The following is a 57,671-nucleotide window of genomic DNA, read 5'->3' as shown; positions in this document are numbered from 1 at the left end:
AATTCAAATGATTGTTGATTTTGTTTTTCTGTAACAGAAAGATAAACTTCATAGAATTCAAATAATAGTTCAATGGAGTCCACAGAACGAATAGAAGCAACATCCTGTACGAAATCCTCAATACTGGTAATTTCAGGAGAAAGAATTGTTTGATTCGTTTCTTTTTTTAAAGCTTCTATCAAAAAAACCTTAGCTCTTTTATTTGGTAAAATGATAGTGGTTTCAGCAAGTTTTGCAGAAAAATTCTGAATTACAACAGTAGCTATTTTTTCTAAAAAAGAAGTATTTATCATTTGATAAAAATAAAAAAAGCCATTCAATTAAGAATGGCTTTTAGTATTTATTTTAAACTGTAAATTATAGTTTACCTTGGTATTTAGAACCAATGTGTCTAATTTCAGTTCTTCTGTTTTGTGCTTTACCTGCAGCAGTTTTGTTGCTTGCAACTGGTTGAGACTCACCAAAACCTTTAGATTGTAAGTTATCAACACTTACTCCTCTTTCGATTAAAGCGTTCATTACAGCAGCAGCTCTATCTTCAGATAATTTTTGATTCAATTTATCAGAACCATCGCTATCAGTGTGTCCTTCAATGCTAAATTTAGCATTTGGATAGTTGATAAGGATTTGTTTGATTGCATCTAATCTAGCTTGAGTTTCTTTATCTCCAGTTTTGAAAGTAGCTTTCCCTGAGTTAAAGTAAACTGCTCTTGCTTGAACTTTAAGATCTTCCAAAGCTTCAGCAGTAACTTCTGGACAACCTCTGTTAGAAGCAGGACCATAAACTGTAGGACAGTCATCATCTTTATCAGCAACACCATCTTTGTCAGCATCTAAGAAAGGACAACCACCATTTTCTTTAGGACCAGCAACAGTAGGACATTTGTCATCTTTGTCAGCGATTCCGTCACCGTCAGCATCTGGACAACCTTTTAAAGCAGCTAAACCAGCAACATCTGGACAAGCATCATCTTTGTCAGCAATTCCGTCTCCGTCAGTATCAGGACATCCGTTTAATGCAGCTAAACCGAATACATCTGGACAAGCATCACTAGCGTCAACGATTCCGTCTCCGTCAGTATCAGGACAACCATTGAATTGTTTTAAACCAGCAACATCTGGACAAGCATCATCTTTGTCATAAATTCCGTCTCCGTCAGTATCTTTACCTCCAAATTTGAAAATAAGACCTGCAGTGTGTTGGAAAACAGATCTATCATAAGTTTTCTCGTCATTAGCTGCCACAGCCCATTTGTATTTTGTAGCAAGCTCAAGACCAATAGCATCAGTAAACCAAAAAGTGATACCAGCTCCTGGATTAACAGTTCCAAAACTATTATCTCCAAAGAAAGTATAACCTCCACCTACAGATAACGAAGGATCAATAACTTTAGATTTGATTAATTCCTGGAAGCTATATTTAATAGTAGCATCAATTCCATAATACATCAAATCACCAGGATTAGTTACAACATTTCCTCTTGAGTCGTGCCCTGGAGCACTTGGATTGAAAGTAACAAATTTATCAATTTTGTTTACAGAACCCTGTAAACCAACAGAGAAACCATGACCTACATATCTATTCACACCAATATAAGACAAAGAAGGAAGGATGTTCCAGTTGTCATCTACAGCAAATGGTTGAGAAAAGTGTTGATCAAAGAAACCACTTCCTGACCCAGAACTTGTTCTAGTGTCAATGGCATTAACTCCAAAAGAGATAGCCCATGGATTGTTACTGTCTTGTGCGTGAGAACTTAAACCCATCACCATCATCACAGCAACTAAAAGTTTGTTAAGATGTTTCATACTTAATTTTTTTAATTACAATTTAGTTAATTACAGACAAAAGTAACACCAAAATTTTTAAATACAAAATGAAATGTTAAAAAAAACCTACAAAAATTATTTAAAATGGGAATTATATAACTTTTAACTTTTCTCCAACAACTTTAAAAGCCCTTATCGCCTTGTCTAAGTGTTCTTTAGAATGCGCAGCTGATAATTGAACTCTAATTCTCGCTTTCTCTTTCGGAACCACCGGAAAGAAAAATCCAATAACATAAATACCTTCTTTTAAAAGTTCATTTGCCATTGTTTGAGACAATTTTGCATCATATAACATTACAGGAACAATTGCAGAATCTCCATCTATAATATCAAAACCGGCTTTTTTCATCCCTTCTTTAAAATAATTAGTATTCCATTCCAATTTATCTCTTAACGAAGTATCTTTTTCTAATAATTCAAAAACTTTAATCGAAGCTCCTACAATAGCTGGCGCAAGAGAATTTGAAAACAAATAAGGTCGTGAGCGTTGACGCAATAACTCGATTATTTCTTTTTTTGCCGTTGTATATCCTCCCATTGCACCACCTAACGCTTTCCCAAGTGTTCCGGTAATAATATCAACTCTTCCCATAACTCCTTTTGCTTCAAGAGTACCTTTACCTGTTGCTCCGATAAATCCGGCGGCATGACATTCATCTACCATTACCATTGCATCATATTTATCAGCCAAATCGCAAATTTTATCTAATGGCGCCACAAGACCATCCATAGAAAAAACTCCGTCAGTAACAATTAATTTAAAACGAGAACCAGCTTCATTAGCTTTTATTAACTGTTGCTCCAAATCTTCCATATTGCTGTTTTCATAACGATAACGAGCCGCTTTGCACAAACGAACTCCATCTATAATAGAAGCATGATTTAAACTATCTGAAATAATCGCATCATTCTCTCCTAATAAAGGTTCAAAAACACCACCATTTGCATCAAAAGCCGCAGCATATAATATTGTATCTTCAGTACCGTAAAAATCAGCAATCTTTTTTTCCAATGTTTTATGAATATCTTGTGTTCCGCAAATAAATCGAACTGAAGACATACCAAAACCATGTGTATCCATTGTATCTTTTGCCGCCTGAACCACTTCAGGATGCGAGGAAAGTCCCAAATAATTATTAGCACAAAAATTCAAAACTTTTTCTCCTGTTGAGATAGTTATTTCTGCTCCTTGTTCTGAAGTTATGATGCGTTCTTTCTTAAAAATTCCGCTGTCTTCAATTGTTTGCAATTCATTTTGCAAATGCTCTTTAATTTTACCGTACATTTTACTATATTTAATATGTTAAAAGTTAACAACTTACACTAATTAAGCCATTAACAACTGACTAATTTCTTCACAAATTTACTACATCGATTTCGGTTCCAATATACACCAAAGCTCTTTTTAACACTTTATATCCTAAATCTTCAATTGCATCTTGATATTCCTGAATTTGCTGTGCATATTTCGAGTTTATTGCACCTGTTTTATAATCAAGCAAATAAGCTTCTTTGTTTTGAGTCAAAACTATTCGATCTGGTTTTAAAATTCTTCCTTCCTTTTGAACTATAGTTTGCTCCATAAGAACAGTATTTTTCCCATCAAAACAAACATTCAACTCAGGATGAGAAACAATTTCTTGTAGTGTTTTCAAAACTTTCTCAGTTTGATCAAGTGTTATTAAACCATTCTCGATTGCTTTTGTAACCGCCAATTCAATATCTGATTTATCTTTTACAAACGCTAAAATTTCATGAATTACATTTCCATAAGAAATCGCTTCTTGCTGATGTGTACCCCACATTAAAGATTCCTTTTGGGCGATTTTAATATTTTTCGGATTCAAAACTTCCGAAACAATGGGAATCGTTTTTATTAAATCTAATGTTTGATGAGAAGGAGAAAGTTTTATTCTGTTTCCAAATTCATACTCAAATTTTTCTTCCTCATAAATCCCTTTATGTATTAAATATTTAATAAAAAAAGAAGCCATATTACTTGGGAATTCCCCGTCTTTTCTCTCTTTTATAGTTTGAGAAATAATATATAATTGTTCTTCTGCACGCGTTAGAGCCACATACAAAACATTAATATTGTCCAGTAATTCTTCTTGTTTTTTCAAATTAAAAACAGCAGAAGCATTTTCACCAAAACCTTCAACAGCACTACTATTATCGATTAATGCTTTCGGAACGCCTAAATCAGCGTTTTCTGTATCAAGCCATAATTTATCTTTTGGTTTTCTACTATAATCTTCTTCTGCAAATGGCATAATTACAATAGGAAATTCCAAACCCTTAGACTTATGAATCGTCATAATACGAACAGCATTATTGCCTTCGGGAGATGGAATACTGAATTTTTCCGAATTTTTACCCCAGTAATTCAAAAAATCTGCAATCCCGGCCTGATTTCTAATATCGCGTTCTAAAACAATATCCAAAAAATATTGCACATAAGCATTCCCTTCTGACGAAAGGGCAAATTTCGATATGATAATCTCGACTGCTTCGTACAAAGATTTTTTTCTAACATCTTCAAACGAAAGCGAAACATCAAAACTTAAAAGCCATTTTTCAAACTCATTTTCGAATTTATACCCCATTCCTTTAGCTATAAAATCATGAATTGGCATCTGAATATCTTTTACATTCGCCAGAAAATGAAGAAAATTAGCTTTAGCCTCCAAATCAATATTATTGTTCAGGTATTTTAGCAAATGGATAATTAAACGAACTTCTGTTGCATTCTGAATCATCAAAGTTTCTGAAGATAAAAGCGGTATATTTTGTTCTGTCAAATAATTCGCTATCGCAATTCCCTGATCTCTTTTTCGCGTTAAAACAACAATATCCCTATATTCAAAACCTTCCCGTAGCACATTCTGAATTGTATTTAAAGTTGCCAAAACATATAAATCTGATTTTTCGACAATCTCTTCATCATCTGCAAAATCATTTTTTTCGATTATTGGCAAAAAAGAAATATTTACATATCCTCCTTTTTTAGCATTTGAAATTTGATGACTATGATTTTCATATAAATCTTTATAATCTTCATTTGAAAATTCAGCTGAAATTAATTTAAAGAAAGCATTATTAAAATCAATTACTTCACTATAACTTCTATAATTAGTATCTAAATGTTCAATTACTTTATCCGGGTTGCTAAACGGATTTATATCTTTACTCAACTCGATAAACTGTTCAGCTTTTCCTCCACGCCAGCGATAAATAGATTGTTTGGGATCTCCTACAATCATTAGTGTTCCTTTTTTCCCTAAATCATCCTGACCTGCAAGTGCGTTATCAATTAACGGAATTAAATTTTGCCATTGCATCTCTGAAGTATCCTGAAATTCGTCAATAAAAAAATGACGATAGCGTTCTCCCATACGCTCATAAATAAAAGGTGCAGGCTGGTTTTGAATTTCACGGTGAATAATGGCATTGAATTCTGAAATAGACAAAATATTTTGTTCTGATTGAATTTTTGCTAATTCATTACTAACAGTATTTAATAATGAAAGTGGTGTTATATTTTTTAGGAATGCCTTATAGAAATCTCTTTTCTCAAAATTTCTATAGATTTTATCTAAACCCAGAAGTAATTCAGGAATAATATTTTCTATCAACGCCCGATCTGTCGCCGTTTTATTAATTGCTATGTCATCAAATTCATGGAAAGTTTTATTTCGTGGATTGAATTTACCATCTCTAATACTTTCTAAGTGATTTGGAAAAGTTCCTCTTGAAAATGATTTTACATCGATTCCGTTTTTATCAATTAAAGCAAGAGCATTGAAGGCATGTTCGGCACATTCCTTTTCCAAATCGGCACACAAAACCGACATTTTCTTTTTGATGACAACAAATTCTTCAATAGATGTATCCTGAAAATGAGAGATTTCATTTCGATTATTTTCATTCAAAACCAATCTTCCTGTTTCCAGAATTTCACGCGAAACATCCCAACTTTTATCATCGTCGGTTTTTTCCATTGTAAAATCAATTAGCAATTTTGTTAGCGTTTCATCCTGACCCGCTTGTGCAATAATTGCATCTACAGCTTCTATCAATAAATTCTCGGTATCCAGAGTTACCTCAAAAGTCATTGGCAAATTTAAATCGTGTGCAAAAGCACGAATCACTTTGTGTGTAAATTTATCAATAGTAGAAATATCAAAAGCAGCATAATTATGAATCAAGTGCTTAATAATACTTTGAGATTTTGTTTTAATTTTAATCACGGAAAGTCCCGTTTCACGAGATAAGTCTTCCATTAAATCCGTAGCTTTCGCTGAAGGCTCGTCCTTAGTAAATTCAGACAAGCTTCCAACAATACGGCTTTTCATTTCGTGGACCGCTTTATTGGTAAAAGTGATAGCCAAAATATTTCGATAAGCATCATTTTTAGGTGATGAAAGAATTATTTTAAGATATTCTTTAACTAAAGTATAGGTCTTTCCTGAACCTGCAGATGCATCGTAGATTGAAAAAGATGGACTTTGCATAAGGTCGGTTTTAGTATTGTAAAAATAGCACAATAAATATTAAAACCCAATAATGCAAAATTCCAATACTTGAAGTGCTTATTGTCTGCAGATATTGGAATTTTTATTTTTTTGGAATTAAAAAATACTTATGATTTTGGAAATGCTCTTTTATTAAAAATTAGCAAAATACCAACACCTGTAGAAATTGCCATATCAGCAACATTAAAAATAGCATTAAAAAACATAAAATGCTTACCCCCAAAAATCGGCATCCAGGTTGGCAAATTACCTTCCCAGATAGGAAAATAAAACATATCAACTACTAACCCATGAAACCATGTACCATATGGTTGAGGAGAAAAAAGTGTTGCCAAATTATGTGTACTGTCATCAAAAATAACTCCGTAGAAAACAGAATCTAAAATGTTTCCTGCAGCTCCGGCAAAAATCAAGGCAATTGCTACAATCAAATAAGTCGAATGATGTTTTTTGATTGCATCAGCCAACCAATATCCAATTCCGAAAACAGCAAAAATCCTAAATACAGTCAAAATTAATTTTCCGTATTCTCCAGGTATTTTGGTTCCCCATGCCATTCCTTCATTTTCAATAAAATGAATTTTAAACCAGTTAAAAACAGGAACTTCTTCTCCTAAAATAAAATTGGTTTTCACATAGATTTTTGAAATCTGATCAACAAGTAAAACTAAAAATATAAGGAGATACGCTTTTCGTAATGACATTTTATGGATTTTTGATGCGCAAAAGTAGTAATTTAATCAAAAAAAACGCTCCTAAAGGAGCGTTAATTCTTTTGTAATTTATAAAATATTATCGTTGCAAATTTTTAGCTTCGATACTCATTGTAGCATGAGGAACGATTTTTAGTCTTTCTTTACCGATTAGTTTACCTGTTACTTTGCAAATACCATATGTTTTATTTTCAACACGGAATAATGCATTTTTTAGATCGCGTATAAACTTTTCCTGCCTGATAGCCAACTGTGAGTTCGCTTCTTTTGACATCGTTTCGCTTCCTTCTTCAAATGCTTTAAAAGTTGGAGAAGTATCATCTGTTCCGTTATTCAAATCATTCATATAAGCACTTTTAATTAAATCCAGATCGGCTTGTGCTTTTTGTATTTTATTTTGAATTATTTCTTTAAACTCTGCCAAGTCAGCGTCAGAGTATCTTGTAATTTCATCTATCATGGTATTTATATTATTTTGAAATTAATATCACTGTTTTAATATCATCAAACTCAATTTCTGTGCCGTTTTCTAAAGCGTCAACAAAAATCAAATCTTCTGTTAATGTCTCAGACTTAATATAGTCTTCATTTTTCAGAATGGCTTCTTCTAATAAACCACTTCTTTGTATTTGAACCTTAATCTTATCGGTAACTTCAAATCCAGAATCTTTACGGATATTTTGAATTCTGTTTACCAATTCTCTCGCGATTCCCTCGTTTTTCAATTCTTCAGAGATTGTAATATCAAGCGCAACCGTAATTCCGTTTGAGTTTGCAACCAACCATCCTTCAATATCTTGCGATGTTATTTCGACGTCTTCTAGTGATAAAGTTACATTTTTTTCAGCAATAACAATATCTAGCGTCCCCTGCTTATCCAACTGGTTGATCTGATCTGCTGAAAAAGCTTGTATTTCTTTGGAAATCAGACCCATGTCTTTTCCAAAACGAGGTCCTAAAGCCTTAAAATTAGGTTTGATTTGCTTCACCAAAATACCAGAATCATCATCTAAAAGTATGATTTCTTTAACGTTTACTTCTGCTTTTACAAGCTCAGAAATGGCTTCAATTTCAGCTCTCTGATTTTCGTCAAGTATCGGAATCATTACCTTTTGCAAAGGTTGACGTACCTTAATCATTTCCTTTTTACGAAGTGACAAAACCAAAGATGAGATGGTTTGAGCCTTCTGCATTTTGCTCTCTAACGTTTTATTAACAAAGTTTTCGACAAATTTTGGAAACTCAGCCAAGTGAACACTGCTATATTGCTCAGATCCTGTAGAACTGGTCAAATCCCGGTACAATTTATCCATGAAAAAAGGAGCGATCGGAGCGCTTAATTTGCTTATCGTTAATAAGCAAGTATAAAGCGTTTGATAGGCCGCAATTTTATCATGAGCGTATTCGCCTTTCCAGAAACGACGACGACACAAACGAACGTACCAGTTACTTAAATTCTCCTGAACGAAGTCAGAAATAGCTCTTGCTGCTTTTGTAGGTTCATAATCTTCATAACATTCATCAACAAATTTGATTAAGGAATGTAATTCAGAAATAATCCATTGATCGATCTCCGGTCTTTCGTTTAACGGAATTTCCACTTCAGCATATTTAAACCCATCGATATTGGCATATAGCGAAAAGAATGAATAAGTGTTGTATAAAGTTCCGAAGAATTTACGGCGAACCTCAGCAATTCCTTCAATATCAAATTTTAAGTTATCCCACGGATTTGCATTCGAAATCATATACCAACGTGTGGCATCAGGACCATATTCTTTTATTGTTTCAAAAGGATCCGTTGCGTTCCCTAAACGTTTCGACATTTTTTGTCCGTTTTTATCCAAAACCAAACCATTCGAAACTACATTTTTATAGGCTACTTTATCAAAAACCAAAGTTCCGATAGCATGTAAGGTATAAAACCATCCACGAGTCTGATCGACACCTTCTGCAATGAAATTCGCAGGAAAATCTTTATTCTCGTCAATTTTATCTTTATTCTCAAAAGGATAATGCCATTGTGCATAAGGCATTGCTCCAGAATCAAACCAAACATCAATTAAATCACTTTCGCGTTTCATTGGTTGTCCGGAGACCGAAACTAAAGTAATTTGATCGACAACATTTTTATGTAAATCGATTAAATCATAATTTGTTTCAGACATATTTCCGATTTCAAAACCTTTAAACGGATTTTCTTTTTGAAAACCAGCTTCAATCGATTTTTCAATCGCATTGTACAATTCTTCAACAGAACCAATAAGAACTTCTTCTTTTTTGTCTTCAGTTCTCCAAATTGGCAACGGAATACCCCAATATCTAGAACGAGATAAGTTCCAGTCGTTGGCATTTTTCAGCCAATTTCCAAAACGTCCTTCACCAGTAGACTTAGGCTTCCAATTGATAGTTTCGTTCAGGTCGAACATTCTATCTTTCACATCGGTTACTTTAATGAACCAAGAGTCTAGTGGATAATATAATAACGGCTCATCAGTTCTCCAACTATGTGGATAACTATGTACGTATTTTTCAACCTTAAAGGCTTTATTTTCTTCTTTTAATCGAATAGCTATTTCAACATCAACAGAACGCTCTGGCGCCTGACCCGCATCATAATATTCGTTTTTCACATATTTACCAGCAAGATCACCTACATGTGAAGTGAATTTTCCTTGTAAATCTACTAATGGAACTGCAGTTCCGTTTTCATCCAAAACCAACATTGGCGGCACTTCCGGTTTTGCTTCTTTTGCTACTTTAGCATCATCAGCACCAAAAGTTGGAGCTGTATGTACAATTCCTGTTCCGTCTTCTGTCGTAACGAAATCCCCGGCAATCACTCTAAATGCATCTTCCGCATTTTGATATGGTAATGCATAAGGCAATAATTGCTCGTATCTGATTTCAACTAAATCTAAACCTTTACATTCGGCTAAAATTTTGTAGGGAAGTTGTTTGTCGCCATTTTTTACTTTATCAAAATCAGCATCATCTTCGCTTGCAAAAAATCCTTTTCCGAATTGTTTTCCAACTAAATTTTTAGCTAAAATTACATTTATAGGTTCAAAAGTATATTGATTGAATGTTTTTATTAAAACATAATCGATTTTTGGTCCAACTGTCAAAGCCGTATTCGATGGCAATGTCCAGGGAGTTGTCGTCCAGGCTAAAATATGAATATCTCCAAAACCTTGTAAAAACGAAGGCAAAGTATCAGGCAAAGTTTTGAATTGCGCTACAATCGTAGTATCAGTGACATCTCTATAAGCACCAGGCTGATTTACTTCGTGAGAAGACAATCCAGTTCCGGCTTTTGGAGAATAAGGTTGAATTGTGTATCCTTTGTATAACAAACCTTTATCATAGATTTGTTTCAAAAGCCACCAAACAGACTCCATATATTTTGGTTTATAAGTAACGTATGGATCTTCCATATCTACCCAATACCCCATTTTTTCGGTCAAATCATTCCATACGTCGGTATAACGCATTACGGTTTTTTTACACGCTTCGTTATATTCTTCGATAGAAATTGTTTTACCAATATCTTCTTTTGTAATTCCAAGTTCTTTTTCAGTACCTAATTCTACAGGCAATCCGTGCGTATCCCATCCGGCTTTTCTTTTTACCTGAAAACCTTTTTGAGTTTTGTATCTGCAGAAAATATCTTTAATCGCACGCGCCATCACGTGGTGAATTCCCGGTAATCCGTTTGCTGAAGGCGGACCTTCAAAAAATACGTAAGGCTCTGCACCTTCGCGAGTAGTTACACTCTTTTCAAATATATTTTCTTTCTTCCAAAAATCAAGAACTTCTGACGCTACTGTTGGTAAGTCAAGTCCTTTGTATTCAGTAAATTTTGTGCTCATTTTATCCTTTTCTTAAACGAGGTGCGAAAGTAAGGAATTTTGAGGAAAATAGATAAAAGATGACAGAAAAAAGAGCACTGAAAGGAAATTTCAAGTATATTCCGCAAAAAAAAATGTCCTTTTTCCAGATTTAAGAGAAAACCTCCTTTAAAACCTCTAAAGATTTCGGTTTTTTGAATCCATCCAAATGAAAACTATAATAATCAATCAGGATTTTTAGCAGTATTTGTCTTTCTATTACATGAAAAACTTTTTGATCGTTATCAAACTTCAGATCAATCAGTTTTTTTAAAAGATTCGTTTCCTGCTCACTTAAAGCATTTATGCCATGAAAAAGTGTAAAAACACCTTCATTCATTTCAAAATACGGTAAATCGCTTTCAGAAATATCCGGATAAAAACCAAGATATTTAGTCGCTTCTAAAAGTAAAATTAAATGGAAATTAGAAATTTCATCATGATGATCCAACCAGATTAGTGCTGTTTCTAAAAACTCAAAAAGGGATTCGTTTTTTTCTTCTTCCTGAATCGAATAATGTAACATTTCCGAAAGGAACATTACGATTGTACTTTTCACAACATCAGTATGAATCGTTTGAAAAGGAACTGCAGTTTTGATCTCTTTAAAATTTTCTAAAGTTCCTTTATTTTTATGAACCGCTTCGATCTCCAAAATAGAAAAAGGCTGAAAATAAGCAATTTTCTGACTGGCTTTTCGACTAGAAAAAGCATCACGCACAAAATAAGACTTCAGCCCATTTGAAAGTGTAAAACACTTTACAATCAGACTTTTTTCCTGAAATTTTAAGGATGAGATTACTATTGCTTTGGTTTTGACTTGCATCGCTTTACATTCTAATTCTCCATAATAATGATCATAATGATTGGAATTTACCTATAATCAACACTTATTTGTCCAATAAAGTTGAAGCCATATCTACCGATATTACTTCAACTTTATTGGTTCAATTTATTGCTTTTTTTATTTCATCTGTTATTATTTTAGAAGCAACTGGAGACCAATGTGTATCATCATAAAAATAAATATCTTTTTTACTTTCTAATTGAGCAGATAGAATTTTCTTTGAATCTATATATATATAATCTTTTTTAAGAGCACTTAAATGATTAAAAAACAATGGTCGCGGAAACTTTGTTTTATCAGCAATATAATCATAGTAAAGATCGTATTTATCGGGTGCTGGTAAAACAATAAGTTTTATTTTTTTATCACTCAACTTATTCGACAAATCATTTAAAACATTATTTAATTTTTGAACCCCCACCAAATCATTATTTTCTTCCAAACAAGACAAATCTTTATAAACAAACAATAAATTACTTTCATTAATGCTAAATAAATTATTTCTGTTCAGAACGATATTGTAAACATATCTATTGGATAAGTAGTTTTGACTAAAGTAATAACGAAGCATTGAAAAAGGAAATTGGATAGTTTTTTTTGAAAAAAAAGGATCTGCATTGTCTCCTTTAGAAGGTTTATGATTACGAACTAAATTATCTAATTGAGATGTCATCATTATTTTTGAAGAATCTATCTTTTTTGCGTTAGAAACAAAACTTCTCTCTACATTTTCCAATACCACATATTCAATATTTTGTTTTTCAAAAAAATCTCCATTTAACAATTCGTATAACGTTTGTATCTGATTTCCGGAAATAAATCTATCTATGTGTAAAACACCATATTTTTCTGCAAGATAATTTTTATATCCATAATTACCCTGTTCAGAAAATGAATCTCCAATAGTAAGGATTTTTTCTTTTTTGTTTTTTCTTTTTGAAAATTCATTAAAATAAATTTTACGTTTAAACTCATCATGGAATACACTTCTATATTCTTTGAAAACATTTGGAAAACAACCTAAACGTATTAAATCTGGAGATTCAGAACTGCTGTAAAACAACGATGTAATGACATAAAGAAATACGAACGGAATTACAAAAAAGCATGTTTTAAAAATAAATTTTCTCATAAATTAAAATTGGAAATAAATAAATTGTTGTTTCTCACCGCTAAATACAAAAATTGCGACTATAATAGCATAATATAATGCATATCTAAGTGGTGATTTCCATTTTACTCTCAATTTAGCTAAGGCAAATTGTTCTTCTCTTCCCAGCCATTCTATTAAAAGAAACATTAAAATTAAAACAAATAAAATTTTCGGTATAATTACTGGCTTTGAAAACAATGAACCTGAAAATATTTCCAAAATATAGCTTAAAGCGTGTTCTATATTATTTGCTCTAAAAAAAATCCATGCAAAAACGGTTAAGCTAAATGTTAAAACCATTTGAAAAACTTCTTTAATAGTTGGCAAATATTTACCTTGAGCTACGATATCTAAATTATTGCGATTTGTATTCAAGACAATAGACGGCATGATATACAAAGCATTTAAAAAACCCCAAACAACAAAAGTCCAATTGGCTCCATGCCAAAATCCGCTTACTAAAAAAATAATAAAAGTATTTCTAACCTTAATCCACATCCCTCCTTTGCTTCCGCCTAACGGAATGTATAAATAATCTCTAAACCAGGTAGAAAGAGAAATATGCCATCTTCTCCAAAACTCTGCAATATCTCTAGAAAAATAAGGAAAAGCAAAATTCTTAAGTAAGTCGATACCAAAAAGGCGTGCAACTCCTATCGCAATATCTGAATAACCGGAAAAGTCTCCATAAATCTGGAACGAAAAAAACACCGCCCCTAACAGAAGGGTACTTCCTGAATATTCAGCAGAATTATTAAAAATTGTATTAACGTATTGGGCACACTGATCAGCAATTACAATTTTTTTAAACAAACCCCATAAAATCTGCCTTAACCCATCAACCGCTTTATCATAATCAAAAGTCCTTTTTTTTTGAATTTGTGGTAGAAGATGTGTCGCTCGTTCTATAGGCCCCGCAACAAGTAAAGGAAAGAAACTCACAAATACAGAATAATCAACAATATTCTTTTCGGCTTTTATTCTGCCTTTATAAATATCAATTATATACGACAAACCATGAAAAGTGTAAAATGAAATTCCAACAGGTAAGATTATTTTTAATGTCCAAGGATTTACATGCAAGCCAAAATTAGAGATGGAATCTGCAAATGATTGAACAAAAAAGTTATAGTATTTAAAAACACCAAGAAAACCGAGATTTACAGATATACTTAACCAAAACCAAAATTTTTTTGCAGTTTTATTTTTAGATTCCGACATCTTGATTCCTGTAAAATAATCTAATAATGTGGAGAAAATCAATAAAAATAAAAACCTCCAATCCCAACAAGCATAAAAAAAATAACTTGATATAAGGAGTAAGATATTCTGAAGTTTGAGTGATTTATTTGTCGCAAACCAATAGAAAAAAAATACAATTGGTAAAAATATGGCAAAGTTTATGGAATTAAAAAGCATTCTATTGGTTTATAATTTTATGTTGATTACTTGTTTTTCTTTATTTTAAATCTCTTTATCGAATAATCATCACTTTCTTAACTTTTGTTTCTCCCCCGTCCTGGGCAGAAATAAAAATCATATAAACTCCTGAAGCTACTTTATATCTTCCAAAAGCTGTTGTATCCCACTCTATTGTTCCTCCTTCTGAAGTTGTCTCGTAAACCAAATTACCTTCGATATCTGTAATTTTAATATTGGCTTTATCAATTAACCCAGCCACTTTTACAGTTCCTGAATAGGTTGGACGAACCGGATTTGGATAAACATAAACATTATTTAAATCTTCATTAGCATCTGTTGCAATCCCTTTAAAAGAAATCATTCCTTTATTGGTTGCAATGAAAACTTCTCCGGTTGTGCTATTAATTTTAATATCATTTATGACATTACCCGGCAAAGGCGAATTGCTGATCGTGAAATGATATTTTGTTTCCTGTCCATTTGGAGACACCATAAAAACACCTGAATCAGCTGTACCAATCCATTTATTATTCGCTCCGTCAACTGCGATTGAAGTAATAAATTGTTCATAAAGTAATTCCTGAGCCAAATTATCGTCCATAATGATAATCGGATTCGCTTTTAACTGACTTTCATTTTGAAAACTGCTCACGTTTGACAAAACACGCAACCCTTTTGTAGTTCCGATCCAAAGTTGATTTTTAGTATCAATTGCAATCGATCTTACATCGGCGATTGGAAGATTTCCGGCATCGGCACCAAATGTCATTTTTTTGAATGTATTGGTGGCTTCATTAAAACCAACAACTCCATCCCTATTGGTTGCAATCCATTTTATACTATTTCTGTCGATTAAAATGCTGGCATAACTTGAAGCTTCTGCGTCATCAATAATTGACGTCATCGAGTAACTTCCCCATTGGCCATTGGTTCTCAAAACTTTTAATCCATTTTTGATTCGGCTATTGGTTACCCAAAGATTTCCTGTTTTATCAAAAGCAGTTCCATTGATACGGACATCTATATAATTTGGACCTTCAGTAGTAATTGATTCTAAACCACTATTTTTTTCGTTGTATAAAAACTGCGGAACATCATTTTCTATTTTTAATAATCCGGAGAAAAACGAACTCGCATAAACCTGTTTTTCATCAACAGGATTTACAATAATTTTTGTCATTGATTTGGCGTCATAAACGTCAGAATATGGAATATTCAACCAGCCAGAAGTACTGTATTTGCTTACACCATAACTATCTAAAGGATATGGATTATAAAATGAATCATAATCGCCATAAACTGTCCAAAGCCCATTTGGTGTAACATCTAAAGAAAAAATATTGTTTCGTGCCGGACCTGTGGGTGTATTGTTTTCGAAAGCTGCACTTCCTGAAAGGGTCGATGAAAACAAGCCTTTTTCTTTTGTTCCGATGTAAATTGCATCTCCAATAGCGGCTGCACAAGTAAAATTAACTGTATTATCTAAAACCTGAGCATTTGTAATCTGCCGATTCAAAATCATTTGATTATTATAGATATATACTGTGTTCGGGATCGTAATAAACAAATTATGATTTTTTGCCCTCATATCAACAGAAGGTTGCGGAAGCTGCAAAAACCCAACAAAAATAGCTGAGTTAAACCTATGAATATATCCGACAGTATTAATCGCAATAAGTTCGGTATCCAAAGTTTCAACACTTGACCAATCTCCTGAATTTACAACTGTCCATTGACTAAAATCATTTAAATTCGGACTTGTGCTATTGGCTCTTCTGATTCCGCTTGAAGTTGCCGCATAAATAAATCCATTAAAAAAAGCAGTTTGTTTTACACTGATTTCCGTGCCATTATCTCCAATAAAATAAGTATCACCAAATTGCAAAGTTGTCAAATTGAACTGCACAATTCCGAAATCACAAGAAACATACAGCAAACCGTTATGCTCCATAAAATGATTGATTTTTTTAAGATTCGGCGCCAATTGCTTATTGATGATATCAACTTTTTTCAGCATACTACCGTCAGTTTCATTTATTGCAATCAATAAACCATTTTCATAACCTACAATGGTTTTTTTGAAAGCTTCACTATAATATACAGCAGAAATCGTCTGACCGGAAAGCCCGTCAACTGTGGTTGTTGTTTTAACTGTATTTGTTGCGGCATTTTTAGAAAACAAAGCATTCTCTGAAGCTGCATAAACTGTTGTTGAAGACTCTGAAACATCTTTTATTTCATTAAATGAAAAATAGCCCTGCCACGACAATTTATTCTGGGCGAAACTAAATTGCATAAAAAGCAGAAATAAAATATAGAGAAAACTTTTCTTCATTATTTGATATATTCAGATAGACAAATATAATACAAACGAAAGTATTTGAATTTTGTTCTTGTACAAATAAAAAATGCCTCCGATTTATCTTTCGACAAATGAAGGCACTTTAGAACTAAAACAACTTTTTATACTACACCTTGCGCAAGCATAGCATCGGCAACTTTAACAAATCCGGCAATGTTCGCTCCTTTTACATAGTTTACATAGCCATCTTCACCAACACCGTATTTTTTACATTGGTTGTGAATTCCAACCATAATATCTTTTAATCTCAAATCAACTTCTTCACTTGTCCAGTTTAGACGAATTGAATTTTGTGTCATTTCTAATCCAGATGCAGCAACACCACCAGCGTTAGCCGCTTTTCCCGGAGCAAATAATACTTTATTATCTAAAAATAATTTAATTGCGTCTAATGTCGAAGGCATGTTTGCAGCCTCAGTAACACATAAAACACCATTATCGATTAATTTTTGAGCATCTTCACCATTTAACTCATTTTGAGTCGCACATGGAATTGCAATATCAACTTTTACTTCCCATGGACTTTTCCCTTTATGAAAAATAGCATTTGGATATTTTTTAAGATAAACTTCCGCTCTGTTATCACCAGTAGCTCTCATTTCAAGCATATGATCGATTTTCTCACCAGAGATTCCGTCTTCATCATAAATGTATCCATCGGGACCAGAAATAGTCAATACTTTTCCGCCTAATTCATTTATTTTCAAAGCAACTCCCCAAGCCACATTTCCGAATCCAGAAATCGCTACTCTTTTACCTTTAATGTCATGCCCGATAGTTTTAAGCATTTGATCTGTAAAATAAACAACTCCGTATCCTGTAGCTTCAGGTCTGATTAGTGATCCTCCATATGCAATTCCTTTACCGGTTAAAACACCTGTAAATTCATTTCTAATTCTTTTATATTGACCAAATAAATATCCAATTTCTCTTGCTCCAACACCAATATCTCCGGCAGGTACATCTAAATCAGGACCAATATGACGACATAACTCCGTCATGAAAGATTGACAAAAACGCATCACCTCAGCATCAGATTTTCCTTCCGGATCAAAATCAGATCCTCCTTTTCCACCACCCATTGGCAGGGTAGTCAGACTATTTTTGAATACTTGTTCAAAAGCAAGGAATTTTAAAACCGATAAGTTAACAGAGTGGTGAAATCTAATTCCTCCTTTATAAGGTCCGATTGCTGAATTCATTTGAATTCTAAAACCTCTGTTTACAATAATTTCTCCTTTATCATCAACCCACGGAACTCTAAATATTATAGAACGTTCTGGTTCTGCAATTCTAAGAAGTAAGTTTTTTCCATCATATTTTTTACGCTCTGCAATAAATGGAATTACTGTTTCTGCAAATTCTCTAACGGCTTGAAGAAACTCTGGCTCGTTTGGATTTTTAGACTCTACAAGAGCCATAAATTCATTTATTTTTTGTTCCATTTTTAAATAAATTATTCAGGTAAATTATTTTAATTTTGCTCAATTAAACAAGAGAATACGTTTAAGAAAACGTTTTCGTTTCAACGCACAAAGATATAACAAAATACGGATGCAATGTGATTTTTTTCATTTTACGGGAGTGAATTGTATATTTTTCAAACTTTACTAAAAATAGCATTTTACACTACTTATTTTACATCGAAACAACCAACTTAAAGTTAACAAATTAAGTATTTTGTTACTTATTTTTTAATAGACGAATATATTATTTTGAATCGCACATGTTTTTTATATATTTGCCATTATTTGAAAGCCCAAAAAACATGCTTAAACCTATAATACTCACTTTATTCGCCTTCATCGGAATTACAACAGTATCGAAAGCACAAGGTATTGCACAAGAAGTAGGAATAATATTCGGCCCTGTATCTTTTCAGTCAGATTATGGTGAACGTAATAACATGGACACCAACGTTGGAAACACAGGTTTTGGCGTAGGGGTCGTTCATTTTATTAACTTTTCTGCCAACAATAACAGAGAAAGTTTTTTTTCAGAACATTTCAAAGTGAGATCTGAACTATCATTCAATCAGACCAATCTGGAACATTTTGGTAAATGGGTGGAGTCAGAAGAAAGAAAAGGACTTGTTCGCCACCTTAGGGCAATGAGCGGAAAATCAACCTTAGTAAATCTTGGATCTCAATTAGAATTCTCTCCAATAAAAATTCACGATTTCGAAAATTCAGTAGGTAGTTTTAGTCCATATGTAAGTTTAGGATTTCAGGTGAGCTATTACACAACAAGTGTGACTTCACAATTAGGGCCTTTAGGGCTTCCGTCAACAACTTTCGCAAAATACCTAATACCTTCAGACGGTCGTCAGTATGGTTTTTCAAATGAAAATGGAGTTGTACTATCAGTAACTGCAGGAGTTGGGGTTCATTACAAACTAACCACTATGAGCGATTTAATGTTTGATATTCGTTACCAAGGCTTTAGCTCTGACTGGGTTGATGGTTTAAATCCTAACAAAGATCTTTTTAAGGAAAACAAGAAAAATGATTCTCAGGTTTGGTTTAACGCAGGATATATTTATTACTTAGAATTCTAAAAATAAAACGTTATTATAAACAAAACCCCCAATTCTCACGAGTTGGGGGTTTTTATTTTTATGCCAGTGCTTGTTCTAAATCGGCGATTAAATCTTCTGCATCTTCGATACCGACGCTTAATCGAACCAAATCGTCGGTAATACCAACTTCTGCTCTTTTATCTGCCGGAATAGAGGCGTGTGTCATCAAAGCAGGATGATTCGCTAATGATTCCACTCCTCCTAATGATTCTGCCAAAGTAAATACTTTTAATTTTTCTAAAAAGGTAATTGAATCTTCTTTTTTACCAGAAACAAAAGTAAACGAAACCATTCCGCCAAAAGCTTTCATTTGTTTTTTGGCAATTTCATGAAACGGATGGCTTGGTAAACCCGGATAATAAACCGTTTTTATTTTTGGATGTTTAGTTAAGTATTCCACTACTTTTTCTCCATTTTCACAGTGTCTTTGCACTCTCAGTGAAAGTGTTTTAATTCCTCTTAAAACAAGAAAACTATCCATTGGCCCCAATGTTGCTCCAGTGGCAAATTGCTGAAAATGCAATTGATCTCCCAAAGCTTCATCTTTTACAATTAAAGCTCCTGCAATAACATCAGAGTGTCCTCCTAAATACTTGGTAGCAGAATGCATTACAATATCTGCACCTAAATCAAGCGGTTTTTGTAAATATGGCGTGGCGAAAGTATTATCAACAGCAAATAAAATTTTATGCTCTTTGGTGATTTTAGCAACTTCTTCAATATCTGCTAATTTCATTAACGGATTTGTTGGCGTTTCAACCCAAATCAATTTTGTATTTTCATTGATTAATGATTTCAATTTTGCAATATCAGTCATATCAACAAAATGAAATTTAATCCCTGAATCTTTATAAATTCTGGAGAACATTCTGTAAGTACCGCCATACAAATCATCCATGGCAATAACTTCATCTCCGGCTTTAAGCCCTCTCAAAATACAATCAGTCGCTGCTAATCCAGATGAAAAAGCCAATCCACGTGTACCATTTTCAATACTGGCCAAAGCATTTTCTAATGCTGTACGAGTTGGGTTTGAAGCTCTGCTGTATTCATAATCGCCTAAAGGCTGTCCCGGACTTGTCTGAATATAAGTTGAAGTTTGATATACGGGAGGCATCACTGCACCTGTACTTGGGTCATGATGCTGACCACCATGAATCACTTTAGTATTGAATTTCATATAGTTATGTTTTTAAAACGCTATTTTAGGCTACAAATTTACCGTTTAATTTATTTTAATCCTGACACAACTTCTTACCTTTGTATATAATTAACACTTTGAGATACGAAATCACCAATAATCAGTGCTTTGCGAAAGCAAAAACATATAAATAAAATGCGATACCCTATTATGACCAATAACAAATAACTTTTACATATATGAAACAGTATACTTTTTTAGTCTTTTTGTTTTTATTATTTATTAGTTGCAACAAAGAACTTTCATTTGAAAACGAAACGTTTGAAAAAAAATCTAGCCTTTCCTGCAAAACAGATTGCCCAATAATAACAATTGAAATTCCGATTGCAAAAAATATTCCTGTTGTTGCTGATAGTATCAACAAAAAAATCTTTTCGGTCATAAAAGAAATTGTCTATTTTGGAGAAAAACAAGTAAAATTAAATGATTACAATGCATTAACTTCTTCTTTTATTGGCTCTTATGAAGAAATGCATAAAAAATTCCCAAATGAAACCTTCGGCTGGCAAGGTAAAATAAAAGGAAATCTTGAATTTAAATCAGGCCAAATTATCAATATAAAAATTGATCATTATACTTTTACCGGAGGCGCACATGGATATCAGGGATATCAATCCTTATTATTTAATCCGAAAACAGGAAAAACCATTTTTTCTGATCAGCTTTTTAAAAATGAAAAAGAGTTTAAGGCTTTCGCCGAAAAAGCCTTTCGCCAGAAATATAAAATTTCAGAAAAATCAAACATTAACGCAACAGGTTTAATGTTCGAAAATGACAAATTTCAGCTGCCTCAGAATATTTTTTATACAGAAGAAGGTTTATTATTATATTACAATTCCTATGAGGCTGCATCCTATGCAGATGGCCCAAAAGAACTTTTATTTCCGTATGATGAAGTGAATAAATATTTATTGTATCAGTGATTTAAAAAAAACATTTGGCTAAAGCTGGAGACAATTCAAAAAACACATTTTGAGTTAGACGCACTGCGGTGCGCCTCTACAGAAAACCTTTGTCGCTTTGTACCTTGCTACTTTGTACCTTCCTGAAAATCATATTTCATCTTCCGCAAAATTCGGAGCGCTTCTTTAAACGACAAATACACCTGAGAAAAAGGTTTCAAATGCAATTTTGAATCAATTAGTTTTTGTTTGGCTTCCTCAAAACCATTCAAATAACAAATCATAAAAGTAGATGGGAGGTTTTCCAGATCAACCATTTCACGTGGTGATAATGTAAATCCTTTTTGAAGTTTTTGAAGTAATGCCATATTCGAATTATAAATATGGTACAGCATTTTTCGATTGAATTCCGGAGGCTGAAAAAGCATTTTTCGATCGATTTTGTAATAACCATTATCAAAGAAACGAATAGTTTGCTCCTCTAACGGATAATAGCTTGTTTTATCATTTAAGCCTAGCGGAACATATTCGGTAATTGTAAAACTATCATCATCAAAAACAATCGTAACTACATCCTGTGCCGAATAAAAAAGTTTAATTTGTTCGTTGATCAATTCAATATCAACTCGGGAAAGAAAGGTTTTGTCACGCGATTTTTTAGGAACTCCCGCCCAACAAATCACAAATAATTCTTTAAAAACATTATATTTCGGCGACATGTCTTTATGTCTGAAATTCATAAAGTCGATTACGCCGTCGAGTGTATATTGAATGCTATTTCGGGAATTATTTTCGATCCCTATAACCGTTTCGGTATTCTGATAATTCTTCTCTACTTCACCTTCAATTGGAACCGAATTACTCCCGCGCCTAATAAAAACGCTATTGGCGAGTATGGTATGAATTCCCTTTTTGAAATAAGAAATTTTATTTTTAGGTTTAATAGTTACCAATCCGATTACCTTATCTTTTGGAAGATTCGGAAACGGAATATTTTCATATTGAATTTTAGGTGGGTTTTCTAAAAAAGCATTGACGAGATTCTGGATTCGGCTGTCATCGAAAAAATCATCACCAACAATTTCATTATCCTGATCTTCGACACCAACCACGATATAAGAATTATTTGTCGGGTTAGAATTTGATAGTGCGCAAATGTGTTTTAAGAACTTTCCTTTTCCTTCGCGTGTATGCAAATTCAACTGCCTTTTTTTGTCATAAAAACTGCTCTCATCATTATGAGCAAGCAGGTTTTTTATTAAAAGGCGCTTATTGATCATTTCTTTAAACTTCTTAGATGTTAGATTTTTAAATTTCTAGACATTGGACTTCTTAAATTTCACACTTAATAATTGTATGTCTAGCTGTCTAAGCTAGTCTAAAAATCTAAGAAGTCCAATGTCTAATAATCTAAATATTCTTGTTGACTATGGTTGCCGAGGCTTGCGCCGTCGGATATACAATTAAATCTGCAATGTTTACATGGTATTTTCTTGATACTACAAAATGAATAATATCAGCAATATCTTCCGCTTGTAAGGCTTCTAAACCTTTATACACATTTGACGCTCTATCGGCATCGCCTTTAAAACGAACCTCACTAAATTCGGTTTCAACCATTCCCGGATGAATTGCTCCGACTCTAATTCCGTACGGATTCAAGTCCATTCGCATGCCGTTATTGATAGCATCAACAGCATGTTTTGAGGCACAATATACATTTCCGTTCGGATAAACTTCTTTACCGGCAATGGATCCAATATTGATAATATGCCCCGACTTTCTTTCAATCATCTGAGGAATAATCGCTTTTGAAACATACAAAAGTCCTTTTACATTAATATCAATCATCGCATCCCAATCGTCAATATTTCCATTCTGAATTGGATCTAAACCGTGTGCATTTCCGGCATTATTAATTAAAACGTCAATTTGCGAAAATTCTGTTGGCAATGAATTGATAGTTGAAAAAACAGCCTCTTTATCACGAACATCAAAAGAAAGGGAGTGAACTTCTGTAAAAGCCGAAAGTTCTTTTTCAAGTTCAGCTAAACGTTCTTTGCGTCTTCCGCAAAGGATAATCTTATAATTGTTTTTTGCCATTATTTGTGCGGTTGCTTTTCCAATTCCGCTTGTTGCTCCAGTAATTAAAACTGTTTTTTTCATTCTTGTTTAGGTTTTTATTTAAACACATAGAGACATAGTTTTAAAAGCTTAGAAAAAGGTGTTTCACTCGACATCAAAACACATAGCTATGTGTTAAATGACTAGTCATTTATTTTTACCTTCTTTAAAACAATAAAAATCTATGTGTCTATGTGTTTAATTTTTTAGCCACAGATTAAAAGATTAAAAATGATTTTTTTCAATCTGTGAGAATCTTTTAATCTGTGGCTAATATTTTTATTTTTTATTTTTCCAATCTTCTAAATTCAACACCATATTTAACGCCGTCCATGTTTCACCATCAACTTCTCTTAACAGTTTTTTATCCGGATTAATTCTGAAACCAACTTTTTCATAACACTTAATAGCACTAACATTAAAATCAAAAACATTCAATTCTATATTTCGTTCTTTTCTGTTTTTAAGAATATATTCCAATAATAAAATCACCATTTGCTCACCAATTCCTTTTCCTCTCTGGTTTTTATCGATAATCAGGATTCGGCCTAGTTTTGCAGAATCATCTTTAAAATAAATTTCACAATGCCCAATAGTACTTCCATCAGAAATATTGGCAACTCTAAAAGCAATTCTGTTTTCATCCGAAAGTGTTTTATCTATTTGCTCATCCGTTAACGGGAAAGTAAATTCCGGACCGCCAAATTGCATTAAATCTTTTGCGTTATTGATGGAATTGATCAATTCAGAATAAAACTTTTTATCAAATTTTTCTAAATGTATCATTTTTACTATGCATTATTTATGGCACATCGTCGCCCATACTTTCTGTCCAAATCGCAAACCAGTCTTCCTTATCCATTTCCAATTCTACTGCTTTCATCAAGGATTGAATTCTGGCAATATTAACTGTCCCCGCAATTGGCACAACTCCGGCAGGATGTTTTAAAATCCAGGCCAATAAAAGTGTATCGGAACCAAAACTGTATTTTTGAACCAACTCTGAAAGTAATTTTTTCAAACGACGTGTTTTCTTGGTGTCTTCTCTAAAAACTGTTCCAAGCGGATTCCATGACAAAGGACGGATTCCGTGTGTTTGCATATAGTCTAAACTTCCATCGATCATTGCTTCATAATGTGTAGCCGAAAATTGCACCTGATTAAAACTAACTTCTGTTTTGGAACGAATTAACTCTGTTTGAGAACTGGTAAAATTGGAAAGTCCGAAATCGATAATTTTCCCTTCTGCTTTTAATTTCTCCACTGCTTCAGCAATTTCGTCAGCCTGCATTAACGGACTTGGTCTGTGTAATAAAAAAACATCAATAAAATCTGTTTTTAATTTTTTAAGCGATTCTTCAACAGACCAGATAATATATTCTTTCGAATATTCATAATGTTTGATTTTGTTCTCCGGACGTTTTTCAGCAATCATCTGAATTCCGCATTTGGTAATTATCTGTAATTTTTCTCTAGAAATTTTACTTGCGTGGAAAGCTTTTCCAAAATCGGCTTCTGTGGTATAGGATCCGTAAATATCGGCGTGATCAAAAGTGGTAATTTTGTTTTCGATACAGATTTGTATCATATTTTCCATTTCTTTAGTTGTAAGGTTTTTATCCCAAACTCCCCAATTCATAGTGCCCGAAATTATAGGCGATAACGTTGTTTTGCTCATGGTTTTATTGCGTTATTTTTGGTAATAAATATGCTTTTATAAAGCATAATCACCAAAGTTCTTAAAAATATAAAAATAGATTCACAATTCGTCCTTAAAATTAGTGCATTGGTCGAAGTTTTAACCATTCTTTAACATCTTACTTCTCAAAAAATATTCAATTTGCACTCTCAAAAACAAGGCGTAAAAATCAAAGGTTTAAAAAGGTTTTAAAAATATTTATATGGAAGAAAATACAACGACTTTAGACATTAGAGCGATAAATGAAAAAATTGAGAGAGAAAGTGCTTTTATAGACCTTCTTACAATGGAAATGAACAAAGTTATTGTGGGCCAGAAACATATGGTCGAGCGTTTATTAATCGGGCTTTTAGGACAAGGGCATATTTTATTGGAAGGTGTTCCGGGATTGGCCAAAACTTTAGCGATAAATACGTTGTCGCAAGCAGTTCAGGGTTCTTTCAGCCGTATCCAGTTTACTCCGGATTTATTACCTGCCGATGTTGTCGGAACGATGATTTACAACATCAAAGCAAACGAATTCTCTATTAAAAAAGGGCCAATTTTTGCTAATTTCGTACTTGCCGATGAGATTAACCGTGCTCCTGCTAAAGTTCAGTCAGCACTTTTGGAGGCGATGCAGGAAAAACAAGTTACTATTGGTGACACAACTTTCAAACTTGATCGTCCGTTTTTAGTATTAGCAACTCAAAATCCTATTGAACAAGAAGGAACATACCAACTTCCCGAAGCACAGGTCGATCGTTTTATGTTGAAAACCGTAATTGATTACCCAAAAATTGATGAAGAACGTTTTGTAATTCGTCAAAACCTAAAAGGAAGTTACGAAAAAGTAAATCCTGTAGTTTCTGTAGAACAAATTTTGCGTGCGCAAGAAGCTGTTCGTGAAGTTTACATGGACGAAAAAATCGAAAAATACATCTTAGATATCATCTTTGCTACTCGTTATCCAGAGAAGTACAAACTTGCGGACTTAAAACCTCTTATCAGTTTTGGAGCATCGCCACGTGGAAGTATCAACTTAGCCAATGCGGCAAAATGTTACGCTTTCATCAAACGTCGTGGTTATGTAATTCCAGAAGACGTTCGTGCAGTTGTACATGATGTTTTACGTCACAGAGTCGGGATAACGTATGAGGCTGAAGCCGAAAATATTACTTCTGTAGACATTATCAACAAAATCGTAAACGAGATTGAAGTACCTTAAAAAATTTTAGATTTTAGATTGCTGATTTTAGATTTAAAATCTGCAATCTAAGTTTCAATCTAAAATCAAAAAATCTAAAATCTGCAATCCGAAAAAATGGATACAAAAGAGCTTTTAAAAAAAGTACGGAAAATAGAAATCAAAACCAAAAGACTGAGCAATCACATCTTTTCGGGAGAGTACCATTCTTCATTTAAAGGGCGCGGGATGACTTTTAGCGAAGTGCGTCAATACCAATATGGCGATGATATTCGTAACATCGACTGGAATGTAACCGCACGCTATAACGAAGCCCACGTAAAAGTTTTTGAAGAAGAACGAGAATTGACCATGGTTTTAATGGTTGACATTTCAGGTTCTGAAGGTTTTGGTTCAAAAAGTCAATTCAAAAAAGACATCGTCACCGAAATTGCGGCAACGATGGCTTTTTCGGCTACACAAAACAATGACAAAATCGGATTAATATTATTTTCAGATAATGTCGAATTGTATATTCCACCAAAAAAAGGCCGTTCACACGTTTTGAGAATCATTCGTGAATTGATCGAATTTGAACCCAAAAGCCACAAAACGGATATTGCGCAAGCTTTGAAGTTTTTATCAGGAACACAAAAAAAGAAAGCTATCGTTTTTGTGATTTCTGATTTTATGTCTGAAAATTACGAGCAGACTTTAAAAATTGCTTCTAAAAAACACGACATTACAGGTGTTCGTGTATATGATATCCGTGAAGAAAAAATCCCGAATTTAGGAATGGTAAGTATGCTGGATGCTGAATCCGGGAAAGTTCAGTTGGTCGATACAGGCTCAAAAACAGTGCGAATGAACTACGAAAAACATTATCACGAAAGAGTCAGTTATTTCAAAGATATTTTCAGTAAATCCGGAGCTGGAGTTGTAAACACAAGAGTCGATGAAAATTACGTAACGAAATTATTGGGATATTTCAAATCAAGATAAATATAATTTTAGATTGCAGATTTTAGATTTTAGATTTTTTGAAAATCAATTAACTATTTCTGCCAAAAATCACAAAAGTAAAAATCCGCTTACACAAGCAACAGCGAACTGGCGAAGCAAATCCGCGTCATCCGCGTGCCAATTTAAGCAACTGTTTTAGACTAAAATCTGAAATCAAAAATCAAATGAAATTAAAATTTTACATATTTCTATTTTTGCTTACTTCAGCTGTTTTTGCACAACAAAAACAGGTTGAAACAAGTATTGATACTACAAAAAATAAAATTGGAGCCGAGTTTAAGTTAACGCTTAAAACGGTTGTAAGCTCAAAATCGAAAGTTGTTTTTCCGAAACTAAAAACCATTGGTCCTTTAGAAGTAATTCAATCGTACCCAATTGACACCGTTAAGAAAAACGACACTTACGAATTAATCAAAAAATATGGCTTAACCCAATTTGATTCAGGAAAATACACAATTCCGGGTATCAAAATTTTAATAGATGAAAAACCTTATTTATCAGATTCTATTCGAGTTGAAGTGGCCAATATAAAAGTGGATACACTACAACAGAAAATGTATGATATCAAAGATATTTCCAGCGCCGACAGCAATAACGATTGGTGGATTTATGTTTTGATTTTAATCGTAATTATTGCAATTGGTGCTTTTGTATATTGGTATGTAAAAAAACATCAGAAGAAAAAAATCGAAGAAGAAGTTTATAAAACTCCAATTGAAAAAGCGACAAGTTTATTGAATAACCTGGAGCAAAAAGAATTGGTTCAAAAAGGCGAAATCAAAGAATATTACAGTGAATTAACTGATATTGCCCGTAATTATATTGAAGAAGCCATTCATATTCCGGCAATGGAAAGTACCACTTCTGAATTGATTCAGGCGATAAGACTGGCTTCTACCAAAAAGAAAATGACTTTGACTCCTGAAACTGTTGAAAATTTAGAACGTGTTTTACGTCAGGCCGATTTAGTAAAATTCGCAAAATCTAAACCTTTGGATTTTGAAATTACGGATGATAGAAATAAAATTCAGAAAGTAATTTTAACGCTTGATAATGCAATTCCGACTGAAGTTCCGGCTGAGGAAGAAGATCAATTACTGAATGAAGCTCAGAAACAAAAGCAAATCAAAATTCAACTAAGAAAAAAACGCAACAAACGTATTGCTATTACTGTTGGAACTGTCTTGTTTTTATTGTTTGCAACAACAACCTTTTTCGTTGTAACGAAAGGCTTCACCTATGTAAAAGACAATGTTATTGGTCATCCTTCAAAAGAATTATTAGAAGGAGAATGGGTAAAAAGTGAATACGGAAATCCTGGCGTTTTAATCGAAACTCCAAAAGTTTTGAAACGTATGGACACTCAAAAAGTACTTCCGAAAGAAACTATGGCTTTGATTAAGGAAATGCAGCTTTTTGCGTACGGAAGTATGATTGACAATTTCTTTATTACAGTTTCAACGGCTAAATTTAAAAACCCAACCGATATTGATTTAGCAAAAGCTTTGGAGGGTTCTTTGAAAGTAATCGAAGCTCAGGGCGGTCAAAATATAATTGTGAAACAAGAAGATTTCCAGACTAATGCAGGAATACAGGGACTTAAAGGATATGGTACAATGACTATCATTAATCCTGTTAACAAAACCAGCACAAAAGCCTATTATGAAATTTTGCTTTTCAAACAAGATCAGGGATTACAGCAAATCATGATTTTACATGAAGAAGGTGATACCTATGCAAATGACATTACAACCCGAATTTTAAATTCTGTTGAACTTAGAAAAGCTAGTAACTAATGGGAAAAATAACTTTTTTAAATCCGGAATTTTTTTGGTTGTTTCTTTTAATTCCAATCGCAATCGCCTGGTTTTTCTGGAAACGTAATCAGCAGTCGCCTACTTTAAAAATGAGTTCAACTCAGGGTTTTAAAAACAGCGAGTCATTATTGACCAAATTAAAACCTTGTTTATACGTATTCAGGATTATTGCTCTAAGCTCTTTGATTATTGCATTGGCAAGGCCGAGAACAGTAGACATTAGCAATCAGACCAAAACCACGAAAGGAATTGATATTGTAATGGCAATTGATGTTTCGGGAAGTATGCTGGCAAAAGATTTAAAGCCAAACCGTATGGAGGCTTTAAAAAGAGTTGCAGGAGAATTTGTTGAAGAAAGACCAAATGACAGAATTGGATTGGTTTTGTATGCATCTGAAGCTTATACCAAAACTCCTGTTACAAGTGATAAAGCGATCATTTTAGAAGCTATAAAAGATATTAAATACGATACCGCTCTACAGGATGGAACCGGAATTGGAATGGGATTGGCAACAGCTGTAAACAGACTAAAAGACAGTAAAGCAAAAAGCCGTGTAATCATTTTGATGACTGATGGTGTGAACAATGCCGGATTTATAGAACCTGAAACAGCTGCAGATATCGCTAAACAATACGGAATAAAAGTTTACACGATAGGAATTGGAACTAACGGAATGGCACCATCTCCGTACGCATACGCTCCAAACGGAGGTTTCTTATTCAAAATGCAAAAAGTTGAAATTGACGAGCAATTAATGAAAAGTATCGCCCGAAAAACCGATGGAACCTATTTTAGAGCAACAAGCAACGACAGACTAGCTCAAATTTACAGCGCGATCAATAAATTAGAAACAACAGAAATTCAGGAATTAAAATTCTATGATTACGACGAAAAATACAGAGTATTTGTTTTACTGGCAGCCTTTTTATTATTGTTGGAAGTTGGTTTAAGAAATACAGTTTACAGAAGCTTTATTTAATTTTTTCAAAATTAAAAAATTCCAATTTTGAAACTCCAAATAACAAATTGGAATTTGGAATTTGAAAAGTTTTAAATAAAAAGAAGAATTGGAATTTGGAATTTGTTCCGATAGCTATCGGAATTGGAATTTAAAAATTATATGGAATTAGACGAAAAAAAATATTTATACCTTTTATTCTTACTCCCAATTGTGGTGTGTATTTTCCTTTTCAATATGTATTGGAAAAGAAAAAAACAACGCGAATTTGGTGACTTGGAAATGGTTAAAAGATTAAGCCCTGAACGCTCTGTTTTTAAACCTGTACTGAAATTATCTATACTACTTTTAGCACTTGCGTGTTTGATTATCGGATTAGTAAATCCGAAGATTGGAACTAAAATGGAAACGGTAAAACGTGAAGGTATTGACATTGTTTTTGCAGTTGACGTTTCTAAAAGTATGCTGGCTGAAGATGTGGCACCAAGCCGTTTAGAGAAAAGTAAACAATTGGTTTCGCAGATTATCAATAATTTAGGGAGCGACCGAATAGGAATTGTGGCCTATGCCGGAAGTGCATTTCCAGTTTTACCTATCACGACAGATTATAGCGTAGCCAAAATGTTTCTTCAAAGCATGAGTCCGGATATGGTTTCGTCACAAGGAACTTCGCTGGATGAAGCAATCCGATTATCATCGACTTATTTTGACGAAAAAAGCAAAACAAGTAAATTATTGATTTTAATTTCTGATGGTGAAGATCATTCTGAAGGAGCTTCCGCAGCAGCGGAAGAAGCCAACAAACTGGGAATGAAAATCATCACCATTGGTATCGGAACAGAAAAAGGCGGAACCATTCCGTTAAAAGAAAATGGCGTTGTAAAAAGTTTCCAAAGAGATCAAAACGGAGAAGTTGTTATTACAAAACTAAATCAGGAAGGGCTGAAAGCAATTGCAAAAGCAACGAAAGGTGGTTATGTGTATGGTGGAAGTACCAAAGAGGTTTTAGATTACGTAAAAAATGCATTAAATAACATTCAGAAAACAGAATTCGAAGCAACACAAATGGCTGATTTTCAATCGCAATTTCAGTGGTTTCTTGGTTTTGCATTCTTGTTGTTGTTTGTCGATATTTTCCTTTTGGAAAGAAAAACAAACTGGATAAAAGAATTGAATTTATTTAACGAAAAGAAATAATTGTTTTGGAATTTATTTCGGAACAAAAAATTAAAAAAATTAGAATGAAAAATTTACTTCTTTATATTTTACTAACATTTTCTTTAGCAGTTTCAGCTCAGGAAAAGGACAAGACATTGCCTGATGCCAATGAAGAATATAAGCAGAATAAATTTGTTGATGCTGAGGCAAATTATAGAATTTCGCAGTCAAAATTCCCAAAGAAAGCGGCAGCTTCTTATAATTTAGGAAATACTATTTACAAACAAAATCAGGTTTCTGAAGCAAAATTTGCTTATGGGAATGCGATTAAAAATGCCAAAACAAGACCTGAAAAACATAAGGCATTTCATAATTTAGGAAACGTCCTGATGAAAGAGAAAGATTATACGCAAGCTGTTGAAGCTTATAAGCAAGCTTTACGCAATGATCCAACAGATGATGAAACGCGTTATAATTATGCTTTGGCCAAACAAAAATTAAAAGAAAATCCTCCGAAAAACGATAAAAACAAGGATAAGAATAAAGACAAAGACAAGGATAAAAACAAAGATAAGGACAAGGACAAAGACAAAAATAAGGATAAGGACAAAAAAGACGACAAAGACAAGGACAAAAAAGATGGTAAAAATGATCCAAAGAAAGATGATAAATCAGACAACAAAGGAGAACCAAAACCACAGCCTGGCGGAATTTCAAAAGAACGTGTTCAAAATTTATTAGACGCCGTTAATAACGAAGAAAAGAAAATTCAGGACAAAGTAAATGCTCAAAAAGTAAAAGGAAGTCCTAAGAAAACAGAAAAAGACTGGTAGATTTTTTGTGGTAAATCGTTTATTCGTTTAAGTGTTTATTCGAATAGACAATAAAACTTTAAAAAACCGATTAAACAAATAACAATTAAACAGTTAAACAAAACTGAAACAAATTAATGAAAAGATATTTAATTCTATTACTATTCACTTTTCAGGGGCTTATGGCTCAAGTTCAATTTGAAGCCAGAGTAAGCAAGAACTCGCTTGGTATAAACGAAAGACTTCGTATTGACTTCATCATGAATGTTGACGGGGATAACTTCGAACAGCCTTCATTTGACGGATTTAGAATTGTAGCAGGACCAAGTCAGCAAATAAGTCAATCCTGGGTTAACGGACGAAGCTCTTTTCAAAAAATATATTCTTATATATTACAGCCAGCACAAAAAGGAACTTTAACGATTAAACAGGCTGCAATCGAGTTTAATGGGCAGAAATACAAAACGACTCCTCAAAAAATCGTTGTAACCAATGCGGTTGCTGAGGAAAGAGATCCAAGCGATCCTAGACCACAAGGCGGTGCAGGAAGCGAGACATTGAATCTGGTAGCTGAAATTTCAAAAACAAATCCGTATTTGAATGAACCAATCACTGTGGTTTATAAATTATACTTCAACAACATTAATGTTACCGGTTTTAAAGAACTTGGAAAACCAAAATATAATGATTTCTGGAATCAGAATATAGAAATCAAACAGTTAGCTATTGAGGAAGGAAGTTACAAAGGGCAAAGATGCTATTTTGTGGTATTGAAAAAGACCATTTTATATCCTCAAAAATCAGGAAAACTCACAATTGAACCTCTTTCACTCGATATTGGGGTACAACTACCTACAAATCGACGTGACATGTTTGGCCAAATGATTCTGTCTGAGGACAATAAAGTTGTTTCGGCAGGAGCTAAAACCATCAATGTGAGACCACTTCCAGAAGGTAGTAAGCCAGAAGGTTTTACAGGTGCTGTTGGTAAATTTAATTTTACGGTTACACCTTCAAAAACTACTTTAAAAAATGGCGAAAGTCTTGATTTGGTTGTAAGTGCTGCTGGAAGCGGAAACATGAAATTGTTTACACTTCCAAAACCGGTTGTACCAAATGCATTAGAGATGTACGATCCTGTTCATGACGAGAAAGTGACTACTTCATTGTCTGGAATGTCAGGAAAAATATCGGATAAGTATACTATAATTCCGCAATACAAAGGGAAGTATACTATCAAACCAATGCAGTTTTCGTATTTTGATTTGAGCTCCGGATCATACAAAACGATAACTTCTCAGGAAATTACGGTTGATGTTTTAGACGGACCAATGCAGGCGGAAGCAAACGCAACGGCAAATGCTGCTAAAAACGTTATTACAAAAACAGAGCAATTCAAATATATCAAGCTAAAAACTACTTTAGTCTCAATGGCTAAAAACGATTTTTATGGTTCGAATTTATATTACGGATTGTTGCTGGCTCCTTTCTTAATCTTACCAATTATTGTTTTAGTTAAAAAGAAAAAAGAAGCAATTGACAGCGATGTTACCGGAAACCGAATTAAAATGAACAATAAACTGGCGAAGAAATATCTGTCTGAAGCCAAGAAACAACTTAATAACAAAGAGCCATTTTATATTGCTTTGGAAAAAGCAATGCATAATTTCCTGAAAGCGAAACTGCATATTGAAACTTCAGAAATGAGCAAAGACAATATTCGAGAATTACTATTGTCAAGAAAAGCAAATCCGGAAACAGTTCAGAGTTTCATTAATTTGACAGAAAACTGTGAATTTGCACGTTATGCTCCGGCTTCAAGCGCTTCGATTCAGCAGGATTACGATAAGGCTGTTTTAATTATTTCAGAATTAGAAAAACAGATTGTTTAAATTTTAACCGCAAATTATTTTACCGCAAAGTGCGCTAAGAAAAGTGATTTGGATTGTGTTGATTTTAAGTTCACAAAGTTTGAAAGTTTTCGAAAAGCTTTCCTATTTAAATAAAATAAGAATGAAAAATATAGTATATCTCTTTTTATTAATTACTCAGATTTTCTTTGCTCAAAGCAGCTTTGAGAAAGGGAATCTTTTGTATCAGGATAATAAGTTTGAGCAGGCCGCACAGGAGTATGAAAATGTTCTTAAAGAAAATAAGCAACATTCGGCTGAATTGTATTTTAATTTGGGCAATTGTTATTATAAACTCAATAAAGTGGCGCCTTCTATTTATAATTATGAGAGAGCATTGGTTTTAAAACCACATGATGAACAGACTTTAAACAACTTAAAATTTGCAAAAAAACTAACTATTGATGAGATTAAAGAAATCCCGAAAGTAGGTTTTGCAAAACTGATTCAGAATTTTACCGGGATTTTTGACTATAATACGTGGGCTAAAATTGCTATCGGAATTGCTTTTCTTTTCTTATTGAGTTTTATTGGATATTACTTTTCACAGCATACGCTTTCAAAAAGAATGTATTTCATTGGAATGTTTATATTGTTGCTTGCTGTACTTCTAAGTGTTGCAGCGGCAATGTCAGAGAAAAATCATTATGACAACGATCGCCCGGCAATTGTTTTTTCAGAAGTGAGCGAAGTGAGAAGTGAACCACAAAAAGCCGGATCTGCTATTTTCTTATTGCATGAAGGAGCTAAAGTATACGTTACGGAAACACTTTTAAACTGGAAAAAAATAGAACTGACAGACGGAACCGAAGGCTGGATTGATGCTTCAACAATTAAAGAAGTGAAATAAGATTTCTAAAATTACAATATAAAAATCCCAAATTCCAACTTTTAAAATCGGAATTTGGGATTTTACATTTTTACAACTGATATAAGTATATTTTGCTTTGCAGTGATCTAAAACTTAAATTTACTTATATCACTTATATGGTGAAAATTTTAAAATTTATACACCAAGTCAGGCGTTACGCAATAATCCAGCTTTACATCAGATTCAAAAACGTCATCTATTTGTTTGACGGCTTCAAAAAACGAAAGTCCAATCTTGATGGTTTCTTGTTTGCATTCGGCTAAGAATTTATCGTAAAATCCTTTTCCGTAACCTATACGATTTCCAAAAACATCAAACGCTAAAAGTGGAACAAAAACCACTTCTATTGTTTCTGATGGAACTGGCAAACCATTTACAGGTTCCGGAATATTATATTCATTTTTCTTAATTTTGGTATTATCTGTCAATAAAAAATGAGCCATTTTTCTCGAGCCAAAATCACTTTTTGAAATCACAATTTCTTTGTCTTTTCCGGAGAGTAAATGTAAAATATATTCGGTGTTCACTTCTTTCTGTTCTTCAATCGGAAGAAAAACATGGTAATAGATTTTATCCCAAATGGGCAATTGCAATACTTCATTGGCTATGGCCAAACTCTTTTCTTCGATTTCATCCATGGAAAGTGTTGCCCGAAGATTTTTATAATGCAATCGTAATTCTTTTTTATTCGTCGCCATCAGGAAGGGTTTTAGAAATATGGTAAATCGCATCGCCCTCGTAAACAATTGGCGAATGGTTGGCGTTGATAATGTAGCCATCATGCGGCGCTTTTACTTTTTGCTCGAATTTACCAAACGGATCTGTTATAATGGCTAAAATAGTTCCTTTGGTTACAAACTTTCCAATCAAATTGTAATCATGCAACAAGCCCGAACACTTTGCTCGCAACCAAACCGAATATTTGATATAAATCGAAGGATGAACAGCATCTTCAACAATTTGTTTTGGATCAAGCATATTCAGGTAATTCAGTAAGCGCTTCACCCCCATTACACCTTCATTTGCAATTACATTATTGATATCTAATGATTTTCCTCCTTCAAAAAGCAACATTTTTACATTGGCTTTTTCAGATGTATTTCTAAACGAGCCAGCAATATTCTTCGAATACAAGGTAAATGGCGCATTAAACACATCCGCCAGAAGTCTCAATTCAGGATTATTTTCGGTTATCCTGATTTGAGGCGCATTAAATCGGCTGGCACCTCCGGCATGAAAATCGACGGCATAATTTATAACTGGCAAAATCTCAGCCACAATATGAAACGCAAAACGACTCGCCAAAGAACCTTTTTTACTTCCCGGGAAAACCCGATTTAAATCGCGACCGTCTGGAAACTCACGGGATTTATTTACAAAACCATACATATTGATAATTGGGATGCAAATAATCGTTCCTCGTGTTGGCCGATTTATTTTTTTGCTGATTAACTGGCGTACAACTTCGACTCCGTTTATTTCGTCGCCGTGAATTCCGGCTGAGAACAAAACTACCGGACCATCTATTTTAGAACGACGCACAATAACCGGAATATTCAATTTTGTCGTCGTATGCAATCGGGCAATTTCAACGTTTATTGTTCTATTTTCTCCTGGCAAAACCGGTTCGCCAAAAATAATCATGGGTTTGTTATTTTTCATATAGAATTATAAAATCTAAATATAGAAATTATTCTTTTGATTTCGTAAATTTGACTCTAAATCCATGTTAAGCTTCTCAGGAAAAACAAAGTGGTTTTTCAGAGTGCTTTTCGACCATCTTCAGAAACAAAAACAGAATGCAAAAACCGTCTTTATTACTTCAAATACAAACCTTGCCGGACAATCCCGGTGTGTATCAATATTATGATAAAGACGAAAAAATATTGTACGTTGGAAAAGCCAAAAATTTAAAAAAAAGAGTTTCCTCCTACTTCAATAAAATTCACGATACGGCAAAAACGAATGTACTCGTAAAAAAAATTGTAACCATAAAACACATCGTTGTTCCTACCGAAACCGATGCGCTTTTATTAGAAAACAACTTAATCAAAACATTGCAACCGCGTTATAATGTGCTGCTTCGGGATGATAAAAGTTACCCATGGCTTTGTATTAAAAAAGAACCTTTTTCAAGAATATTTTCTACCCGAAGAATGGTAAAAGATGGTTCTGAATATTTTGGCCCATATACCAATTTCAAAACTGTACATACGATTTTAGAGTTAATCAAAGAATTGTATCCTTTACGGACCTGCAATTATGATTTGAGTGAATCGAATATAAATTCGGGTAAATTTAAAGTTTGTCTGGAATATCATATTGGTAATTGCAAAGGTCCTTGTGAAGGGATAGAATCGTTAGCAAATTATCAGCGACAAGTTGATGCTATTCGTGAAATTCTGAAAGGAAATTTCAAAGAAAGCATGAAAGATTTCAAACGTTTAATGAATCAATATGCACAGGATTTACGTTTTGAAGAAGCCCAAAAAATCAAGGAAAAAATAGAAGTCCTCGAGAATTACCAATCAAGATCTACTATTGTTAATCCGAAAATTACCAATATTGATGTTTTCTCGATTGTCTCTGATGAAAGTGCTGCTTATGTCAATTTTCTGCAAATTTCACACGGATCGATTATTCGTTCGCACACTTTAGAAATCAAGAAAAAACTCGACGAAAGCGACGAAGAATTATTAGAATTAGCCATAATCGAACTTCGAGAACGCTTTCATTTATTATCAAAAGAAGTTATTGTTCCGTTTGAAGTTGATTTAGGAGAAAAAATCAAAACCACGGTTCCGCAACATGGAGATAAAAAACAGATTTTAGATTTATCGATCAGAAATGCCAAATTCTATCGAATCGAACAATTGAAACAATTACAAATTGTAGATCCGGACCGACATGTAAAGCGTATCATGGCGCAAATGCAAAAAGATTTACGCTTGCCGGCGGAGCCACGACATATAGAATGTTTTGATAACTCGAACATTCAGGGAACAAATCCGGTGGCAGCCTGTGTTGTCTTTAAAGATGGGAAACCAAGTAAAAAAGATTACCGTCATTTTAATGTAAAAACCGTTGAAGGCCCTGACGATTTTGCATCGATGACTGAAATTGTATATCGCCGCTACAAAAGATTACTCGATGAAAATGAGCCTCTGCCGCAACTTATAATTATTGATGGTGGAAAAGGACAACTATCAGCAGCCTTAAAAAGTATTGACGATTTAGGTTTACGTGGAAAAATTGCGATTATCGGAATTGCAAAACGTCTTGAGGAGCTTTTTTATCCCGGCGATTCTATTCCATTATATTTGGATAAAAAATCGGAAACATTAAAAGTAATTCAACAATTGCGTAACGAAGCGCACCGTTTCGGAATCACATTTCACCGTGATAAACGTAGCAAAGCGGCACTTAATTCGTCTGTAGAAAGCATTCCTGGTATAGGCGAAAAAACCATGCTGACTTTAATACAACATTTCAAAAGTGTTAAAAGATTAAAATTAGCTTCAGAAAAAGAGATATCTGACGTTATAGGAGTATCAAGAGCAAAAAAAATTGTCGAATTCTATCATCCTAAAGAAAACTGATTCATTTTGAAAAAGCATATTTTATCTATTTTTCTGCTGTGCAATTTAACCGTTTCGTATAGCCAAAACGACATTTCATTTTTGCAAAAAGACAAAAATAAAATCGATGTACACTACACCAATAATTTTGAAAATTTAGAAGTAAAAAGTTCCAAAACCGCAAAAACTCAAATAATAAAAAATATTGAAGCTTCGATAACCGGAAAAGATTCCCACTTAGAAACCAACGATTATAATTTTGATGGTTTCACCGATTTTGCTTCTTTTCATACAGATGATGGAATGGGAGTTTATTCCATCTATCAGATTTTTATTTTCAATCCAAAAACGCAACAATTTGACCTCTTAGAGTTTCCAACTAATTTCAATCCAAAATGTGATATGTTTTGCGATGTAAAAGTAGATAAAACTAAAAAAACACTTACCTCAAGTTGCAGGGGCGGCGCAAGAACACACAATGACATCTGGAAATATGATCGTAATAAAAAATTAATACTTTCAAAAACAGAATCATATTAAGATAATCGATCAAAAGCAAAAAAAATTGCCGACTTTTACAAAACCAACTAGTTGTTTTTTATGTGCCCAAACCAACTTCCCATTTCCAATACCCGGTCCCGGTCAAAAGGATTTTTTTTCGCCCCGATAACAATCGGCACTTTCTGGAGCATAACCATGTTTCTTACCTTATTAGTACTTAGTCCTGAAAAATCTTTTTCACAGGAACAAAAACAAGATAGTGTAAAACGTCCTAAAATTGGTTTGGTTTTAAGTGGTGGTGGTGCTAAAGGCTTTGCACATATTGGTGTTTTAAAAGTTTTGGAAGAGGCAGGAATAAAAATCGATTATATTGGCGGAACCAGTATGGGAGCCGTAATTGGCGGACTTTATGCTTCTGGCTACAATGCTTCTCAAATTGATTCCATTTTCAAAAAAACTAATTTTGATGAATTGATTAACGACTACATTCCAAGATCATCGAAAAACTTTTATGGCAAAAAAAATGACGAATTATACGCTATCGTTTTACCATTTAGTAATTTCAGGGTTGGAATTCCGGAGGCACTTTCAAAAGGAATGTACAATTACAATTTATTAAGCAGTCTAACCAGAAATGTGCGTCACATCCGTGATTTCAATAAACTGCCAACTCCGTTTTTATGTATTGCAACCAATATCGAAACGGGTGAAGAAGTATTACTAAACAAAGGAAATCTCGTTCAGGCCATGATGGCTAGTTCGGCATTCCCATCGTTATTTACTCCTGTAGAAATTGATGGAAATTTATTAGTCGACGGTGGTGTTGTCAACAACTACCCCATTAAAGAAGTTCGTAATCTTGGTGCAGACATCATAATTGGTGTTGACGTTCAGGACGATTTATTGAAAAGAAAAAGTCTTAAAAATGCAACTCGTATTTTAGTGCAGATCACCAATCTTCAGTCGATCGATAAAATGAAAAGCAAAATAAAAGATACTGATGTTTATGTAAAACCGGACATTCGTGATTTTGGTGTAATTTCATTTGATAAGGGTGAAGAAATTATCAGAAAAGGAGAAGAAGCTACATTTGCCGTTTATGAAAAAATTAAATTGTTGGTCAACGAAGATAATTTTTATAAAAAGCCAAAATTAAAAGTAAGTTCAGATACTCTTCAGATCAAAAAAATAAACAACGAAAAATTAGATAATTATACCAAAGAATACATCAATGGTAAACTTCGTTTTAAACCCGGGAGCACTATAACTTATAATGATCTCAAAACTGGAATCAATAATTTAAATGCCACTCAAAACTTTAGCACTATCTCATACTGCCTGCAACCTGACGGCAAACAAGATGATTTGGATCTTGTACTGAAAGAAAATCCAACTCAAACTTATTTAAAACTGGGTTTGCATTATGATGGACTTTATAAAAGTGCAATTCTATTAAATCTTACTCACAAAAAAACTTTTCTAAAAAATGACATTACTTCGTTAGATATTATTTTAGGAGATAATTTCAGATATGATTTAAATTATTATGTCGAAAATGGTTTTAATATCAGCTTTGGATTCCGTTCAAGATTAAATCAGTTTAACCGAAATGTAACCAGCAATCTTGGTAATTTAACTACTCCAAATCCTGGTGTCAATTTAATTAATGTTGATTTTCTGGATCTTAGTAATCAGGCTTATTTTCAGACCATTTTTGTACAAAAATTTTTGATGGGCGGTGGTTTAGAATACAAATATTTAAAAATCAATTCACCAACTTTATCTAATACAGATAATGTAATAGATAAAAGCAGTTATTTTAGTGCATTTGGCTATTTAAAATACGATTCATTCGATAATAAAAGCTTTCCACATTCGGGATTGTATTTTTCTACGGATGTACAAACGTATTTAGGATCTTCTGATTATACCAATACGTTCAAACCATATTCTATGGCAAAAGCCGAAATTGCGATAGCCAATACTTTATTTAGGAGAGCAACTTTTAAATTTGAAGCAGATGCAGGACTGACTTTTGGAAACGACAGCGTTCCTTTTTTCGATTATATCTTAGGAGGTTACGGTTATAACAAAATAAATAACTTCAATTATTTCTACGGGTATGATTTTTTAAGTATTTCTGGAAATAGTTTTATAAAAGCGGGAATTACATTGGATTATGAAATTCTCAAAAAGAATCACGTCAACTTTTCTGCAAATTTTGCCAACTTAGGTGACGATATTTTCTCTACTGTTGATTGGGTATCAATGCCGAAATATTCAGGTTATGCCGTTGGTTACGGATTAGAAACCATTATTGGCCCAATCGAAATTAAACAATCCTGGTCGCCTGAAATGTCTAAAAGTTTTACGTGGTTTAGTATCGGCTTTATGTTTTAATATTCTATTCAACAATAGTTCAAAAAAATCGTACTATTTTTTTGTTATATAAAATTTATTTCAAAAAAATTGAAAGAATTTATTTTTATAACTGATATAATTTATAATTTTACTCGATAAAAATTACGACATTTGTTATAATGAAAACAAAATGGACAGGTTTATTAGAGTATCTTCAATTCCTTATCAAGAGAAATCCTGAATAAAACTACCGAATTGAGATAATTGGTCAATTGCAAAATTGAGCTAATTATCTGTTCACACAATTCAAATTTTTCGAATTATCTAATTTACAAATTATCTAATTGAAAAGCCATGCCATTATATCATAAACTTGGAGATTTTCCTCAAAAAAGACACACTCAATTCGAAAAACCAACTGGAGGTTTTTACTACGAACAATTGTTTGGTACCGAAGGTTTTCACGGACATTCGTCATTGTCTTACCATGTTCACAGACCAACTCAGGTTAAAGAAATTTTAAACTCTTATTCGGTTGAACCAAAAATTGCAATCGGAAAAAACATAAAATCATTACTTTTTAAAGGTTTTGAATTAAAACCGGAGAACGATTTTTTAGACAGTCGAAAAGCCATGTTAGTTAATAAGGACTGTATTATTGGATTGGCCGCTCCAAAAGAATCGCTCCGCAATTATTTCTATAAAAATGCCGATGCCGATGAAATGCTTTTCATTCATAAAGGAAAAGGAAAATTAAGAACCATGCTAGGAAATATTCCATTTGAATATGGTGATTATCTTATTATTCCCAGAGGTATTATTTATCAAATCGAATTTGAAACTGAAGAAAACCGACTTTTTTATGTCGAATCTTATTCTCCTTTTTATACTCCAAAACGTTATAAAAACCAATCAGGGCAACATTTAGAACATTCCCCGTTTTGCGAGCGTGATTTTATTTTGCCAAACGAGTTGGAAACACACGACGAAAAAGGTGATTTTTTAATTAAAATCAAAAAAGAAGGTATGATTCACGAAGTGGTTTACGCCACACATCCTTTTGACGTTGTGGGCTGGGACGGTTACAATTTCCCATACGGATTCTCAATTCATAATTTCGAACCTATAACAGGACGTGTTCACCAACCGCCTCCGGTACATCAAACCTTCGAAACGGCCACTTTTGTCGTTTGTTCTTTCTGCCCGAGACTTTATGATTATCACCCGAAAGCAATTCCGGCGCCATACAATCACAGTAATATAGATTCAGACGAAGTACTTTATTATGTTGACGGCGATTTTATGAGCCGTAATAATATAGAGCAGGGTCATATTACTTTGCACCCAAAAGGAATTCCGCATGGTCCCGCACCTGGCGCAATGGAACGCAGTATTGGTCATAAAGAAACCCAGGAATTAGCCGTTATGGTTGATACTTTCAGACCATTAATGGTTACTGAGGAGGCAATGGGGCTTGATGATGGAAAATATTACAAGTCCTGGACGGAGTAATTCTACTTTCGATCTAACCGCAAAGTTCGCAAGGATTTTACGCAAAGATCGCCATTACAAACTTTGCGAACTTTGCGATTTTTACTTTGCGAACTTTGCGGTTAAAAAAATAAATCTTAAAAAACATTTCGGAAAATCAAATAAACGATTAACCGATTAAACAAATAAACACAATGAGTAAACAAGTAAAATCAGTAGAATACGGATTAGAAAAAATATTCGAAGGAGCACAAGATTTCCTTCCATTATTAGGAACAGACTATGTAGAATTCTACGTAGGAAATGCAAAACAATCTGCACATTATTATAAAACTGCTTTCGGATATCAGTCATTGGCTTACGCCGGGTTGGAAACAGGCGTAAAAGACAGAGCATCTTATGTTTTAAAACAGGATAAGATCAGAATTGTCCTGACAACACCTTTAACACAGGATTCTCCTATTCATGCACATCTTCAAAAACATGGCGACGGTGTAAAAGTTGCAGCGCTTTGGGTTGAAGATGCAAGAAGTGCTTACGAAGAAACTATGAAACGTGGCGCTCGTTCTTTTATGGAACCAACAGTGGAGTCAGATGAATTTGGAGAAGTAGTTCGTTCCGGAATTTATACTTATGGAGAAACGGTTCACATTTTTGTGGAAAGAAAAAACTACAATGGCGTTTTCCTGCCCGGCTACAAAGAATGGAAATCAGATTATAATCCAGCACCAACCGGATTGAAATATATTGACCATATGGTAGGAAATGTGGGTTGGAACGAAATGAATACCTGGGTAAAATTCTACGAAGAAGTTATGGGATTCGTCAATTTCTTATCATTTGACGACAAGCAAATCAATACGGAGTATTCAGCTTTGATGAGTAAAGTAATGTCTAACGGAAACGGAAGAATTAAATTCCCAATCAACGAACCAGCTGAAGGAAAGAAAAAATCTCAAATCGAAGAATATTTAGATTTTTATGGCGGACCTGGAATTCAGCATATTGCCATCGCGACAGATGACATTATCAAAACAGTTTCTGACTTAAAAGCACGCGGTGTTGAATTTTTATCTGCTCCACCGCATACTTATTACCAGGCGATCCCGGAAAGATTAGGGGTTCACATGGATATGATGAAAGAAGATTTAAATGAAATTGAGAAATTGGCCATTATGGTCGATGCCGATGAAGATGGTTACTTATTACAAATATTTACAAAACCAGTTCAGGACAGACCAACACTTTTCTTCGAAATTATCCAAAGAATGGGAGCAAAAGGGTTCGGCGCAGGGAACTTTAAAGCCCTTTTTGAGTCGATTGAGAGAGAACAGGAATTGAGAGGAACTTTGTAAAAACGCAATATTTTTACATTATGTAGAAAAATTCTCTGTGAAACGATGATTTTTATGCAAATGTTATGTTAAACTTGCCTTTTGCTATTTCTTTTTTGAACTTTCTGCATATCTTTGCACTCGCAAATCAAGAAGGGGTGGTTTCCTTCTGAATTGATATAAATTTCATAATTTATAGTTTTTTGGTTAGTTAATAGCATAAAAACTCAGTCATTCCTTGACTGAGTTTTTTTGTTTAGGTACATTTGGAATAGAATTTGCATTTAAGTACCTTTATAATAAATGTAAAGTTTGTACTATGAAAAAGCTAGTTCTCATCATATTAATTCTCACCACTCTGGCATTTGACACTCAAAAAGAAGATGCATTTAGTACGGGAGAATACTTCAAATTCAGAATTCATTACGGAATTGTCAATGCAGGTTACGCTACACTCGAAATTAAAGAAGCTACAATAAATAACAAAAAGGTACATCATGCTATAGGTAAAGGCTATACAACCGGCATGTCCAAATTTTTCTTTAAAGTAGAAGATTTATACGAAAGTTATTTTGACAAGGAAACCGGAAGTCCATATCGTTATATTAGAAAAATTGACGAAGGTGGTTATACTAAAAATCAGGAAGGAATTTTTAATCAGACAGAAAATCGGGTTTTAGTAAAAGATTATAAACGAAAATCTGAAAAAACCATTGTTATTACTGATAATGTGCAGGATATAATTTCTTCTTTTTATTATCTGCGAAATCATCCTAATATTGACAAACTTAAATCGGGCGATGCCATTACAATTGACATGTTTTTTGATGAAGAAATCACAAAATTTAAGTTAAAATATATAGGTCGTCAGGATATTACAACTAAATTTGGAACCGTTTCTACAATGGTATTTAAACCACTCGTACAAACAGGAAGAGTTTTTAAAGAAAAAGAGAGTGTAACACTCTGGATAACAGACGACGACAACAAAGTTCCGGTACGAATAAAAGCGGATCTTGCCGTTGGATCCCTCAAAGCAGATCTCGACGAATATAAAGGATTGAAATATCCATTTAAAGCAAAAAAATAATGAACCTTACTGATCATTCAGAATCAATCTTAAAAGAAATTGACCTTAAATTTCAAGCTATAAATCAAAAAACAGATGTGCAGCTTGAAGGCTTACTTTGGTCAAAACCAATTACCTATTGGGATTATATTCAAACTGATGCGCTTTTAAATTTACAAATACAACGCACTACACTTCCTGATGAAATGGTTTTCATTATGTATCATCAGGTAAATGAATTAATTTTTAAGATGATTTTGTGGGAAATTGATCAAATCGCCGACACAGAAAATATTCAGGTTGATTTTTTTAGTGAAAGATTATCAAGAATCACCCGTTATTTTGATATGTTGACCAATTCGTTCAGCATTATGGAAAACGGAATGGATATCGATCAGTACATGAAATTCAGAAATACGCTGACTCCGGCAAGTGGATTTCAAAGTGCACAATATCGCTTAATTGAATTTGCTTCGACTGAAGTTATCAATTTAACAGATCACAGATACAAAGCAAACTTTGATGAAAATACCGATTTAGAAACTAGTTTCGAGCATTTATATTGGCAAGCAGCTGGTAAAGATTATCAAACAGGCGAAAAATCATATTTACTGCAAGAATTCGAAAAAAAATATAAAGATCAGTTTTTAAGACAAATGTCTTCGTTTAAAACTAAAAACATCTGGAAAAAATTCACACAATTACCAGAAAAAGATCAACAGAATGATGAATTGATTCAGGCAATGCGTCATTACGACAGAACCGTGAATATTACTTGGGTTATGCAGCATTTAAATACTGCAAGAAAGTACATTTTGGAAAGCGGAAAAGGTAACGGCGAAGCCACCGGCGGAAGTGATTGGCAAAAATATATGCATCCAAAATACCAAAGACGCATCTTTTTTCCTAAATTGTGGACCGAAGATGAATTGTCCAATTGGGGAAATGAAGAAACCATTTAATTTCCCAAAAAAAATTAAAAAGTTTGAAAAAAGCATTCGTAATTATAATCGTTTTATTATCAATATTTTCATGCAATAAAACCGATGAAAAAGTTGAAACTAAAATCACCAAACCAAAAACTAAAAAAGTAGAATTTGGTTTTAATTACGCCGACTTTAATGTTGTTAATGATACCATATCAAAAGGAGATTCCTTTGGATCTATCATCCAAAATCAAAATATTGGAGACAAACAGGTTTATAATATTGTCGAGCAAGTAAAAGATTCTTTTAATGTTAGAACTATTCGATATAATAAGCCTTATACACTTCTTCGTTCTAAAAATAAAACCAACAAACTACAAGTTTTTATTTATCAACCAGATGCACTAACGTATTATGTCGTTGATTTCAGAGATAGTACTGCAAAAGCTTATAAAAAAATAAAACCCGTTACCTTCAAACGCAAAATAATAGGTGGCGTTTTAAAAAGTTCATTGTCTGAAACTTTAGGAAACGCAAGTGTAGAAACGGCTTTGGCCAGCAGAATTACCAAAGTATTTTCGTGGTCTATTGACTTCTTCAAACTTAAAAAAGGAGATCGTTATGGTTTAATTTTTACCGAGCGTTTTATCAATAATAAAACGTATGATGGTGTTGAAGATCTGGAAGCTGCCTTTTTTGAATACAAAGGAAAAATCGTTTATGCTTTTCCATTCGAAAAAGATACACTTTCAGGAAAAGTAGAATATTATGACGATCAGGGTAAAACACTGAAAAACTTCTTCTTAAAAACACCAATCAAATTCAGCCGAATCACTTCGAGATTTACAATGAATAGATTTCATCCGGTGCAACACACCTGGAAAGCACATAAAGGAACTGATTATGCTGCTCCAACCGGAACACCAATTTCTACAACGGCATCCGGAGTTGTAGAAGCCACAGGCTATACTGCAGGAAATGGAAATTTCGTAAAAGTAAAACATAACGGCACCTACTCTACTCAATATTTGCATATGTCAAGAATTCTCGTGCGTCGCGGTCAACGCGTTACGCAAGGACAAACTATTGGATTAGTTGGAAGCACAGGATTAGCTTCTGGCCCACATGTTTGTTACCGATTCTGGAAAAACGGAATTCAGGTTGATGCCCTTCGATTGAACTTGCCAACCGGAGAATCGTTGACAGGAAATGATAAAAATCGTTTCTTAAAACAAATGGAACCTTTGAAAAGAGAATTGGATAGTATTGGAAATTTGTAAATCTCTGAAATCGAAAGTCGAATGAAAAATGCACGTATTAAAGCAATTTATAATGAAACTTTTTCAGGTTTAAAATTATTCTACAGAGATACTGATTTGCCGGATCATTTAATTTCAAACTACAAAATTGGACAGATAATTCAGGAAAAAGGTTTTACCGATATGTCCTCTATGGGCGGCGGGCTTTCCGGAAATACAAGGTATTTAATAGCAAGTGCCCATCCAAAAGATTTATCAAAATTCAATCCTGACTCTGCAAAAATTGGTCATTTTCTTTTAGATACTATTGCTTATTTTAAAGTATTGGATATTCAGAAAATTGAAAATAAAACGCAGGTTTTTCTTTTAAACATTCCAGATAATTCAATTTCGCTTTTTAAAAACTCCTCTTCAAACTTAGAAGAAGAAATTACAGAAAAAGCACAAAAAAAATTTAAGGATAAAATTCATTTGGCGTTAGTTCCAGAATTACAAACAGCAGACTGGAAAGAAAGAACAAAGTCTCCTCTTGGGATGAATGATAATGGTGAATTGTTTTTTGATGATTCCAAAATCAAAATTGAATCGCCTAAAAGAATCGAAATCAATACCGAGAAAAAAACCATTGAGGTTGATAAAAAGCCCTGGTGGAAAATTTGGTAATCCAAAATTACCATCATTTAAAAACATTATTTTCTCCCCATTCATCCATCATATACAGAATTTCCTTCAAAGAATGTCCTAGTTCTGTTAACTCATATTCCACTTTCGGAGGAACTTGTTGATGAACGATTCGATTTACCAATTTATCTTTTTCCAGTTCTTTGAGCTTTGCAATAAGCATTCGTTCAGAAATCCCGACAAGTCTGTTTTTTAATTCGCTGTATCTAAGTTTTTGTTCATTCAAAAGGTACGACAGTATATTTATTTTCCATCTTCCACCAATTACAGATAACGTAAATGCAATTCCGCAGTTTTCCTTCCAATAAATCTCATTGATAGTATTAGTTGAATTTTCTTTTCTATTTCCCATACTTACTTTTTTGTGTGTACCATACAATTATGTATGTATCTATATTTTTGCAAGTTAATAAATACATTTGTTATTATAAAAAATTAAAATATGGACACAATTAAAATTGCAATTCACTGGTTAAGTTACGCTTACTATTTATACGTATTTGCATACGCATCTCTATTCAAAGTTTTTCAAAAAGAATCTATGATGCAAAGTATGCGGTCTTTGGGATTTAATAAAACGTGGACAATTGCAATAGGAGTATTTGAATTAATTGGTGTTATACTTATTCTGATCGGAATTTTTCAGCCACAATATAAAAATGCCGGCATATTATTTCTATTCCCATTTGCTATAGGCGCATTTACTACGCACATGGCACATCAGGAATACAATCACTATTATAATTCTTTAATAGTATGTATTTTGACAATTGTCATATTGGCGACAGACAAAGCTTTTAGAATAATTTTATAAAAGCAAAAACAGTTTGTAACCGAAGCCAGAAAATTTTAAATATTGCTATTTACAAAACTTCCTTCTAAATTCTGATGGATTAATTCCTTTATGTTTTCTGAAAACTTTATTCAGATGACTTTCATCTGAAAAATGTAATTCATCTGCAATTTCATTAATGCGCATATCGCTGTTTAAAAGTCTGGCTTCAATCAGTCTTAATTTGTAATTTGAAATGTATTCCTGAAGCGTTTCGCCAGTTTGTTTCTTAAAATATTTTCCTAAATAATGAAGTGAAATATTAAATTGTTCACTTATTACAGTTGCTTTTAACTGCTTTGGATCGTAAATATTTTCCTGAATATAATGCAAAATTTCAAGAACCATTTCTCCCGTAGTTTCCTTAATATTCTTTGGTAATTTTAAAGCTATATTTCTTGCAACAACAGTTATAATTGCATTGACAATTTGCTCGATAATCTTTTGATGGTAAATCTGCTGATTACTTTGCTCATTAATAATACTTTCAATTAGTGAAGCGATCAAAGGTTTGTCAATTTTGTTTTTGAGAATACATCCTGGCCGATGACTTGCGTTTTGAAGAATATATTCCATTCGCAGCACCGTTTCACTTTGTGGGTTTTGAGAATTTGCTTTGACATAATATTCATTAAACCGAAGAAAAAAGAATTTCGTTACCGTTAAAATTTCGAATGAATGAACATCTTGCGGTGTTACAAGAAACAGATTTCCCTTTCGGTATTGAAATTTATTATTGTTTATAATCTGAATTCCGGTTCCATCGACAACATAAATCAATTCAAAGAAATTGTTTTTCCGAATTGTCTTCGGAAACTGTTCCAATTCCTTAAAATCAACTTCAAAAGGAAGATATAAATTCTTATCTGTCATATTGCTAAAATACAATTTTAGTACCAATTAGTACAATTTTCGGCGAAAGCTAATGTCCTAATTTTGTTTCGGATAAAAACTAAAAAACTACAAAATGAAAATTCTTTTAATTGGAGCAAGCGGGACAATTGGTAAAATACTGGGACCAGCTTTGGTAAAAAACCATGAAATTATTTCAGCCGGACGAAACAGCGGCGATTTTAGAATTGATTTATCAGATTCAAATTCGATAGAAAAATTATTCAACGAAATTAAAAATATTGATGTCTGTATATGTGTTGCTGGCGATTGTTACACCGGAGATTTGCTTTCGCTTGACGAAGAAAAAATAAATATTGGCATTAAAAATAAATTGCTGGGACAAATCAATCTGGTTTTAATTGGACAAAAACACTTAAACGATAACGGATTATTTATACTTACTTCCGGAAAAATGGCCGATAAACCAATAAAGAACAATAGTTGTAAAGCAATTGTTAATGGCGCAATTAACAGTTTTGTGCTTTCAGCTTCACTTGAATTAGAAAGAGGAATTAGAATAAATTCCGTTAGTCCTGCAAAAGTTTCAGACATTCCGACTGAAGATTTAATTAGCGCTTATTCAAAAAGTATGGATGAGCCAATAAATGGAGAAATTATTAAAGTAAACTATTAAAATTTTAAAGATGAAAAAGTCAACCACTATATTATTCTTGCTTTTAGTTCTAAATACAGCTATTGCTCAGAAAACAAAACAAGTTATGAAAACAGAAATTTTAGGTTCCTGGACTTTGGTTTCTGTTGAAAACATAAATTCAGATGGAACAAAAAATCTTCCCTATGATGTAAACCCGAAGGGCATTTTATTTTTTGATGAAAAGGGGAATTACGCCATTGAAATATATAAAAATGAAAGGCCAAAAATAATTTCGGGCGATAAAAACAAATGTACACCAGAAGAAAATGCATCGATTGTTCAGGGAAGTAATACCCATTTTGGTGAATATGAAATTGATGAAACGAACAAGATTATTACCTTTAAAATAAAAACCGCATCGTTCCCAAACTGGGAAGGAACAATTCAAAAGAGATCTTTTACTTTTCTAAATAATGAACTTAAATATATTGTAACCAACACAACGCAAGGCGGAAAATCTGTTACGGCAGAAGTTGTCTGGAAAAAATTGTGATGCAGATTCATAAAACGTTTTCGTAACTATTTGTTATATAATTGTGAAGCTTTACCCTATTACGACTTATTTCAGTATTTTTGTGTTTTTAAAAACCACTTATAACCACTTCTCAATTAAATACAAAAATGGCTTTAAACACAACAAACCCAACCGGGACTGAAGCGTGGAAAAATCTGCAAAACCACTATAATGCAATTCACGAAACAACGATACAAGAATTGTTTCAACAAGATAATGCTCGTGTTGAAAAATTCAATTTACAATGGAATGACTTTTTAGTAGATTATTCTAAAAATAATATCAGTCAGGAAACTATTTCTCTTTTATTAGAGCTGGCAAATTCAATTGGATTAAAAGATGCAATTTCTCAATATTTTGGCGGAGAAATCATCAACCAAACAGAAAACAGAGCGGTTTTACATACTGCATTGCGCGCGCCAGAATCAGCAGTTATAAAAGTTGATGGCGAAAATGTAATTCCGGAAGTTTATGAAGTAAAAAATAAAATCAAAAGCTTTACAAGCGAAGTTATTTCGGGAGAAAGAAAAGGTTTTACCGGAAAAGCTTTTACTGATGTCGTTAATATTGGAATTGGAGGTTCAGATCTTGGTCCGGTTATGGCGGTTGAAGCTTTACAATTCTACAAAAATCATTTGAATTTACATTTCGTTTCGAATGTTGATGGGGATCATGTTAATGAAGTTATCAAAAAATTAAATCCGGAGACAACCTTATTTTTAATTGTTTCTAAAACTTTTACGACTCAGGAAACCCTATCAAATTCTGAAACCATCAAAGAATGGTTTTTGAAATCAGCTTCGCAGGAAGATATTGCAAAACACTTTGTGGCTGTTTCAACAAACATTCAAAAAGTAACCGAATTCGGAATTAATCCGGACAACGTTTTTCCAATGTGGGATTGGGTTGGAGGAAGATTTTCTTTATGGAGTGCCGTTGGTTTGAGTATTGCTTTGGCCGTTGGTTTTGATAATTATAATGAATTATTGAAAGGTGCGAACGAAATGGACGATCATTTCAAATCGGCTGAATTGGACGAAAACATTCCGGTAATCTTAGCTTTATTAAGCATTTGGTACAATAATTTTTTCGGAGCTGAAAGCGAAGCTTTGATTCCTTACACTCAATATTTACAAAAACTAGCTCCGTACCTGCAACAGGCAACTATGGAAAGTAACGGTAAAAGTGTTGGTCGTGACGGAAAACCTGTAAACTACCAAACGGGAACTATTATTTGGGGAGAGCCAGGAACCAATTCGCAACATGCATTCTTCCAATTAATTCATCAGGGAACAAAATTAATTCCAACAGATTTCATCGGATTCGTAAAACCTTTATATGGAAACGAAGATCATCATGATAAATTAATGTCAAACTTTTTTGCTCAGACAGAAGCTTTGTTAAACGGAAAAACTCCGGCACAAGTTCAGGCTGAATTTGACAAACAAGGGCTTTCTACAGAAAAAGCATCATACTTATTGCCATTTAAAGTTTTCACAGGAAACAAACCAACTAATACCATTTTGATTCAAAAATTAACACCAAAATCTTTAGGTTCGTTAATTGCTTTATATGAACATAAAATTTTTGTTCAGGGTGTTATCTGGAACATTTTCAGCTTTGATCAATGGGGAGTTGAGTTAGGAAAACAATTGGCTAATTCTATTTTAGACGAGATAAATTCAAAAACGGTAAAAAATCACGATAGCTCAACATCATTTTTACTAAATCACTTTTTGAAGAACAAATAAGAACGATTTAATCGTTTTTCACAATAAACTGAAACGCCTTGATTTAACTAAAATTAAGGCGTTTTTTCGTATAAATAGATCGCTATTTATATCCAAAGCCGCGACTATTGCAAGTTAACACCTACAGCACTGTTCATATTAATATGATTTTAACAAAAAACAAGTACCGAAATTCAAAAAATCATTATTTTGTTTAACGAAAAAAGAAAAAATCATTTTAATGCGCAACACAATATATAAAACTTGTTTTTCTTAACATTTTGATAACACTATCTGAGTTATTTGTTATAATTTTGCCAAAAACAATAAACTAAATAACAAATGAAGACAATGAAAAATTGGTTACTTACTGGACTGTTGTTCATGATAGTTTCAACCGCATTTTCTCAGGGAAAAATTACTGGTACAATTACCGACGGTACAGGTTCGTTACCGGGAGCAAATGTAGTGATTAAAGGCTCTACCACAGCCACTTCGACAGATTTTGACGGTAAGTTTACTCTTAATGCAACAACAAGTACAGGGGAAATCGTTATTTCTTACTTAGGTTACGAAAATCAGACTATCAAATTTGCAGTAGCAAACGGTGCAACTACAAATTTAGGAAAGATAGTTTTGGTATCTAATTCTAACGAATTAAGTGAAATTGTGGTTAAAAGCAGTGTAGTAGATATCGCAAAAGACAGAAAAACTCCTGTTGCAGTTTCTACAATTAAAGCTGCTGAAATTCAGGAAAAATTAGGATCTCAGGAATTTCCGGAAATCTTAAAAAGTACTCCATCAGTTTATGCTTCAAAAGCTGGAGGTGGATACGGAGATTCAAGGATTGCAATTCGTGGATTTGACCAAAAAAACATTGCCGTTATGATTAACGGGGTGCCAATCAATGATATGGAGAACAGTGCTGTTTTCTGGAGTAACTGGGCCGGTATCTCTGATGTAACTTCTGCAATGCAGGTACAAAGAGGTTTAGGGGCTTCTAAATTGGCTATTTCTTCTGTTGGAGGAACAATCAATATCGTTACAAAAACTTCAGACATGAAAGAAGGTGGATCTATTTCATCAAGCTTTGGTAACGACAACTACTTAAAAGCACAAGCTTCTTACAGTACAGGATTAATGAAAAACGGACTTTCTGCTTCTGTTTTATTTAGCAGAACTGAAGGAAACGGATATGTTGACGGAACAAAATTTGAAGGATATAACTACTTCGTAGCTCTTGGATACAAAATCAACGACAAACATAGTCTAGAATTTACATTTACAGGAGCGCCTCAATGGCACGATCAAAGATCTACATCTCCTCTTTTAAGTGATTTCTTGAAATACGGAAGTGACGGTAAAACACCAAACATTAAATACAACTCTGATTGGGGTTATAAAAATGGTGAAGAATACAACTTAAAAACAAATTACTACCATAAACCAGTTATGTCTTTAAACTGGGATTATGACATCAATGAAACTACAAAATTGTCTACTGTACTTTACGCTTCTTGGGGTCGTGGAGGAGGAACTACTTCAAATGGAGGTATTAAAGGAAACAATCCATATTCTACAAATAATTCATTGAGAACAGCTGATGGTTTAATCAATTTTGATTTAATCCAAAACTGGAACTCTGGACAACCTACTACATTAGGTACAAGAACACAAACTAACGGACAATATCAAAATAGTTCAGCAAGTGGTAGTGCTACAGTAACTAATACTGGTGTTACACAAATTGCTTCAGTTAACTCACACAACTGGTATGGTGGTGTTATCAATTTAGATAAAAAACTTACTGAAAACCTAACATGGGATATTGGAGTTGAAGGAAGAATGTACAAAGGTATTCACTTCCAAAACTTAATTGACCTATTTGGTGCTACAAACTATAGAGATGCTACAAACGTAAACAGTGTTCCAAACCCTGCTTACTTCAGCACTACTTATGCTCCAAGACCAAGTGGAAACCCTTTCGTTAGTACTGATTACCAAGAAAGAATCAACTACTGGAATGATAGTGAAGTAAACTATTATGGTGCTTTTACTCAATTAGAATATTCAAAAGGTAACTTTACAGCATTCTTACAAGGAGCAGTTTCTCAACAAGGTTACAAAAGAATTGATCACTTTAAATATGCTACTGGGACACCACTTGCGGAAACTGATTTCAAAAACATTACTGGTGGAGACGTTAAAGCTGGTGTAAACTATAACATTAATGAACAACATAATGTTTACTTTAACACTGGTTACTATTCAAAACAACCATTTTTTAATGCTGTTTATCCTAATAATGCTTCTATTATTAATGATAACATTACGAATGAAAAAGTTAAAGCTGCTGAAATTGGATACGGTTTCCGTTCAGGAATCTTCAATGCAACATTTAACGCATATTACACACAATGGGATGACAGGTTTACACCTGGAACTGATAGCGATCAGGCTAACAACCCAGGAGGATACTACACTTTCCAAGGAGTAAATGAAACTCATACTGGAGTAGAATTAGAAGTAACAGCTAGATTACTTGAGAAATTAAAACTTAATGGTATGATCTCTATCGGAGATTATAAATATAATGGTAACGCAACTAGTAACCGTTTTGACGCTTCTAACAACCCATTCCCTGGTGGAACTGCACAAACATTATACTTAGATGGAGTAAAAGTTGGAAACAATGCTCAAACTACAATGGCAATTGGAGCAGCTTACGAAATATTACGTGGTTTAAATGTTGATTATAACCTTAACTATTCTGAAAAATTATATGGTAACATCTCACCTGTTAACTTCGCAAGTGCTACTAATAAAGGAGCATTAGAATTACCTGGTTTTGCTACTTCGGATGCAGGTTTATCATATAAATTTTTATTTGGAAAAGACAAAGCAAACGCTTTAAATTTCAGATTTAATGTAAACAACCTTTTCGACAGAACTTTCATAAATGAATCGTTTACAAACATCTTTGCTGATGATATCAAAACACCGGCAGTAGGAACGACTCCAGCAGTAACTTATGCACAAGCAGGAGCTTTGTACAAAGGAATTGCTACTGGTAACAAAGTTTACTTTGGTTACGGAAGAACCTGGAACTTTACATTACGTTATGAGTTCTAATATTTAGAATCTTAATAAATATCATAAACGGCATTGACTTTTAAGTTTGATGCCGTTTTTTTTATAGCCTTTTTTGTTATATTTGTTTTGAACAAAAAAACTGTTTTATGTATTATTTTCTACAAAAATTCCATTCTGGATGGGCTTATCTGGCATTATTACTTTTATTGATCGCCGTTGTAAATGCCATTCTTGGATTAACTTCTAAAAAAGAGTTTACCGCTAAAGATCGTAAGATTTCTTTGTTTGCCTTAATCGGGACGCATACTCAATTATTGATTGGTTTAATTCTTTATTTTGTATCACCGCTTGGAAAAGCAGCTTTAGGAGAAATGTCGAATGCTGAACTTAGATTGACTTCATTAGAGCACCCTTTAATTAATCTTATAGCCATTATTCTGATCACTATCGGATGGTCAAAACATAAAAAATTAATTAATAGCGAAGCGAAGTTTAAAACATTTGCTATTTTTTACGGATTAGGATTATTACTTATATTAAGTAGAATCCCGTGGAACCTATGGTTCTAAAAAACCAATTAAAGCCCTAAAAAATAGGGCTTTTTTTATCTCGGCATATTATTTGTACAAACTCCCCAAGTCTGAAAAAGAATAACCCATGAGAATTAAAAAAAACATTTTACTCAGCGCATTTACTATAACTTGTTTAAGTTGTTTTACATACGTCACGAGTCAACAAGTCAGGCCAACAGAGCCTAAAATTGTCCAGGACACGGTAAAAACCGGAGCAAAAAATCAGACAATTACAGTAAAAGATTCTGTTTTTATTGATAAAAATTTAAAATTAAAACCCTATAAAAAATCGGCACATGCCTCCTACTATGCAGACCGATTTAATGGTAAAAAAACAGCTGACGGAAGCAGATTTAACAACAGTAAATATACCGCTGCACACAAAAAACTCCCTTTTGGAACTAAAATCAAAGTCACAAACGAAGCAAATGGAAAGTTTGTTATTGTGAGAATAACTGACAGAGGTCCATTTGTAAAAACACGTGAATTAGACCTCTCAAAAAGAGCTTTCATGGACATTAGCGGAAGCAGAGGCTATGGCGCATTAAAAGTCACTATTGAGACTATAATAGAATAAAAAGTAGCTGTCTCAAAACTGAGGCAGCTATTTTTTTTAGGCTTGTTTTTTTCTGGTCAATTTTGTATATTTAATCAGTGATTAACAGCTGATTATATATGAGATTCAAACATTATAACCAACAACAAACGATACTTTTACCTTATTCGTTTGATGATCTGATTGCGGAGAAACATCCTGTTCGAATAGTAGATCAGGTTGTGGAGTCTATTAATATCCACCCCCTTTTAAAAGCCTAYAGTAAGGAAGGAACTCCGGGCTATCATCCAAAAATGCTGCTCAAAGTGATGTTGTATGCTTACATGACCAATGTATATTCTTCACGTAAGATAGAACTANAGTAAGGAAGGAACTCCGGGCTATCATCCAAAAATGCTGCTCAAAGTGATGTTGTATGCTTACATGACCAATGTATATTCTTCACGTAAGATAGAACTAGCTCTTCGTGAGAACATTAATTTTATGTGGCTTACTTCTATGACTATTGTAGATCATAATACCATTAACCGCTTCAGAAGCGATAAATTAAAAGACAGCTTTAAGGAAATCTTCAAACAAGTGGTGCTGATGCTGGCATCAGAAGGCCTTGTGAATCTAAAACAGATTTATACCGATGGCACCAAGATAGAAGCT

At 33.4% G+C, this 57,671-nt stretch carries 48 protein-coding genes and 1 pseudogene (1 of these 49 cut by a window edge); 28 read left to right on the top strand and 21 right to left on the bottom strand.

Translation table 11 applies throughout. The features are described from left to right. The 12 genes from ASC72_RS10620 to gdhA form a co-directional block, all read right to left on the bottom strand. A protein-coding gene (locus ASC72_RS10620) for a PD-(D/E)XK nuclease family protein (protein ID WP_056190624.1) crosses the window boundary here: on the bottom strand, positions 1-293 show its start. Its footprint begins 2,473 nt before the window's first position; the window shows 293 of its 2,766 coding nt (coding positions 1-293); it begins with the start codon at positions 291-293; the stop codon falls past the left edge of the window. Positions 294-357: 64 nt separating this feature from the next. After that, entirely contained in the window at positions 358-1,809 is a 1,452-nt protein-coding gene (locus tag ASC72_RS10615) for an OmpA family protein (RefSeq protein WP_056190612.1), read from the bottom strand. Between the two features lie 112 nt (positions 1,810-1,921). Further along, positions 1,922-3,115 carry a glycine C-acetyltransferase gene (gene kbl, locus ASC72_RS10610; protein WP_056190610.1) on the bottom strand — a complete coding sequence of 398 codons (1,194 nt, stop codon included), beginning with the start codon at positions 3,113-3,115 and terminating at the stop codon, positions 1,922-1,924. Positions 3,116-3,185: 70 nt separating this feature from the next. Next, positions 3,186-6,344, bottom strand: coding sequence for an exodeoxyribonuclease V subunit beta (locus tag ASC72_RS10605; RefSeq protein ID WP_056190608.1), 3,159 nt, complete (start codon positions 6,342-6,344; stop codon positions 3,186-3,188). Positions 6,345-6,472: 128 nt separating this feature from the next. Then, positions 6,473-7,069, bottom strand: a complete 597-nt coding sequence (locus ASC72_RS10600; RefSeq protein WP_056190606.1) for a lipoprotein signal peptidase — start codon at positions 7,067-7,069, stop codon at positions 6,473-6,475. Positions 7,070-7,157: 88 nt separating this feature from the next. Continuing rightward, a complete protein-coding gene (locus ASC72_RS10595) occupies positions 7,158-7,538 on the bottom strand; it encodes a TraR/DksA C4-type zinc finger protein (protein ID WP_007807070.1) in 381 nt (126 codons plus the stop codon). Between the two features lie 10 nt (positions 7,539-7,548). Next, entirely contained in the window at positions 7,549-10,950 is a 3,402-nt protein-coding gene (ileS, locus tag ASC72_RS10590) for an isoleucine--tRNA ligase (protein WP_056190604.1), read from the bottom strand. 130 nt (positions 10,951-11,080) lie between these two features. Next, on the bottom strand, positions 11,081-11,794 hold the full coding sequence (gene recO / locus ASC72_RS10585) for a DNA repair protein RecO (protein ID WP_056190602.1): 714 nt from the start codon (positions 11,792-11,794) through the stop codon (positions 11,081-11,083). Between the two features lie 121 nt (positions 11,795-11,915). Next, a complete protein-coding gene (locus ASC72_RS10580) occupies positions 11,916-12,878 on the bottom strand; it encodes a hypothetical protein (RefSeq protein ID WP_056190600.1) in 963 nt (320 codons plus the stop codon). Between the two features lie 72 nt (positions 12,879-12,950). After that, positions 12,951-14,387 (bottom strand): MBOAT family protein, encoded by a 1,437-nt coding sequence (locus tag ASC72_RS10575; protein ID WP_056190598.1) that lies wholly within the window; start codon positions 14,385-14,387, stop codon positions 12,951-12,953. A gap of 55 nt (positions 14,388-14,442) precedes the next feature. Next, positions 14,443-16,725, bottom strand: a complete 2,283-nt coding sequence (locus ASC72_RS10570; RefSeq protein ID WP_056190596.1) for a T9SS type A sorting domain-containing protein — start codon at positions 16,723-16,725, stop codon at positions 14,443-14,445. A gap of 128 nt (positions 16,726-16,853) precedes the next feature. Then, positions 16,854-18,197: an NADP-specific glutamate dehydrogenase gene (gdhA, locus tag ASC72_RS10565; RefSeq protein ID WP_056190594.1), complete on the bottom strand. Its 1,344-nt coding sequence runs from the start codon at positions 18,195-18,197 to the stop codon at positions 16,854-16,856. 323 nt (positions 18,198-18,520) lie between these two features. Here gdhA and ASC72_RS10560 point away from each other — a divergent pair, with 323 nt between their 5' ends. Then, positions 18,521-19,309, top strand: a complete 789-nt coding sequence (locus ASC72_RS10560; protein ID WP_056190622.1) for a hypothetical protein — start codon at positions 18,521-18,523, stop codon at positions 19,307-19,309. A 58-nt stretch (positions 19,310-19,367) separates the two neighbouring features. Here the strand turns inward: ASC72_RS10560 and ASC72_RS10555 are convergent, their stop codons facing one another. Then, complete coding sequence (locus tag ASC72_RS10555; RefSeq protein ID WP_056190591.1) at positions 19,368-20,510, bottom strand: cystathionine gamma-synthase; 1,143 nt, start codon at positions 20,508-20,510, stop codon at positions 19,368-19,370. Positions 20,511-20,710: 200 nt separating this feature from the next. Here ASC72_RS10555 and ASC72_RS10550 point away from each other — a divergent pair, with 200 nt between their 5' ends. Beyond that, on the top strand, positions 20,711-21,454 hold the full coding sequence (locus ASC72_RS10550) for a DUF3298 and DUF4163 domain-containing protein (RefSeq protein ID WP_056190588.1): 744 nt from the start codon (positions 20,711-20,713) through the stop codon (positions 21,452-21,454). 107 nt (positions 21,455-21,561) lie between these two features. Here the strand turns inward: ASC72_RS10550 and ASC72_RS10545 are convergent, their stop codons facing one another. The 4 genes from ASC72_RS10545 to ASC72_RS10530 form a co-directional block, all read right to left on the bottom strand. Continuing rightward, entirely contained in the window at positions 21,562-22,713 is a 1,152-nt protein-coding gene (locus ASC72_RS10545) for an ATP-binding protein (protein WP_056190586.1), read from the bottom strand. A 130-nt stretch (positions 22,714-22,843) separates the two neighbouring features. Then, positions 22,844-23,599, bottom strand: coding sequence for an SDR family NAD(P)-dependent oxidoreductase (locus ASC72_RS10540; RefSeq protein ID WP_056190584.1), 756 nt, complete (start codon positions 23,597-23,599; stop codon positions 22,844-22,846). 237 nt (positions 23,600-23,836) lie between these two features. After that, positions 23,837-24,343, bottom strand: coding sequence for a GNAT family N-acetyltransferase (locus ASC72_RS10535; protein WP_056190583.1), 507 nt, complete (start codon positions 24,341-24,343; stop codon positions 23,837-23,839). Positions 24,344-24,359: 16 nt separating this feature from the next. Continuing rightward, on the bottom strand, positions 24,360-25,235 hold the full coding sequence (locus ASC72_RS10530) for an aldo/keto reductase family oxidoreductase (protein WP_056190581.1): 876 nt from the start codon (positions 25,233-25,235) through the stop codon (positions 24,360-24,362). 223 nt (positions 25,236-25,458) lie between these two features. Here ASC72_RS10530 and ASC72_RS10525 point away from each other — a divergent pair, with 223 nt between their 5' ends. The 8 genes from ASC72_RS10525 to ASC72_RS10490 all read left to right on the top strand — a co-directional run bounded on the left by ASC72_RS10525 (position 25,459) and on the right by ASC72_RS10490 (position 34,950). After that, the gene (locus tag ASC72_RS10525) at positions 25,459-26,463 is read left to right on the top strand and encodes a MoxR family ATPase (RefSeq protein ID WP_056190578.1); all 1,005 of its coding nucleotides are present in this window, start codon (positions 25,459-25,461) and stop codon (positions 26,461-26,463) included. 96 nt (positions 26,464-26,559) lie between these two features. Next, a complete protein-coding gene (locus ASC72_RS10520; protein ID WP_056190576.1) occupies positions 26,560-27,423 on the top strand; it encodes a DUF58 domain-containing protein in 864 nt (287 codons plus the stop codon). Positions 27,424-27,608: 185 nt separating this feature from the next. Next, the gene (locus ASC72_RS10515) at positions 27,609-29,240 is read left to right on the top strand and encodes a hypothetical protein (RefSeq protein ID WP_056190574.1); all 1,632 of its coding nucleotides are present in this window, start codon (positions 27,609-27,611) and stop codon (positions 29,238-29,240) included. Beyond that, a complete protein-coding gene (locus ASC72_RS10510; protein ID WP_056190572.1) occupies positions 29,240-30,241 on the top strand; it encodes a VWA domain-containing protein in 1,002 nt (333 codons plus the stop codon). The genes ASC72_RS10515 and ASC72_RS10510 overlap by 1 nt, the downstream gene beginning before the upstream one ends. 141 nt (positions 30,242-30,382) lie before the next feature. Beyond that, on the top strand, positions 30,383-31,417 hold the full coding sequence (locus ASC72_RS10505; RefSeq protein ID WP_056190569.1) for a VWA domain-containing protein: 1,035 nt from the start codon (positions 30,383-30,385) through the stop codon (positions 31,415-31,417). Positions 31,418-31,461: 44 nt separating this feature from the next. Then, positions 31,462-32,211, top strand: coding sequence for a tetratricopeptide repeat protein (locus ASC72_RS10500; protein ID WP_056190620.1), 750 nt, complete (start codon positions 31,462-31,464; stop codon positions 32,209-32,211). Between the two features lie 116 nt (positions 32,212-32,327). After that, positions 32,328-34,082, top strand: a complete 1,755-nt coding sequence (locus ASC72_RS10495) for a BatD family protein (protein ID WP_056190567.1) — start codon at positions 32,328-32,330, stop codon at positions 34,080-34,082. 121 nt (positions 34,083-34,203) lie between these two features. Continuing rightward, positions 34,204-34,950 carry a tetratricopeptide repeat protein gene (locus ASC72_RS10490; RefSeq protein ID WP_056190618.1) on the top strand — a complete coding sequence of 249 codons (747 nt, stop codon included), beginning with the start codon at positions 34,204-34,206 and terminating at the stop codon, positions 34,948-34,950. 149 nt (positions 34,951-35,099) lie between these two features. Here ASC72_RS10490 and ASC72_RS10485 read toward each other — a convergent pair whose 3' ends face one another. Beyond that, a complete protein-coding gene (locus tag ASC72_RS10485; RefSeq protein WP_056190564.1) occupies positions 35,100-35,669 on the bottom strand; it encodes a 5-formyltetrahydrofolate cyclo-ligase in 570 nt (189 codons plus the stop codon). Further along, on the bottom strand, positions 35,656-36,633 hold the full coding sequence (locus tag ASC72_RS10480) for a succinylglutamate desuccinylase/aspartoacylase family protein (protein ID WP_056190562.1): 978 nt from the start codon (positions 36,631-36,633) through the stop codon (positions 35,656-35,658). The genes ASC72_RS10485 and ASC72_RS10480 overlap by 14 nt, the downstream gene beginning before the upstream one ends. Before the next feature lie 137 nt (positions 36,634-36,770). Here ASC72_RS10480 and uvrC point away from each other — a divergent pair, with 137 nt between their 5' ends. The 9 genes from uvrC to ASC72_RS10435 all read left to right on the top strand — a co-directional run bounded on the left by uvrC (position 36,771) and on the right by ASC72_RS10435 (position 48,153). Next, the gene (gene uvrC / locus ASC72_RS10475) at positions 36,771-38,570 is read left to right on the top strand and encodes an excinuclease ABC subunit UvrC (RefSeq protein ID WP_056190560.1); all 1,800 of its coding nucleotides are present in this window, start codon (positions 36,771-36,773) and stop codon (positions 38,568-38,570) included. Between the two features lie 6 nt (positions 38,571-38,576). After that, complete coding sequence (locus ASC72_RS10470) at positions 38,577-39,089, top strand: hypothetical protein (protein WP_131725806.1); 513 nt, start codon at positions 38,577-38,579, stop codon at positions 39,087-39,089. A 156-nt stretch (positions 39,090-39,245) separates the two neighbouring features. After that, on the top strand, positions 39,246-41,450 hold the full coding sequence (locus ASC72_RS10465) for a patatin-like phospholipase family protein (RefSeq protein ID WP_056190556.1): 2,205 nt from the start codon (positions 39,246-39,248) through the stop codon (positions 41,448-41,450). A gap of 315 nt (positions 41,451-41,765) precedes the next feature. Next, positions 41,766-42,923, top strand: coding sequence for a homogentisate 1,2-dioxygenase (locus ASC72_RS10460; RefSeq protein ID WP_056190554.1), 1,158 nt, complete (start codon positions 41,766-41,768; stop codon positions 42,921-42,923). Positions 42,924-43,096: 173 nt separating this feature from the next. Further along, entirely contained in the window at positions 43,097-44,257 is a 1,161-nt protein-coding gene (gene hppD / locus ASC72_RS10455; RefSeq protein ID WP_056190552.1) for a 4-hydroxyphenylpyruvate dioxygenase, read from the top strand. Positions 44,258-44,555: 298 nt separating this feature from the next. Then, positions 44,556-45,326 carry a DUF3108 domain-containing protein gene (locus tag ASC72_RS10450; protein ID WP_056190550.1) on the top strand — a complete coding sequence of 257 codons (771 nt, stop codon included), beginning with the start codon at positions 44,556-44,558 and terminating at the stop codon, positions 45,324-45,326. Further along, positions 45,326-46,267: a tryptophan 2,3-dioxygenase family protein gene (locus ASC72_RS10445; protein WP_056190547.1), complete on the top strand. Its 942-nt coding sequence runs from the start codon at positions 45,326-45,328 to the stop codon at positions 46,265-46,267. The genes ASC72_RS10450 and ASC72_RS10445 overlap by 1 nt, the downstream gene beginning before the upstream one ends. Positions 46,268-46,290: 23 nt before the next feature. Beyond that, positions 46,291-47,511, top strand: a complete 1,221-nt coding sequence (locus ASC72_RS10440; protein ID WP_056190545.1) for a peptidoglycan DD-metalloendopeptidase family protein — start codon at positions 46,291-46,293, stop codon at positions 47,509-47,511. Positions 47,512-47,532: 21 nt separating this feature from the next. Next, positions 47,533-48,153, top strand: coding sequence for a hypothetical protein (locus tag ASC72_RS10435; RefSeq protein ID WP_056190543.1), 621 nt, complete (start codon positions 47,533-47,535; stop codon positions 48,151-48,153). 13 nt (positions 48,154-48,166) lie between these two features. On the opposite strand, the gene ASC72_RS10430 is transcribed toward ASC72_RS10435, so the two are convergent. Beyond that, positions 48,167-48,523, bottom strand: a complete 357-nt coding sequence (locus tag ASC72_RS10430; protein WP_056190541.1) for a helix-turn-helix domain-containing protein — start codon at positions 48,521-48,523, stop codon at positions 48,167-48,169. A 90-nt stretch (positions 48,524-48,613) separates the two neighbouring features. On the opposite strand from ASC72_RS10430, the gene ASC72_RS10425 reads away from it, so the two are divergent. Then, positions 48,614-48,985, top strand: coding sequence for a DoxX family protein (locus tag ASC72_RS10425; protein WP_056190539.1), 372 nt, complete (start codon positions 48,614-48,616; stop codon positions 48,983-48,985). Positions 48,986-49,030: 45 nt separating this feature from the next. On the opposite strand, the gene ASC72_RS10420 is transcribed toward ASC72_RS10425, so the two are convergent. After that, complete coding sequence (locus tag ASC72_RS10420; RefSeq protein ID WP_056190537.1) at positions 49,031-49,876, bottom strand: AraC family transcriptional regulator; 846 nt, start codon at positions 49,874-49,876, stop codon at positions 49,031-49,033. 94 nt (positions 49,877-49,970) lie between these two features. Here ASC72_RS10420 and ASC72_RS10415 point away from each other — a divergent pair, with 94 nt between their 5' ends. The 8 genes and pseudogenes from ASC72_RS10415 to ASC72_RS24090 all read left to right on the top strand — a co-directional run. After that, positions 49,971-50,531 carry a short chain dehydrogenase gene (locus tag ASC72_RS10415; RefSeq protein WP_056190535.1) on the top strand — a complete coding sequence of 187 codons (561 nt, stop codon included), beginning with the start codon at positions 49,971-49,973 and terminating at the stop codon, positions 50,529-50,531. A gap of 10 nt (positions 50,532-50,541) precedes the next feature. Then, complete coding sequence (locus tag ASC72_RS10410; protein ID WP_056190533.1) at positions 50,542-51,045, top strand: lipocalin-like domain-containing protein; 504 nt, start codon at positions 50,542-50,544, stop codon at positions 51,043-51,045. 128 nt (positions 51,046-51,173) lie between these two features. Next, positions 51,174-52,817, top strand: a complete 1,644-nt coding sequence (pgi, locus tag ASC72_RS10405) for a glucose-6-phosphate isomerase (RefSeq protein ID WP_056190531.1) — start codon at positions 51,174-51,176, stop codon at positions 52,815-52,817. Positions 52,818-53,147: 330 nt separating this feature from the next. After that, the gene (locus ASC72_RS10400) at positions 53,148-55,928 is read left to right on the top strand and encodes a TonB-dependent receptor (protein WP_371258451.1); all 2,781 of its coding nucleotides are present in this window, start codon (positions 53,148-53,150) and stop codon (positions 55,926-55,928) included. A gap of 107 nt (positions 55,929-56,035) precedes the next feature. Then, entirely contained in the window at positions 56,036-56,458 is a 423-nt protein-coding gene (locus tag ASC72_RS10395) for a hypothetical protein (protein WP_056190526.1), read from the top strand. An 88-nt stretch (positions 56,459-56,546) separates the two neighbouring features. Beyond that, positions 56,547-57,038, top strand: coding sequence for a septal ring lytic transglycosylase RlpA family protein (locus tag ASC72_RS10390; protein ID WP_056190524.1), 492 nt, complete (start codon positions 56,547-56,549; stop codon positions 57,036-57,038). Positions 57,039-57,136: 98 nt separating this feature from the next. Then, positions 57,137-57,376, top strand: a pseudogene (locus ASC72_RS24795) (transposase); the annotation flags it as partial. Between the two features lies 1 nt (position 57,377). Beyond that, a partial coding sequence (locus ASC72_RS24090; RefSeq protein ID WP_206743210.1) for a transposase occupies positions 57,378-57,671 on the top strand: 294 nt, incomplete at both ends.

It is taken from the genome of Flavobacterium sp. Root420 (assembly GCF_001427905.1).
Taxonomy (GTDB): domain Bacteria; phylum Bacteroidota; class Bacteroidia; order Flavobacteriales; family Flavobacteriaceae; genus Flavobacterium.
This window is presented reverse-complemented; position numbering and strand designations above follow the sequence as displayed.

Bases quoted from the DNA above. Each gene is read 5' to 3' on its own strand.
- ASC72_RS10615 (WP_056190612.1), bottom strand. From the start codon at position 1,809: ATGAAACATCTTAACAAACTTTTAGTTGCTGTGATGATGGTGATGGGT.
- kbl (WP_056190610.1), bottom strand. From the start codon at position 3,115: ATGTACGGTAAAATTAAAGAGCATTTGCAAAATGAATTGCAAACAATT.
- ASC72_RS10605 (WP_056190608.1), bottom strand. From the start codon at position 6,344: ATGCAAAGTCCATCTTTTTCAATCTACGATGCATCTGCAGGTTCAGGA.
- ASC72_RS10600 (WP_056190606.1), bottom strand. From the start codon at position 7,069: ATGTCATTACGAAAAGCGTATCTCCTTATATTTTTAGTTTTACTTGTT.
- ASC72_RS10595 (WP_007807070.1), bottom strand. From the start codon at position 7,538: ATGATAGATGAAATTACAAGATACTCTGACGCTGACTTGGCAGAGTTT.
- ileS (WP_056190604.1), bottom strand. From the start codon at position 10,950: ATGAGCACAAAATTTACTGAATACAAAGGACTTGACTTACCAACAGTA.
- recO (WP_056190602.1), bottom strand. From the start codon at position 11,794: ATGCAAGTCAAAACCAAAGCAATAGTAATCTCATCCTTAAAATTTCAG.
- ASC72_RS10575 (WP_056190598.1), bottom strand. From the start codon at position 14,387: ATGCTTTTTAATTCCATAAACTTTGCCATATTTTTACCAATTGTATTT.
- ASC72_RS10570 (WP_056190596.1), bottom strand. From the start codon at position 16,725: ATGAAGAAAAGTTTTCTCTATATTTTATTTCTGCTTTTTATGCAATTT.
- gdhA (WP_056190594.1), bottom strand. From the start codon at position 18,197: ATGGAACAAAAAATAAATGAATTTATGGCTCTTGTAGAGTCTAAAAAT.
- ASC72_RS10560 (WP_056190622.1), top strand. From the start codon at position 18,521: ATGCTTAAACCTATAATACTCACTTTATTCGCCTTCATCGGAATTACA.
- ASC72_RS10555 (WP_056190591.1), bottom strand. From the start codon at position 20,510: ATGAAATTCAATACTAAAGTGATTCATGGTGGTCAGCATCATGACCCA.
- ASC72_RS10550 (WP_056190588.1), top strand. From the start codon at position 20,711: ATGAAACAGTATACTTTTTTAGTCTTTTTGTTTTTATTATTTATTAGT.
- ASC72_RS10545 (WP_056190586.1), bottom strand. From the start codon at position 22,713: ATGATCAATAAGCGCCTTTTAATAAAAAACCTGCTTGCTCATAATGAT.
- ASC72_RS10540 (WP_056190584.1), bottom strand. From the start codon at position 23,599: ATGAAAAAAACAGTTTTAATTACTGGAGCAACAAGCGGAATTGGAAAA.
- ASC72_RS10535 (WP_056190583.1), bottom strand. From the start codon at position 24,343: ATGATACATTTAGAAAAATTTGATAAAAAGTTTTATTCTGAATTGATC.
- ASC72_RS10530 (WP_056190581.1), bottom strand. From the start codon at position 25,235: ATGAGCAAAACAACGTTATCGCCTATAATTTCGGGCACTATGAATTGG.
- ASC72_RS10525 (WP_056190578.1), top strand. From the start codon at position 25,459: ATGGAAGAAAATACAACGACTTTAGACATTAGAGCGATAAATGAAAAA.
- ASC72_RS10520 (WP_056190576.1), top strand. From the start codon at position 26,560: ATGGATACAAAAGAGCTTTTAAAAAAAGTACGGAAAATAGAAATCAAA.
- ASC72_RS10515 (WP_056190574.1), top strand. From the start codon at position 27,609: ATGAAATTAAAATTTTACATATTTCTATTTTTGCTTACTTCAGCTGTT.
- ASC72_RS10510 (WP_056190572.1), top strand. From the start codon at position 29,240: ATGGGAAAAATAACTTTTTTAAATCCGGAATTTTTTTGGTTGTTTCTT.
- ASC72_RS10505 (WP_056190569.1), top strand. From the start codon at position 30,383: ATGGAATTAGACGAAAAAAAATATTTATACCTTTTATTCTTACTCCCA.
- ASC72_RS10500 (WP_056190620.1), top strand. From the start codon at position 31,462: ATGAAAAATTTACTTCTTTATATTTTACTAACATTTTCTTTAGCAGTT.
- ASC72_RS10495 (WP_056190567.1), top strand. From the start codon at position 32,328: ATGAAAAGATATTTAATTCTATTACTATTCACTTTTCAGGGGCTTATG.
- ASC72_RS10490 (WP_056190618.1), top strand. From the start codon at position 34,204: ATGAAAAATATAGTATATCTCTTTTTATTAATTACTCAGATTTTCTTT.
- ASC72_RS10485 (WP_056190564.1), bottom strand. From the start codon at position 35,669: ATGGCGACGAATAAAAAAGAATTACGATTGCATTATAAAAATCTTCGG.
- ASC72_RS10480 (WP_056190562.1), bottom strand. From the start codon at position 36,633: ATGAAAAATAACAAACCCATGATTATTTTTGGCGAACCGGTTTTGCCA.
- uvrC (WP_056190560.1), top strand. From the start codon at position 36,771: ATGCAAAAACCGTCTTTATTACTTCAAATACAAACCTTGCCGGACAAT.
- ASC72_RS10465 (WP_056190556.1), top strand. From the start codon at position 39,246: ATGTTTCTTACCTTATTAGTACTTAGTCCTGAAAAATCTTTTTCACAG.
- ASC72_RS10460 (WP_056190554.1), top strand. From the start codon at position 41,766: ATGCCATTATATCATAAACTTGGAGATTTTCCTCAAAAAAGACACACT.
- hppD (WP_056190552.1), top strand. From the start codon at position 43,097: ATGAGTAAACAAGTAAAATCAGTAGAATACGGATTAGAAAAAATATTC.
- ASC72_RS10450 (WP_056190550.1), top strand. From the start codon at position 44,556: ATGAAAAAGCTAGTTCTCATCATATTAATTCTCACCACTCTGGCATTT.
- ASC72_RS10445 (WP_056190547.1), top strand. From the start codon at position 45,326: ATGAACCTTACTGATCATTCAGAATCAATCTTAAAAGAAATTGACCTT.
- ASC72_RS10435 (WP_056190543.1), top strand. From the start codon at position 47,533: ATGAAAAATGCACGTATTAAAGCAATTTATAATGAAACTTTTTCAGGT.
- ASC72_RS10430 (WP_056190541.1), bottom strand. From the start codon at position 48,523: ATGGGAAATAGAAAAGAAAATTCAACTAATACTATCAATGAGATTTAT.
- ASC72_RS10425 (WP_056190539.1), top strand. From the start codon at position 48,614: ATGGACACAATTAAAATTGCAATTCACTGGTTAAGTTACGCTTACTAT.
- ASC72_RS10420 (WP_056190537.1), bottom strand. From the start codon at position 49,876: ATGACAGATAAGAATTTATATCTTCCTTTTGAAGTTGATTTTAAGGAA.
- ASC72_RS10415 (WP_056190535.1), top strand. From the start codon at position 49,971: ATGAAAATTCTTTTAATTGGAGCAAGCGGGACAATTGGTAAAATACTG.
- ASC72_RS10410 (WP_056190533.1), top strand. From the start codon at position 50,542: ATGAAAAAGTCAACCACTATATTATTCTTGCTTTTAGTTCTAAATACA.
- pgi (WP_056190531.1), top strand. From the start codon at position 51,174: ATGGCTTTAAACACAACAAACCCAACCGGGACTGAAGCGTGGAAAAAT.
- ASC72_RS10400 (WP_371258451.1), top strand. From the start codon at position 53,148: ATGAAAAATTGGTTACTTACTGGACTGTTGTTCATGATAGTTTCAACC.
- ASC72_RS10395 (WP_056190526.1), top strand. From the start codon at position 56,036: ATGTATTATTTTCTACAAAAATTCCATTCTGGATGGGCTTATCTGGCA.
- ASC72_RS10390 (WP_056190524.1), top strand. From the start codon at position 56,547: ATGAGAATTAAAAAAAACATTTTACTCAGCGCATTTACTATAACTTGT.